The following is a 57,671-nucleotide window of genomic DNA, read 5'->3' as shown; positions in this document are numbered from 1 at the left end:
GGTGAGAATATGAAAGCCATGGCTGAGCAGGCGAGAATTGCGGACATTACCAAATACGCCGTCATGATTATATCCGCTATTCCGATGCTGATTGCCTATCCGTTTCTGCAGCGCTTCTTCGTCAAAGGGGTCATGATCGGTTCTATCAAAGGTTAGGATAGAGTCTAGCATCTGTATTCTTCATTTACTTGAAAGGGGGGATGCCCTGGAGATTTGTAAAGAAAAGCATCAGAATAAAGTGAGATTGGTAAAAGGAAGACAGCAGGGAGTCATCATCTATTAATCGAGGGGGAGCCGCATGAAAAAAACGTTTATGATGTTTCTAATGTTGACGCTTGTAGCCGTAAGTATATTGGGATGCTCGAATAATCCAAAAGAGGAGGGCAATTCAGATGGAAAGACGACGACGGCACCAGATAAAGAGGCGGGTAAACCGGATAAATTCAACGCGACAGGTTATCCGATCGTCAATGAAAAGATCACATTGAATTTGATGGGACCAAAAGTCCCGATTCACGGTCCTTGGGATCAGATGGATTTGTTCACGGAGATGGAAAAGCTGACGAACATCCAAATCCAGTTCAACACGCCGAATAGCGATGTGTATCAAGAAAAGAAGAATTTGGCCTTCGCCAGCGGTGAACTGCCCGATGTTTTCTTCGGAGGGCCTCTTACACCTAAAGATGAGGTCACTTATGGCGGGCAAGGATTATTGATTCCACTCGAAACGCTGATCGAGAACTGTGCGCCCCATTTCAAAAAAATTCTGGATGAAAATCCGGAAGTGCGCAGCGCTATAACAGCGCCAGACGGTCATATATACGCCCTGCCTCAGGTGAATGAAGTGCCCGGGGATTTGACCACCAAAATGTGGATTAATAAGGAGTGGCTGAAGAAAGTCGGTCTGTCTATGCCTACAACAGTCGATGAATTGTATGGGGTTCTCAAGGCGTTCCAAGAGAAGGATCCGAACGGAAACGGTTCAGCCGACGAAATACCTCTAACATCGGGAAGGCTCGGGGATATTCGACCGGCGATCCTTGCCGCTTTCGGCCTTATATCGGATAGCTTTGTGAACGAGAATGACGGTAAACTGGTTTATTATCCGACAGCTCCGGGATACAAGGAGTACATTGCTTTCATGCGCAAGCTGTACGATGAGAAGCTGCTGGATAACGAAACCTTCACCCAAACCTCGCAGCAATTAAATGCCAAAGGGATGGATAATCAATTGGGGTCTTTCGTGAACGCAGCACCATTCGTCGTCGTATCCGAGGAACGCAATGATGAATTTGAGCTGATGGGTCCGCTGACAAGCACCATTAACAGCAAGCCAGTATGGCCCAAGGTGTCCAGTGTAATGCGCGGTTTATTTGCCATAACGAAAACAAATCCTAACCCGGAAGCGGCCATCCGATGGGTCGATCACCTGTACTCGGATGAAGGCTCGATCCTGGTCATCTTCGGCAAGGAAGGCGAGGGCTACAAGTGGCTGGATGATCAGAAAACGAGCTGGGAGAGAACGTGGCCTGAGGGAATGAATCCGGAGGAATATCGTGGTGGACGCGTAACGCCGGCTGCTGGCACCTTCGTCCCCACCATACGGCAACTGGACTTCTTGTCCAAACGTGCCAATGACAATATTATCGGCCCGATTGCCGCTCAGGTGGAAGCGAAATATGTGAATGTGTGGAAAGAGGCGTTCCCGCTTGTCTATTTCTCGGATGATCAGCAAAAAAGGATCAGCATACTTGAAGCCGATCTCAAAACCTATGTGGAACAAATGGAAGCGAAATTCGTAACTGGTATGGAGCCGCTGGACAACTGGGACAAGTATGTAAGCACGCTCGAACGTATGGGAGTGGCTGAATACTTGCAGATTCATCAAGAGGCCTATGATTTGTGGAAGAAAACCAACTAGAGAGGGAATTGACGTTCCGACCAGACAGGATATTACCAATGATGTTCGCGACAACATGAGCGTATAAACAACAAAGCGGCCGGGTGATACCGGCCGCTTTGTTGTTCTCATTTTACTTTGTAAAGCACGGTTAATCAAACAGTGTGGTCGATAAATACCGTTCACCGGTATCCGGCAGCAGGACGACGATCGTCTTCCCATGATTCTCCGGCTTTGACGCGAGAATCGTAGCCGCGTGGAGAGCCGCACCTGACGAAATGCCGGCGAGAAGACCTTCGGTTCGGGCCAGCTGCCTTGCCGTGGCAATGGCATCCGTGCCGCGCACGGGCATAATTTCGTCGACAACCGACCGGTCGAATACGTCGGGGACGAAGCCTGCGCCGATTCCCTGGATCAGATGGGCGCCGGGGTGGTTGCCGGACAGCACAGCCGATTCTTGCGGCTCAATGGCAACGACGCGAATCGAGGGTTTTCGCGCCTTCAATACCCCGCCTACGCCGCTGATCGTGCCGCCGGTTCCAACGCCTGCGATGAACATATCGACGGCGCCTTCTGTGTCGCGCCAAATCTCCTCAGCGGTCGTCCGCCGGTGCACGTCAGGATTCGCTGGGTTGGTAAACTGCTGAGGCAGGTAAGCATTGGGAATCGTCTGGGCCAGCTCCTGCGCTTTGGCAATTGCGCCGCGCATCCCTTCCACACCGGGTGTCAGAACAAGCTCTGCACCGAGGGCCTGCAGGATCTTGCGGCGCTCAATACTGAAGGTTTCCGGCAGCGTGATGATCATCTTATATCCTAGAGCGGCGGCCACGAAGGCCAGCGCTATACCGGTATTGCCGCTGGTAGGCTCGATGATAATCGAGTCTGGCCGCAGCAATCCTTTATCCTCGGCATCTTTAATCATGGCATACCCGATCCGGTCCTTCACGCTGCCTCCTGGATTAAACGATTCCAACTTGGCGATCAAGGTCGCCTCCAGCCGCTTGGAAGCGGCATAATTAGTCAGCTCCAGCAGGGGTGTATTCCCGATTAGCTCGGTTAGGTTCTTGGCGATTTTGGGCATATGTGACTCACTCCTATGACAATTGTTATTTCCCAATAAACTTAGTCGGTAATATAACGTTAACACGGCAGAAGTCAGGTTTCAACTTACCCTGCGGGATCGGCGCGGGTGCAGCCTATATTTTGGATGAAATGACTATGAATCTCGCCCTTGAATTATAGAGTAGACGCGGATCTGTCGAAATCTAGCGAATGGACCGTCGATGTTACTAGTTTGTAACAACTTATGCGATAAACTCCTTTACCATGTGTATATAAGCATGGAATGAGGAGAGAGAAAATGACTACTGCTAGGAAGAAACGACGATTGTTGTCGTTTGGTATTATTATTGTCATAATTGGCTTCGTGGCCGGGTGCAGCGTACAAAGCAGGTTTCATCTGTGGGCAAGCAGTGAAGTTGTAGGCACGATAGATGGCGGTCCCTTACTGAACGGCAGTGATCCGCAGGTAAACGGAAGCATCAATGGCCAGCCTTTGCCTAACGCAGGGTCGAATGGATCCGGGCAGGGCACAGGAGGCCCGAACAATGGCGGGCAAGGCACAATCGTCGATAAGGGTACGTCAGGCGGCACGAACGGCGGCAATCAAGTGCCTGCTAAGGAAGGGAATGCTCAACTGGAGAAACCCACTGCACCGAAGGTAGATTATCAGGCGAAGAAAGGCCAGAAGCTGGTGGCACTTACATTCGATGATGGGCCTGATCAAAAGTACACGGTGGCGATTTTAGATATTTTGAAGGAGTACAAAGTTAAGGCCTCTTTCTTCCTCGTTGGCACGCAGGTAAAAAAATATCCGGAGATGGTCGCGCGCATTGCTAAAGAAGGGCATTCAATTGGGAATCATACATACCGACACCCCGACTTAGCGTCGCTGGACGAACACCGAATTATACAGGAAGTGATGTGGACCGATACATTGATTCAGCGAGCAACCGGTTTTGTTCCAAACTTGGTACGGGCGCCTTATGGATCGGTATCGGCCGAGGTCAAATCCATTATGAAGGACAATAACCGGGAGCTGGTTGGCTGGACGGTCGATACACGTGACTGGAACGGGGTTAGTGTTGCGAAAATGCGGCAAAACATTAACAATAATACAAAGCCGGGCGGAATCGTGCTCATGCATTCTTTTGGGAGCAGCCATCTGAAGAACACAGTGGAGCTTCTTCCCTTGATTATTAGCGATTTGAAGAAAAAAGGATACACAATCGTAACTGTAGATGAGCTGCTTGCGGCGAAGGCGCATAAAGCAGCGAGTAAATAATTTACGAACGCCTAGCCGGGTGACCTTGTGCCGGCTGCGATGGAAGGGGATTCGAACCGGACGTGAAGCGACAACGATGGGTAAGACGGATTGGGCTCCGCGTAATAGCAGCCATCTGCTTGCTCGGGATAACCGGATGCCAGTATACGGCTACGCCCGCAGATCTATTGCTGGGACCGCGCGAAACACCGGAGAATGCTGCACTTGCTGCAGCTGTCCGCGATGCGCTTCCGGCGCGGGCGAAGCTCTCGCTTCCGGACCAAGATGAAGCCATGTCCGCTGTGCGGAAAATGGATATTGACGGCGACGGGCGCAAAGAAGCGATCGTGACGTTCATAACCGATTCGGAAGATCAGCAAGTGCTCGTACTGAAAGAAGGAAGCGATGGCTGGCAATTATGGTTTATCTTTGGCGAATCGTCGGGCTATGGCATTGATTGGATCGATGCCGCTGATCTGGACGGAGACAGCCAGCCGGAATTGTTGATTGGATGGAAACAGTACATGGTCCCGAACGGTATCTTGAATGTATACCAGATTCAATCGGAGAAGGACTATAAGGTGCCGCCGAAACCAATTGCCGAGCTTGAGTATACTAGCGCGGTGCTTGGTGATATCGATGGTAACCAGCGCTCTGAGATCGTCCTGATCCGGGAGGAGCAGCAAGCAAAGGAAGATCAGCTCTATGGGTTAATGGACAGGACGCTGCATGTATATCGGATGGAGCAGGGTATGATCACAAATACGGAAACTGTCTCACTGCCAAGTGAGGTTAACGGCTACTATAACTTGGTCGTCGGCAAAATAGCTAAGAACCGTTACGGGATGGTTGCTGATGCAGGGCTGGGGGCTCATTCCTCCATGACGATCATGCTTGCTTGGGAGAATGGAGGGCTTGTCCAGGTTTATCCGTCGAGGAGCAGTAGTGAATACGACAGAAGCTTTAATGTTTATTCCACCTTAAGCGGGGATGAGAACAACGATGGTATTCTGGATATTCAGATCATGAAGGAGGCACTCGATCAGCCAGCCGATGCGGCGATGAGTGAACTGGTCTTGATCGATCAGCGGAAGCAATGGGACGGCAAGGCGAATTTTCACGTTGTGATGGAGCAATATGTGGATTACGCCGGGCGGTATGCGCTTCGCTTCCCTCAGACGTGGTACGATCAAGTGACAGTGAGGCGTCCCAAAGACGAAGAGAAGGGTCAGCTCTATGTAGACATATACGAAGCGGCATCCGATAAGAGGCTCCCTCTGTTCGTTATCCATAGCACACCGCTTACGGACTGGCATGTCTTGGAGCAGGCGTGGCAGGATCAAGGGGTGCAATATTCCGAGCTGGTTAAAGGTGGCGGGATCGTGTATGCGGTAGAATGGGAAGAGCCGTCGGAGGACTGGACCGAGGAGGAGCGGGCTCTGTATACCGGCCTGCAACCGGATGAGAATGAGTTGAAGCGGCTGTTCAAGCTTCTTCCGGAAGATTAATGGGTTGGATGGAGCAAGGAGGGCATTATGCGGATTTTGCTGCTAGAGGATGAAGAAGCGATACGCGGATTTGTCCGCATTAACTTAAAGCGCAACGGAATGGACGTAACCGAGGCGGAGGACGGAGAGACGGCCCTGATGCTTGCCGATGAAGCCGATCCTCCCTTCGATGTGGCGCTGCTTGACGTCATGCTGCCGACGATCAGCGGTTTCGAGGTATGCGAGCAGCTGCGGGAGAAGTTTCCGCGGATGGGGATCATCATGCTGACGGCGAAATCTCAGGAAGAGGACAAAATCCGCGGACTAGAGCTTGGCGCAGACGATTATGTGCAGAAGCCGTTCAGTCCGGGCGAGCTGATCGCTCGGCTCGGTGCACTGCATCGGCGTATGATGCCCGGAGGCTTATCTTGGCCGGAAGGGGCTGGGGATGCTGAGGGTGCGAAAGCTGGTGACTCTGCAGCGCCAGTAGCAGGTGAATCAACGATGCAGCACGAGGGCGTCGATGGATCAGGCCCTGCAGCATTGAATCGGGATGCATCCGTTGATGGCATTGTCCGCGGGGACATGGAAGCAACCGATCGTCGGAATGAAGAATGGAACAGGGCGGACGTCATAAGCGAGACTGCTGGCCGATCAGGCGAATCAAGTGCCGTCATCCATTCCGTTGGCGGCGAGATGGCGAGCGGTGGAGCTATACCCGTCATCCGTCTGGGAAGCGATAGCGATAACGTAAAGGCGGCACCAGAGTCTGAAACTGAGGCTGGTAACGGAGAGGGCAATGGTTCGGCAGGAGGAGCGGGCTCTTTGTTGGGGTCTACGTATGTTGGAACGACGCCCACGGGGAACGGTTCCGCAGCCGGCGATCCCAAGGCCTTCGCCGATATGGAGGATCGCCCGCGTGCAATGCCGTCTCAGGGGGATCTGCGCAGGCAGCACAATGAGCTGCATGAAGGGATATTCCGCTTGTCTTCAGCTGAGCGCCGGCTATGGAAGCGAGACGAGGAGGTCGTGCTGACTCCGACCGAATGGACACTGGTGAAGCTGCTCATGGAACGTGCAGGCGAGGGCCTTAGCCGGGACGATATTTTGGATGCGGTATGGGGCAGGCACTTCATCGGGGATTTGAAGATCGTGGATGTTAACATTCGGCGCATCCGCCAGAAAATCGAGGATGAGCCGTCTGACCCTCGATTTATCGAAACGTTATGGGGCTATGGCTACCGCTGGAAACGGAGCGATGGGCGATGAGCAGTCTCCGGACACGAATGGTGTGGAGCTACGGTGTGCTGATCGTTCTTGTAGTTGTGCTGCTCGGCTCCATGTTCGTTACGTTGGTATGGAATTATTACTATCGAAGCGCCGTCGGTTCGGTGCTGCAGAGGGCGGAGACAGAGGTCACGCTGCATAACCGCAACCTTGCCTATCAAACGATGAGAGATAAGGCCCGGTACATGCTTCAGAACATGACGGATGGGGTGGAGCATCTCCAGCTGCTGGATAACCAAGGCGGGTTAGTCGTGGATGCCGACGGTATATCGGGGGCTGGACGAAAGCTGACGACCCCGGATGTCATTCAAGCGCTTGATGGGGAGAAGGGCATCTGGCGGGGCGTGGATCCAACCACGCATGAACGGATTGCCGCTGTTACGGTACCCTTGAAATCGGAGCAGCGCGTCGTTGCTATGTTCCGTTACACGGCTTCGCTCGAAAGCGTGGATGCTACGCTGCGCAACTTATTTTGGATAACTCTCATCGTGGCTGTTGTGGTCGTGCTGCTCTTCTTCGGCATGAGTATATGGCTGGCCAATCGAATTGCGCGTCCGATCCGTAATTTGACCCGTGTTGCCGAGCAGATGGCAGAGGGAAATTGGACGCGGCGTGCAGCAAGCCATGACCGCGACGAAATAGGCCGGCTGGCGGATACGCTCAATACGATGGCGGCGGAGATTACGAGAAGGGAGAAGCTGAAGAACGACTTTATCTCATCGATCTCCCATGAGCTGCGGACGCCGCTCACATCGATAAAAGGCTGGAGTGAAACACTTGCCTCCGGCGATCCGGCGGATGTCGAGGAGGTACAGCTCGGGCTGTCGGTTATCGACAGGGAGACGGACCGCTTGTCGGGTCTGGTGGAAGACCTGCTCGATTTCTCCAAGCTGTACGCGAAGAGTATTGTACTGCATCCCGAGCTGCTCGATTTCTTGGCGCCGGTCAAGGAGACGGTCAGGCAGTACGAGGCGAGAGCACAACGGGAGGGCATTGGCCTGACGGCCCGCCTGACCGTGGAAAGTACGATGCTTGTGAAAGCCGATGCTAACCGGTTGAAGCAGGTGATGATCAATGTGCTCGACAATGCGTTCAAATTCACACCGCGCGGCGGTTCCGTCACGATAACGGCCGAGCGGGAGGCAGGAATGGCGCGCGTGTCGGTGTCGGATACCGGCTGCGGTATTGCGCCTGAGGATTTAGCGCATGTGATGGAGAAGTTTTATAAAGGCGAGAGTCAGCGTGCAGGCAGCGGTTTGGGGCTTGCCATCTGCAAAGAAATCGTGGAGCTGCATGGGGGGACGGTCGAGCTGGAGAGCGTTCCGGAGGAGGGAACGACCGTAACGATTCGGGTTCCACTGCTTACGGTTCCAAGCGGAGAGGAAGACGGTCACTCTTTGTAGAACAGCGATTTGCGTTTGGCCACCACGTAGGCAATCGCGGCTGCAGCCAATACGACAATGGCAATTGCAAATCCGTGCTGTTTGATCCATTCCATCCATGCCGGCATAGGCTTAAGGTACCTCCTATTTTGATGCTGGTTTTTGAATTGTAGTATGTGGTGAGCCCGCATTCTTAACCCCGGTAACTTTTTGCAGGGAGTGAAGGGATGCGGGCTTATTTGTATAAAGGGTGATAAGCGAATCAGGGAGAGAATGAGGGGGGGGAACTGGCGAACTCTGGATGCCAATCGTTTAGATCGGCAGACAAGCCGGCCTTGTATGTGGTTTAATATGGGTAGGTAAAAATGACCGAATACATGAGTAAAGGTGGAACTTATGCGCATGAGGGAAACAAGCCGCAGAGGATTACGTATAACGGCAGCACTTGGATTCGCGCTCCTGCTGCTTGCGGTCATTGTGGCCGGCTGCAGCAGCAAGGAGCAGCAGCCACCCGTAGAAGACGTGATCGCGCCGCCGCCGGTAGAAACGGCACCGGAGGATGACGGAATAGTTGTCCCGGCCGAGCCTGATTTTACGGCGCCGCTGACTGGATTGAAGCAGGATACGGCGGCCGATAAACGGGCGATTGCCGTCATGATTAACAATATGTCCAAGGCACGGCCGCAATCGGGACTGCCGCATGCCGACATGGTGTGGGAAGTGCTTGCTGAAGGCGGGATTACAAGGCTGGTGGCGATATTTCAGAGCGACGACTTCCCGGATGCAATCGGACCTATACGCAGCATCCGGCCTTATTTAATTGAGCTTGGGGAGACCTATGGAGGGCTGCTCGTCCACGCAGGAGGCAGCCCGGATGCCTATGCAATTCTACAGAAGCAGAAGAAGCCGTATCTCGATGAGATTACGAATGCGGGCAGCTATTACTGGCGGGATAAATCCCGCAAAGCGCCGCATAATCTCTATTCCAATCTCGAGAAGCTGCGGCAAGGGGCGGACAAGAAGAACTACAAGACGGATGTGCCTGTTCCGGTGTATCCATTCGCAGAGGAGGGGGCAACGGCTGGCGGATCGCCGGCGACCCAGGTAGGAATCTCCTTCCTCCTCAAAAATTACAAGGTGTCGTATGCCTACGACCCGGCGACCCGGCTCTACGCGCGGTCAATCAACGATAAGCCGCACACGGACCTTACGACGGAGAAGCAGCTAACCACGACGAACATTGTCGTGCTGGGGGCCAAACAAACTGTGTATGACGATATCGGCCGGCTTAAGATCGATCTGGAATCCGGCGGCCCTGCGATGCTTGTGCAGCTTGGGCAAGCGGTCGATTGCACGTGGGAACGAAGCGGGGATGGCGTCATCCGCATTATGAAGGATGGGAAAGAGCTGCCGTTCGTACCCGGCAAGACTTACTATCATATCGTACCCATGAAGCCTACTTTTGCGGAGCATATCACAATCAGCTAGCTGCTGATAGGGCGCATCAAGGCAGGGGATTATAAGGGATAGCTGCTTGGAAACCGCTCGGCGCTTGGTGCCGGGCGGTTTCTTTGCAATGGGGAGCGTGTAATACAGAATTTAATGGTAAAAAATTGAAGAAATTATGCTGGTTATATTTATTTTCCAGGCGGTTAAAAACGGTCCATACAGAAAACACTAGGAGAAAGACAGGGGAAAAACAGCGTAATTGTGAAAACTATTTTTGAAAATGTCATAAAACCTTTACAATGCGTTAACAAAAGGAAGTTATACTATGGTAAGATATTGTCGGTTTTGTGTACATGGTTCGGCAATGCTAATCTTGCACGAGGGTGAAGGGGATAACAAATGTTCAAGAAAAAAGACATTTTTTTTACGACGCTGGAGTCAATGTCGGACATACTGCTTGAAGCAGTCGAGTACTTTGCGAAGAACGTTTCGAATTTAAAGGATGTAACGCAATTTGCCAAGGCCATGAAAGAGTACGAGAGCAAATGCGACCGCCATGTACATACGGTTATTACCGAATTGAACAAGACATTCATCACCCCGATCGAACGTGACGATATTATGAAGCTCACGACATCGCTCGACGATGTGCTGGACGGCATTGAAGCATGCGCGTCCCGTTTTGAGATGTATCACATTCAAGAGCATGACGAATATATCACGTTGTTTGCCGACATCCTGGTGCGCAGCGCGCAGCAAATTAAGAAAGCGATCTACTTGCTTACCGAGAAGAAGCTGCTTGCCATCCGCGAGCCCGCTATTCACATTAACGAGCTGGAGAACCAAGCGGACGATCTGCTCCGGGTATGCGTAAAGAGCTTGTTTGCGAAGGTTACGGATCCGATTGAACTGATCAAACGGAAAGAAATATATGAGCGGCTGGAGCAGACGACCGACTACTGCGAAGACGTGGCCAATACACTTGAAACAATCATTATGCGCAACAGCTAAGGAGCAGGTGGACCACGGTCATGGACATATACGTTTTAGTTGGTATCGTTATTTTTCTGGCGCTGGCATTCGACTTTATTAACGGTTTTCACGACACGGCCAACGCGATCGCGACTTCGGTCTCGACGCGGGCATTATCACCTCGATTGGCGATCATCATCGCCTCATCGATGAACTTTATCGGCGCCATGCTCTTCACGGGCGTAGCGAAGACAATCGGGGGCAGTGTAGCCGATCCGGCGAAGCTGGATCATGGTGTAGAGATCGTCATTGCCGCGCTCCTCGCGGCGATTATATGGAACCTTATCACGTGGTGGTTCGGAATTCCGTCCTCTTCCTCCCATGCGCTGATTGGTGCTCTTGCGGGTGCAGTAATTAGCTCAGAAGGGTTTAGCGGGATTAATGCGTCAGGGTTCACGGATATTGTTAAGGCACTTATTTTGTCGCCGATTATTGCGTTCTCGATCGGGTTTATCGTGATGTGGCTGTTCAAGAAAATATTCGCCAAATCCAGCCCGCATCAAATCAACAAGCATTTCCGCAAAGGCCAAATCCTGACCGCCGCCTTCCAATCGTTCACGCACGGTACGAACGACGCTCAGAAGGCGATGGGGATCATGACGTTCGCGCTCGTCGCAGCAGGACTTCAGGATACTTTGGATGTTCCGCTGTGGGTGAAAATCTCCGCAGCTACGGCTATGGCGCTCGGAACCTCGGTCGGCGGCTGGAAGATCATTAAGACGATGGGGACGAAGATTTTTAAAATCGATCCGGTTAACGGATTTGCAGCGGATATCTCCTCCGCGTCCGTTATTCTGACTTCTACGCTGCTGCATCTGCCGGTTAGTACGACCCATGTCATTACTTCATCCATTCTCGGGGTTGGCAGCGCCAAACGCTTCTCCGCCGTCAAATGGGACATGGCCGGAAAAATCTTTATGTCCTGGATCATTACGATCCCGATAACGGCTTTACTCGCGATGATTATCTTCCGTATTATGAAGTTGTTCATGTAGTTGAATTTGTATAGATAGGGTGTGCTGCTGCGGTATTCGTGTCCGCATGCGCTGCTGTTAATAGGTCAGCCAGAGACTTCAAGTCTTCTGGGTGGCTTATTTTTGTTAGAGGCCAGAAAAAAGCTGAGCAGGGCGGGTGGGACAGGACTGGGCTGGGCTGGGCAGAGCAGGACAGGGCAGGACAGTATACTTGTGCTTTACGCCGCCATGGGCGTCGACTATACTATATTTGCTATAAAACCTAACTTTTTCTGGAAGATGCGATTATACAAATGAATGAGGTGAAGGAATTGACTACTGCGGGAAAATGGAAGGTTGGCATCTCCTATAGTGCGAAGATGCCCATGGATTTGCAGCAGGTGAAAGCAGCGGGAATCGATTGCATCGAGCTAACGTGGCAGTCACTGGATATTTTCGATGCGACCGTGAAGGAAAAGTGCGACAACGTTATTCAAGCGGCACGCAGCTTGGGCATCGAGGTATGGTCGATTCATATCCCGTATGGCACCGAGTGGGATCCCTCTTCGTTAGATGAAGCTGTTCGAGAGCAGGTAATACGCAGCGTAACTCGGGTTCTTCAGTACGCACAAGAATGGGGCATCCATACGGCTGTATTCCATCCGAGCTGGGAACCGATCGCTGATGCGGAAAGACCGCTGCGCCTAGAAACCTGCAGAGAAACACTTGAGCTCCTGGCCGTCGAAGCCGCTGCTCGCGGTATCGTGCTGGCGGTGGAATGTTTGCCTCGTACTTGTCTGGGAAACTCTGCCGAGGAGATGGAGTATTTGCTGCCCGATCATCCCGGGCTGGGGATATGCTGCGATGTGAATCATTTGTTTAAGGAGGCACCCGAGGCGTTCATACGCCGGCTTGGCTCGCGGATCAGAACGACTCATATATCCGATAACGATGGGATCGATGAGCGACACTGGATGCCTGGCAAAGGCATCATTCAGTGGGCAGAAGTGCTGTCTGCGCTGGAGGATGCCGGTTATGGGAATGTATTCCTGTACGAGATTGTCAATCCTGCACCGCGGCAGGTGATAGAGAATTACGCGATGCTTACAGGTAAGAGGGAGCTGTAACGCCGGAAAAGGATAAATCTCCTCCATTGGGAATATCGGATATATTACGCCTTAGGGTGCTTTATTTTTCGTTATCTCCTACAACGCAGTGTTTATTGTTTCGGCGTTCATCGGTCCGTATGCAGTGGGTTAACCGTATTGCTCCCCGACCGTACCGCCTCCGGACCGATAATCGCATATTCGGGATAGATAAACGCAGCCAAATCGCGTTCGTTCCGCTGCGAGTCGCGCACGCGGATACCGTCGTGCCGGAGCGAGAAGGCGGTAAATCGGGCAGTGCAACCGACTAGTCCATGCGAGAATCGTTCAAGACCGACGACGGACGCCGGTTGGTCCGACACGCACTGAATGACTTCTTCCAAAGTAAGCCCCACGGACAGTAGCTTCGACATCGTCGTGGGCAAATCCCCTACCAATCCGCTCACGCAGCGGGCATGCAGGTCAGTGCTGATGGAGAACGGCTTGAAGCCGAGGGCGATCGCGCGTTCCGCCACGTCGAAACTGAAGCTCGCACCACCGTGCCCCACATCGAACAAGACTCCTCGCTCCCGAGCATCCAGCGCTTCCCTGATGATGCCGTCCCGGTTGAACAAGCCCCAACGCTTACCATGATAGCAATGGGTAACGATATCGCCCGCGCCTAGCTCGGGCAATATATCCTCTAACAGCGGAAGCGGTTCCCCGACATGAATCATAAGCGGAAGGCCGACTTCGTCTGCCGCGCGTTTGGCGACCCGGACGATCTCGATGCCCATGCCGCGCATGATGACTCCACTCGCCCGCAGCTTGATCCCTTTGATCGTAGAGCGGTTCTGCTCGATGCACGCCATCATCAGATCGAGGTCGAGCTTATCCAGATTGTCCAGTTCGCTGACTTGGCTCGCGAACGTTAGGCCGATGGAGCCGAGATTGATGAAAGCGAAGATCGGAAAAGAACTAGGCTTAACGATATATTCGCGGAATCCGATGTAATTCGCTTGCCCGGCGCTACCGGCGTCAACAAGCGCCGTTACGCCGGTTCGCGGGCCGATATCGTCCGCCCGCAGCGAAATGTTCGACACCCCATAGTAGATATGGGTGTGCAGATCGATCCAACCGGGGGACAGCCAGCCGCCCTTCAGATCGATAATCTGCGCTCCTGCCTCGGCTGGTAACCTGCATCCGACTGCCGTCACAACACCGTCCGCGTTGATCGCGATATCGACCGCGTCCTTCGCCGCGCCGCCCGTTACGGCGCTGGGGAAACCGATAAGCTTGGCGTTCCTGAGCAAGAGTTGCTTTGCCATGATAAATATCCTCCAAAGTTTTGCATTCCCTGTATCAGTCTGGCCACCGCAGCAGGGATAGATATCCAAAATCGGTTGCATTCCGCGTCGGCAACTCCGGCCGCGACGGATTCGCCAACAGCTCCGTAATACGTGAACAGACCAGTTCGATCTCCCCAGCCTTTAAATTGCAGGGGTCGATCTGGAAGAATCCGAGCTCGGCCTCGTGCGCGCGGACGCGGACGCTCAGCTCGCCGGCGCTGAGCAAGTTGCTCAGTTCGAATGCGCTCAGCCCGCATACCATTGGGTCTAGCCATACTTGTAACCGGGTAATCGGATTCCCAGTAGGATCGGCAACCCGTTCTACACGAACGCCGCGCAGCGCTCCTAAATGCAACAACGCGTAGTCGATCCGCGCTTCCTCCTCCAAACGCACGTCGCCTGCATCGCGCTCCTGCCATTGCAGCAGAGCCTCCATAATGCCGACGATACTCTCCTTGCCAACCTTCATGCTCCTGCCAATCCCTCGCTCTTGCATATAACAAGCGCGAACGAGCCTCAGATCCCCGGCAATTATGCCCGAGGTCGGTCCGCCGAGAAACTTATGGCCGCTGTACACCACAAGCTGTGCGCCTGCTTCCAGAAATCCTCGCAGATCGTATTCCGACGCGGCGTCCACGATGACGGGGACACCGCGCTCGGCGGCAATCGCACAGACATCCCGCAGCCCGATTAGTCCGCTCTGCACCGTATGGTGCGAGACGACGTAGACGACGGCTGCCGTCCGCGAGCCGATCGCTCCGCGCAGTTGATATCCGCCTGCCTGCGTAACCGTGCCGATCTCGATGCAGGCGGCGCCGGTCAAGCGGATCATCTGCGACAAGCTCGCTCCAAAGCCGACGGCATGCCCCTTCAGCACGATTACTTCATTCTTCATATCATCCTTGCTCGTATCCGGCAGCCGTTCGATCAGGCACAGATCCGTCCCCGTCATACAGGCGGCTACCGCAACAGATATACCAGCTGCCGCGCTCGCCGTAACGCAACCGGCTTCGGAACCTGTCGCGGTGGCGATGATGCCGCAAGCCGCCCGCTGAAGCTCCCGCATGTCGACGAATTCCGGAAGGATGCTACTCATCGCTTCCGCGACGCGGGGACTGACACACGAGGAACCCAGATAAGTCATCGTACCGGCCGCGTTCACGATCCGACGCAGTTCATATCGCTCATGCATATTCATCGATTCGTCTCACCTCGTCTTCGACCGTTTAACCGCCTCCGCGACAAAACCGTCCGCGCGCTCCAGCAGCAGCTTAGCCTGATCAGAGTCGGTATCCGTCAATATCATGACGATCGCGGTCTTCACATGGCCCCCACTTTTCTTGTAAGCGGCTTCAATTCGTTCATCGTCCGCGTCTGTCGCCATCTTGATAATTCGCTTGGAGCGGTGAACCAGCTTCTCGTTGGAAGGCTGCAAATCGACCATTAGATTGTCGTACACTTTGCCGATTCGAATCATCGAAGCAGTCGTCAGCATATTCAGAATCAGCTTCTGGGCGGTGCCGGACTTCATTCTCGTCGAGCCGAGAATGACCTCGGGGCCGACGACGGCTTCGATCATCTGGTGCGCCAGCGGCCGCATCGGCGACTGCTCGTTGTTGCTGATGCCGATGACGGTGGCGCCAATGGCGCGAGCGCTCCGCATGGCGCCCAGCACATAGGGCGTCCGCCCGCTTGCCGCGATACCCACGACGACGTCCTGGGCTCTCACTCCGTACAGGTCCACATCTCGTGCGCCGTTCTCCTCGCTGTCCTCAGCCCCTTCGACCGCTTCTTGAATGGCCTGTACGCCTCCGGCTATAACGCCCTGTACCATTGACGGGTCGGAACCGTAGGTCGGCGGGCATTCGGACGCATCGAGAATGCCTAATCTTCCGCTTGTCCCCGCGCCGAAGTAGAACAGCCGGCCTCCCTGACGGAATGCTTCGACAATGCGATCGGTTGCGGCCGCAATGTGCGGAATGCTAGACCGGACCACTTCTGCGATCCGCTGATCCTCGTCGTTGATCATATACATGATTTGTTCCGTTGATTGCCGGTCGATCTTCCTGGTGTTCTGGTTGCGCTGCTCGGTCGTTAAGAAGCCGATGATATCATCCATAAGTACCTCCATGCGTCATGCGTTCCGTGTGATTTGTATTGTTCATTCGACTTCATGTATTTCGTCAGTCAGCGGTGGGCGCGGACCGGCTCAGCAAATGCAGCGCCAGCCTCGCAGCCCCTTCGGCAGCCGTCCGATTCGCTAGCAGGAAGGAAGCGCCTTCGGCTTCCTGACGGATCCGACACTCGAACGAGAGCCGATATGCGGCGCTGTGCTTGAACATCGATCCGGATAAGGCGATAGCGGAACCCGTTAGCCAAGGATGCTTGGCGCGAAGCGTCAGCGTCAGAACGGCAAGCTCCCGGGCCGAAGACTCCAGAACACGCAGTGCGACCGAGTCTCCCTGATCGCCGGCCTGAATGCACAGCGAAGCGAATTCGGCGATATGCTGCTTCAGAATCGTAGGCTGATAAATATAGGTCTTCAACTGTTCGATACCGGCAAGACGATACCGGTCAACGATAAGCTCCGTAAGCAACGTGCGGGGGAGCACTCCATCATGGCTCTGCATCGCGGCTTGAAGCGTCTTCAAACCGATCGAATACCCGCTTCCCTCATCGCCGAGCAAATGTCCCCAGCCTCCGGTTCGGTACATGCTGCCTTCCGGAATGACTCCGTATACAATCGATCCCGTACCTGCGATCACGATGATGCCGCAGGGAGCTTCGTGCACGGCGGCCAAGGCGACCTCGGCATCGTTCTTGACGAAGAAGCGGCAATTGAGCTTGCGTTCGCGAGCATAATGTTCCAGATATACGCGGATGCGATCATTCTCCAACTCGTTGCCCACGCCCGCTAGACCAAGGCATACTGCCGAGCATTCAGCCGGCTCCCGCCCCTGCGGGGCAAGCAGACGATCAAGAAGCTCGGCGATTCGCGCCTGTGCTGTCTCGAAGGTAACGGCATGGGGATTCGTACCGTCCGTTACAATTCGTTCCAGCACAGTACCTGCGCCGTCCATCAACACGCCCTCCGTTTTCGTCCCCCCGCCATCAATGCCGATCACGGCCTTCATATCATTTCACCTTCCTCTATGCAGCTGTAAATAAACAAATAAATGATGGCTCACCGAAAATTATATACGATAAATCGCATATATGCAAAAATAAATATCATAGATATATGAAAATATTAAAATTTTATTTCAAACTATAATGTGGAGTACAATCCCTTATTTTCAAGGAAGTATCGAAGTAGTTGGATATGGATTTCGATGTGATCATGAGGAAAATAGTAGAATCCAATCGTGTTTCGGGAGAATATGAATTGATTTAGATAAAAAATATCACAGAACTAAATAATTGTTGAAATTTTATTTCTAAGACTTTATAATCGGAGCATACCAAAAATGTAAGCAGTTACATGAAAGGCGGGGCGAAATGGCACAGACTGTAAGATCCGGCGCCGATCGGCTATCGGATCTCGGCGAACAATTGCTGAAAGGGAAGAAGTTCGGGCTGTTGACGAATCCGACAGGCATCGACTCGAATTACCGGTCGACGATCGATGTGTGCGCGGGAATGCGCGATGCGAAACTGACCGTATTGTTCGCTTGCGAGCATGGCATTCGCGGAGAGCGGCAAGCCGGCGTTAAAATTCCGGACGAAACCGATGAAGAGACTGGCCTTCAAGTGTACAGTCTGTACGGCGAGCACTCCAAGCCGACCTCGAGTATGCTGCAAGGGCTCGATGCGATCGTATTCGATATCCAGGATCTCGGCGTTCGATTCTATACGTACCTGTCCACGCTCGTATATGTGATGGAGGCTTGCGCCGAGCACGGCGTAGAAGTAATCGTGCTCGACCGGCCCAACCCGCTCGGCGGCCTAGCTAGCGAGGGCGGCTATCTTCAAGAAGGCTACTATTCAATGGTCGGAGCGTGGAAGGTGCCGTTCCGGACAGGGCTAACGATCGGCGAGTTCGCAGGCCTCGTGCGCGAACAGATGGCGACGCCGTGCAAACTTCAGGTCATCCCTATGCTGCATTGGAAGCGAGACATGGAATACCCGGATACGGGGCTAGCATGGCTGCCGCCGTCTCCGAACATGCCGACGATGGATACGATTCGAGTTTACGCAGGCAACTGCTTGTTCGAAGGAACTAACTTATCCGAGGGCAGGGGAACGACGAAGCCATTCGAGATGGTCGGCGCTCCCTGGCTCCGCGCTCGCGGCATATGCGGCACGCTCAACAGACAGGCGCTTCCGGGGGTTCGGTTTCATCCGGTAACTTTCACGCCGGTCATCTCGAAGCATAAGGGTGAGCTATGCAACGGAATCATGACGTTCATTACGGATAAACATGCTTACCAAGCGGTCCCCACCGGACTTCACCTACTACACGCCGTGATGGAAGCGCATCCCGAGCAGTTCGAATGGGTCAGGCCAGGAGGAGAGGGCAGCCATTACTTCATTGATGTTCTAAGCGGAAGCGATCGCGTGCGTCTCACCTTGCACGAAGACGGGGCCTTAGAAGCCATACTCGCCGATTGGGAGCGAGACCGCGCCCATTGGGACAGCATCCGCAGCAAATATCACTTATACGATTAATACATCCGGAGGTGAGGTTCATGAGTGCAATTACGTTCCGCCATTACTTACCGGGCGACGAGCCGGGCATCGTATCGCTGTGGAATAGATGTCTGACATGGGATCCCGTAACGGAGCTTCGGTTCCGCAAGCTCGTGCTGCTTGACCCGAATTTTGATCCACATGGCATGCGAATCGCCGTGAGGGGCGGCTCCGTGGTCGGCGTCTTCTATTCGATTCGACGCCGGTTGCCGATGCTCGGCACGGAGCTGGAGTCGGATAAGGGGTGGGTGCCATTCTTCTTCGTCGACCCGGACTGCCGTAGAGAAGGCGTGGCCACGAGACTTCTGGAGGACGCGATGGCGTTCATGCGCGCCAACAAACGGGAAACGCTATTGTTTTCCGGCTATGCTCCGAACTACATCGTACCGGGCATCGACCGGTCCGGATATCCTGCCGGCGCGGCATTCCTCGACAAGGCGGGCTTTCAACGCAATTATACCGCCGTCGCAATGGATTATCACCTCGTGCCGTTCGATATTCCGGAAGATGTGAGACAGCTGAAGAAGCAGCGGATTAGCGAAGGCTATTCGTTCGCAACGGCTGCGGATCGCGATCTGTACGAGCTGATTCAGTTCGCTACCGATCATTTCAACTCCGATTGGGGTCGCGCTATCCGCGAAGGGCTGCTGCAGAATCTGACCATGCAGCAGATTCTGGTCGCCAGACACCACGGTGAGCTCGTAGGCTTCTGCTTACACGGAGGCTACGAGGGCGTGCGCGAACGGTTCGGGCCGTTCGGCGTCGATTCTGGCCAACGCGGCAAGGGCATCGGCAAAATATTGTTGTATGATTGCCTGTATCTGATGCGTTCGCAAGGCATGCACGGCGCCTGGTTCCTCTGGACCGGCGAGCAAAGCGCTGCCGGACAGTTGTACAAGAAGCTTGGTTTCAACATCTCACGAAGCTTCGACGTCGTGAGCAGATCACTATAGCCATACCAAACGAGGAGGGTTACGCGCATGAAGTTATGGGGGAAGCTTTCGAAGGCCACTTTAGCATTGATGCTGACGGGAGCAATGGTGGCTTGCAGCGGGAACAACGGAAATGCACCGGCAAGTGAAGGATCGGGTAACAAGCCGGCTGAGAAGGTAGAGCTCACGATGCTCACCCACTATGTGGGAGTGAACGAAACGCAGCTTAAACCGTTAATCGAACAATGGAACTCGGAGAATCCCGACATCCAGATCAAGCCGATCGGTGTCGACTTCGGTGAGTTGCAGAAGACGATCATGACAAAGCAATCTGCCGGTCAAGGCGCGGACATCATGCACGTTTACGCGTTGTGGGGCGGTCAGCTTAACAAGAACAACGTGCTTGCGGAAGCACCGGATCATATCGCCGAGGACGTGAAAGCCAACTATCCGGAAGCGGCCGTGAAGGGCGCTTCGTTGGACGGTAAAGTGTTCGGTTATCCGACTGAGGTACAGGCATACGGACTGTTCTACAATAAACGTCTGCTGAAGGAAGCGGGCTTTGACAATCCTCCGGCGACGTGGGATGAGATGCTGAGCATGGCGAAGGCGATCGAGAAGAAAGACTCCAGCGGCAAAGTGCAAGTCCAAGGCTTCGGCTTCCAACGCGGTTATGCCGGTCTCGTCGACCAGCCGTTCATGGCCATGATGGCAGCGGCGGGAAGCAACCTGCTCAGTGACGACCTGACGAAATCGAACCTGAACACCGACGCGGGCAAGAAGACGCTGGAGCTATATAGCAAAGTATACGGCAAAGACGGAATGACCGACATTTCGTTCAACGCGACGAAGGGCTTCGGCACCGGTCAAGTTGCGATGACGATTGGCGCCGGCTGGTGGGCCGGATCGCTGAAGACGGTCATGAAGGACAGTTATACCGATGTAGGCGTCGCTCCTATCCCATCGTTAGACGGCAGCTCGAAGGGTACGATCGCTTATACTTGGGCATGGGGCGTCAACAGCAAGTCCAAGAACCAAGAAGCAGCATGGAAATTCCTCCAATGGATGAACTCGACTGTTGTGAAAGACGACTTGACGCCTGAGGGAAGCTTCCTGCTGGAGGCATTCAATACAGCATCGTCCCGTAAGTCCGATCTGGAATCGCCGAAGCTGAAAGAGCATCTAGGTTCGGATCCGATCATCAAGAACTTCTCCGATGCGCTGACATACGCAAGCGAAGAGCAAAGCCCGGCGACTGCCGCGGAAGTTCAGGACATCCTATTTAAGAACATCGAGAGCATGTGGACCGGCCAGCAGAGCTTGGACGACACAATCAACAACGCGCATACGCAAATCGAAGAAAAACTGAAGTGATTAAAGAGTTTCAGGGCGGCCACGAGTAACGCGGTCGCCTGAACTCCAATATAACGTGTCGCTTCGGATAAGGAGGTCGGTGATGAAGTCATTTGGATTGAGAAAAGAAACCGTACTGGCCTATTCGTTCTTAATTCCGATCCTGCTGTTCTATACTATCTTTCTTGTCATACCCGTGGTCTTCTCATTCGTGATTAGCCTCACCGAATGGGGCGGCTTCGATTTGGAGTCGATGACCTTCGTCGGCTTGGACAACTATAAGAAAATTTTCGCGTCCGACTCGACATTTCTCGATCCGATCCTGACGAATACGTTCGTATTCGCGTTTGGATCGGTGGCGCTCTCTTTCATAGCAGCTATGATGGTTTCATTCCTTATTACGCGGCTGCGCTGGCAGGGCTTGTGGCGTTCGATATACTTCCTGCCCGCAGTAACGACGATAGTTGCGATCGGCAACGTATGGCTTTATATTTATAACCCGACTAACGGCATTCTGAATGAAATATTAACGAGTGTCGGCCTGAAACCCGTCAACTTCCTCGACAACCCAAGTATCGCATTGTGGGCGGTCATCGCCGTCAGCGGTTGGCTCGGCATTGGCGGCGCAGTTCTCATTCTGACTGCCGGACTTAAGGGCATTCCACACGATTATTACGAGGCAGCTTCGCTCGAGGGCGCGGGAATGTGGAGGCAATATTTCTCCATAACGCTTCCACTGCTCCGTCCGACCATTCTGTTCGTGCTTATTACGTCGTTCATCGGCGGCCTGCAATCATTCACGCTTACGCTTGTCATGACCCGTACAGGAGGGCCAGGCAATTCGACGAATGTTGGAGCGCTCGAAATGTATAATCAAGCGTTCTCGTTCGGCAATTGGGGCGTTGCAAGCGCGATGGCATTCGTCCTGTTCGTCGTTATTTTCATCATCACCATGATCCAGTTGATCGTATTCCGCAAGGGAGGGGTGGAGAGCTACTGATGAAGCTGAAGCGTATTCCCTGGATTTCGTATCTCATCATCCTGATCGGCACCGTCATTATGATCTTCCCGTTTCTGGATATGATCTTCTCGTCGTTCAAAAGCGCGTCCGAGTACAGCAAGCTCAACTATTCGCTATTGCCGGAGACATTCGTGTTCGACAACTACCGGATGGCGTTCGAACAGCTCAAGTTGTCGATGCTGTTCAAGAACAGCATCATTCGTTCCTTGGCCATTACGCTGCTGGTGCTGCTTACCAGCTCGCTTGGCGGTTATGTACTTGCTAAGCTCAGATTTCCGGGCAAGAAGCTCATTTTCCGTTTCGTGCTGTCTACGATGATGTTTCCGGCGTTTCTCTTTTTTATCCCGAACTATTATATTACTGTTCATTTTCCGCTTGTCGGGGGCAACAATATATTCGGCGAAGGCGGCTATGGCGGTCTTGCAGCAAGCATGGCCGGACTTATCGTACCGTTCGCAGTAAGCGGCTTCGGCATCTTCCTGATGCGTCAATTCATTATGAATATTGAAGATGCCTATATCGAATCGGCTCGTATTGATGGCGCGGGTGAACTTAGAATCTTTTTTCAGGTCATATTGCCCATGACCGTTCCCGCGCTGGCGACTCTGGCGATCTTTGAATTTATCGGCTCTTGGAATGAGTTCATCTGGGCTCTGCTCATGAATTCGGTCAACAACGAGCTGGCGACGCTGCCTGTCGGCATTCAGATGCTGAAGTCTCATCTCGATCCGACGCTTACCCAACCGCTCGTTATGGCGGGACTTGTCATCGCAACCATACCGATTCTCATTCTGTTCCTGTTCCTGCAAAAATATTATGTGCGCGGCATGATGAACGATGGCTTGAAATAACCGTTATTCCTACCATTCCAAACTTAACTACTAGATGGGAGAGATTTAGAAATGACAACGAACAACAAGCAACATGTACTCGCGATTAGCGCTCATGCAGGGGACCAAGACCTGACAGCCGGAGCCACGCTTGCCAAGTATGTCATGGAAGGCCATAAAGTAACGATGCTGCACCTGACGCCGGGCGAGAAGGGTCACCCGCGCCTATCCGCCGAGGATTACGCCAAGCAAAAAATCGACGAAGCCCATCAATTCGCAGACATCATCGGAGCCGATGTTCGGTTTCTGAGTTACAGGGACGGAGAGTTGCCGCTTGACGAAACGGTCAAGTTCGAAGTGGCCGACATCATCCGCGAGTTGAAGCCCGAAATTCTAATCACCCATTGGTCGCGCAGCATGCACAAAGATCACGAGAATGCGCATTTCATCACGAAGGATGCGCGCTTCTACGCAGCCATTCCGGCGTTCGAACGCGACCTGCCGCATCACCCTGTCAAAGCGGTCTATTACTCCGAGAATTGGGAGGATATGTACGGCTACGATCCTGAAGTGTTCATCGACATTCCGGTGGAGGCATACGAGAAGTGGGTGCAGGGACTCAATCGCTACGCATTTGCCCGTGGCGAGACATACGGCTTCCCTTATATCGATTACTACAAAGCACTCACCGTCGTGCGAGGTGCCGTCAACGGCTTTAAACACGCACAAGCCTATGCCGTCGGACCCGGCGGGGTTCACCAAAGAAAGCAGTTTTTCATTTAAACCATTTGTGCCGCACGATCAGCCGCCGCGCCGGCTGATCGTTTCTTTATATTCGCGGAAGGAAGTGCAAAGTTGGAAAATGCTGACCAATGGAATAATATCGCCCCACTGATGGGGATGGACGCCGGCAGACTGCGCACCGCGTTTACGCTTCTAGAGAACGAGGTTGAGGCCGGTCGTATTCCCGGCGGCGTGCTGGCCGTCGGAAGAAATGGATATGTGGCCGAATTCGCATGCGGTATCGCTTCCTTCAACAAGGAGCTCGCGGTCCCGGCCAAACCGGAAACACCGTACGATTGCGCGTCGCTCACGAAAGTGACCGTCACGTTGCCACTCATTCTGATGCTCCTGGAAAAGGGGCGGCTCCATCTGCAAGATCCGCTCGCCCGATTCATTCCGGAGTTCGCCACCGCTGAGCATAAAGCTATGATCACGATCGAGCAGCTTCTTACGCATACCTCGGGGCTCCCTCCGACGTTCAATCTGCACGCGCATGGTTGGTCGCGCGAGAGGATCATCGCGAGCGCGATCGAGCTTGAGCCGGAACGGCAGCCGGGCAGACATATCGTCTATAGCGATTTAGGATTCATCCTGCTTGGCCACTTGGCCGAATTGCTGTACGAAGAACCGTTGGATCGCGCCGCACAGCGGCTTGTGTTTGACCCGCTCGGCATGGCCGACAGCGGGTTCTGTCCACCGCCGTCGCAGATCGCTCGCATTGCCGAGACGGAGTGGTACTCGTATGAGTCGGGGCCCCGGAGGGGGACGGTTCATGATGAGAACGCGGCGGCGATGGGCGGCGTGAGCGGCCATGCCGGCCTGTTCGCGACCGCGCGCGATCTGTCGCGATACGCGACGATGTGGCTCGGCGGGGGCTGCCTTAACGGCAGCCGATTGCTGTCGCCTGCCGCTGTGAGGCTGGCGACGAGCTGCCGAACTAGCGGCTCCGAGGGTGGGAATCGCGGACTGGGATGGGTGCTGAAGGGTGACAAGTTCGACGCCTCTGGCGATCTACTCTCCGCGAACAGCTACGGCCATACCGGGTTCACAGGAACGAGCATGTATGCCGATCCGGCCAGCGGATTAACCGTCGTGATGCTGACGAACGCCGTCCGAATAAGTCGGGACCGCTCGTTCGTCTCCCGGTTGCGCGCCACGTTGCATAATGCGATCGCGGCGGCATTGACGGAATAACGATATTATCCTGTATAATGAAAGAACATTGTGGATGGAGGTAGGTCAATGAACGGAGGTTTGGTTAGACTTAGAGAAATATTGGACCGGATTACCCCGTCCGAACGGAAGGTTGCCGAATTCATACTGAAAGATCCGCGACGCATGGTCGGCATGTCGATCGCGCAGCTTGCGGAACAGAGCGGGGGCAGCCAAGCAGCCGTTACCCGGCTGTGCAGATCGCTCGAGCTTAAGGGTTACCGCGAGCTAATGCTGAAAGTAGCGGGAGATCTACAGGAGGGCGGCGGACAAAGCTACTTCGATATCAGGCCGCAGGATTCAATCTCGAACATCGTCCAGAACGTGTCGAACAACAACATTCAATCCATCCGCGACACGATGAAGCTGCTCGACGTCGCGATGGTCAATAAGGCGATCGAGGCGCTTGCCCGTGCGGAGCATATATACTTCTACGGTGTCGGCGCATCCAATTTGATCGCGCAGGACGCGCAGCACAAGTTCGTCCGCATCAACAAAACCTGCTTCGCCTTCACCGATACGGACCTACAGCTGACAACCGCCGTCATGCTGACCGAACGCGACGTGGCCGTCGGTATCTCCTACTCGGGGCAGACGGCGAACGTCGTCGCTTGCGTGAAAGCCGCCAAGGAAGCAGGCGCGACAATTATCAGCATGACGAAATACGGCAATACGCCGGTCAGCGAGCAGGCGCATATTCCGCTCTTCATATCATCTACCGAGAACGAGATTCGGATCGGCGCGATGTCTTCCCGGATTACCCAGCTTAATTTAATCGACATTCTTTATTCGGGCGTCGCCAGCATCGATTTCGAAAAATCCGTAAAATATTTGGAAAAGAGCCGTGCCGTCATCAAAGAGACGAAGGGTAAATAACCTATGGAAGGCGCGGGGCCGAAACGGATCACGACAAGAACAGAGAGGTGCAGCCACCGAAGCTGGGGCTGTAAGTCCAGAAAGCGGACTTACGGTATGTGATCGGATTGCTGATGGATGGCGGGGAGAGCTGTAACGCCGGAAAAGGGCGTTACAGAGAGGTGCAGCCTCCGAAGCTGGGGCTGTAAGTCCAGAAAGTGGACTTACAGCATGTAATCGGATTGCTGAAGGATGGCGGGGAGAGCTGTAACGCCGGAAAAGGGCGTTACAGAGAGGTGCAGCCTCCGAAGTTGGGGCTGTAAGTCCAGAAAGCGGACTTACAGCATGTAATCGGATGGCTGGAGGAGGAATGAGGGAGCTGTAACGCCGGAAAAGGGCGTTACAGAGAGGTGCAGCCACCGAAGTTGGGGCTGTAAGTCCAGAAAGCGGACTTACAGCATGTGATCGGATGGCTGGAGGAGGAACGAGGGGGCTGTAACGCCGGAAAAGGGCGTTACAGAGAGGTGCAGCCACCGAAGTTGGGGCTGTAAGTCCAGAAAGCGGACTTACAGCATGTAATCGGATTGCTGAAGGAGGTTCGAGGGAGCTGTAACGCCGGAAAAGGGCGTTACAGAGAGGTGCAGCCTCCGAAGCTGGGGCTGTAAGACCAGAAAGCGGACTTACGGTATGTGATCGGATTGCTGATGGATGGCGGGGAGAGCTGTAACGCCGGAAAAGGGCGTTACAGAGAGGTGCAGCCTCCGAAGCTGGGGCTGTAAGTCCAGAAAACGGACTTACAGCATGTAATCGGATGGCTGATGGATGGCGGGGAGAGCTGTAACGCCGGAAAAGGGCGTTACAGAGAGGTGCAGCCTCCGAAGCTGGGGCTGTAAGTCCAGAAAACGGACTTACAGCGACAAAGACCACTACTGAGCTCTCAATTATCCTGTCCTTTAAGCTAAGGTATCAAGCTTAAAGGGGTCATTTCTTTTCATTGATGTGAATGGGATTGACACTATAGCATCGAACACGCTGCTCACCTCTTCCGACAGGCTGCAAGGATTGTTTCTCAACCATACGCCGAAGAATAAGATAAGCCGTTTTTTTGTTGACTTGCAATAAATCACAGACGTCACGGGGGCGCAACGACCGCTGCAGACGGAGTGCCAGACGGAGCACCTCAGTTTCCACTATGTTGGAACGATCCGATTGCGGTGTACTCTCTCCAAATTGTGATCCCAGGAATTGCTGAAGAATTTGCTGACACATGCGCGGCCTCTCATTCACATCATCGTAGGAGAATCGAAGTACCCGCCAGCCATCGATCATCAAGTGATTCTGCCGCATCAATGAATCGGAGAACTGAGTACGGCTTATCTTAGATGAATGCGGTCCGTAACCATCAATTTCGATTGCGAGTCGAATCGGATTGCGAATATATGCAAAGTCCAAAAACCGCGATCCATCCCGAAAATCCGCTACCTCAAACTCCGGATGCAGGTGATCCAACTGTCGAAATGCCGGGAACCACACCTTTTCTATAAAGAGATTTTCAGCATGGCCGTGCCCCTCCACTAATCTCCGTTTCCTCTCGCCCTTCCGTTGTCCAATATGCCTATCCAGCCATTGCTCGTAAAGTAACCGAAACGCCGCCATTTACGTACTCCCCCCTCTAGATAATAAAAAAACCGCTGCATCCGAAAACAATAATGTTTTCGAACCAGCGGCGTGTGCTTCACGACCGAACGTCATGTATGAACTAACTTACTTTCTTGTATACAGGTTAGCATATGGAAAGATAAAAGTTCAACTAGAACCTGAACTGCAGCGGAATCTTCACACCCGTGTGGTGTTGGTCTTGTGGGGGTTCGCCCCTGTATGGTGCCTACTTCGTGTGATGTCGCCCACGTACGTTGTCGGTCTCGTGGGGGTTCGTCCCTTTGTGGTGCCGATTCTGTGTAATGTCGCCCTCGTGTGGTGTTGGTCTCGTAGGGGTTCGTTCCTTGTGTGGGGCTGATCTCGTGTGATGTCTCCCTCGTGCGTTGTCGGTCTTGTGGGGGTTCACCCCAGTGTGGTGCCCACTCCGCGTGATGTCGCCCTCGTGTAGTGTTGGTCTTGTAGGGGTAGTCCCTGTGTGATCCCGTGTGATGTCTCCCTCGTGCATGTCGGTCTCGAGGGGCCGATCTCGTGTGATGTCTCCCACGTACGTTGTCCGTCTCGTGGGGGCTCGCCCCTCACTCCGCGTGGTGCCAACTCCTCGTGATGTCACCCTCGTGCGATGTCTCTCCCCCGCGTAGTATCGTCTCACCACATGAACATTAGAGCCATGTTTGTGGGTGCGAGGTTCGTACCTGAGTAAGATATGTAGGCTAAGGGCAGGCAAGGGGAATACCCCAGCATATGAAAATGTGTGGACCACGGGGCAAAACAAGTTTGCCGCGGCCCACGACATCAATCGGTGATAAGAAAACAGGAAGCTGTGACGCATCTACCCCAGCATGCTCCTAGCGAGCGGTGTGGCACTCCATGACGCCTGTCCAGTCTCGATCGGTTATTTCAGACCCGCCCAGGCGGGTTCACAAACTTCTCTCCAGCGCTCGCGGATCGCGTTCATCTCGGTTGCGGTGAGCTTGCCTTTGGCGGCATGCTCGATATTCTCTTGTACATGGGTGACATTGGTGGTACCAACGATCATCGTATCGACCTGAGGGACGGACAACGTGAACCGGAGGGCAATCTCGAGAATGTTGTTGGGATTGCTGCTCAGGAACGGATAATCGAGCTTCCGCAGCCGCTCTTTGTACGGATCCGGGTAATTGGGCTCCTGCGGGCTGCGTTCCCATACCGCATTGGCGATGGGACGCTTAATAATAATGCCCATCTCGCGCTTCTCGGCTTCCTCCAAGGTGAGTGAGATCGCCTCTTGATCCGCCAGATTCAACGATGTTTCCAAGGCATCGAACGTATCGGTTCGGATCGCGTACAGCGCATCGGTGCTATCGCCGCTGTAGCCAATATAGCGGACGAGACCATCCTCCTTGAGCTTGCGGACCGCATCGATCAGCTCGCCCTGCCGCAGGATAGCTTCTGTACAGCTGTGAATGAGCACGAGATCGAGATAGTCGGTTCGGAGCCTCTTCAAGCTTCGTTCCACGCTTGGGCGCACATTACGCGCATCCCAGTCGGGATAATTAAGGCCGACGCTTCTTCCTTCGCCGCACTTGCTGAATAAGTAGTAATCCTGCCTCCTGTTGGATACTGCCCGTCCAATCAGTTCCTCGCTGTTGTTGTAGCTGGATGCCGTATCAAGCACGTTGATGCCAAGGTCGAGCACACTGCCAAGCAGCTTCTCTGCATCGCTCAAGGAGACGTTCATCTCCTCCATGCCAATTTCTGCACCTCCGAAGCCGAGAACCGATACCTGCATGTCCGTCTTGCCGAATGACCGTTGTTCCATGTTGTTCGTCACCTCCATTGGATTCACGGTTACTTACCCTTTCAAGGCAAGTCTTACCCGTAAAAAAGGAAATCTGCTGGAAAATGGTTCGTTCGGCTTAGTTGGCTGCAAGGGGGATGAAGGAGCGGAATACGTAAAAAAGGCTGGACAGCAATCGGCAGTCAGGCGCATGCAGTGCCTGGTTGCCGACTGCGCAACAGCCTTCTTGAGACAAAATGGGGTGCTGCGGACCGGACGGAGTTCAACTTCATATGCAGCGTGTCCTCAGGGAGGATTTGAGTGGAGAAGCGGCCTCCAACAGTCGAACGCAATCCAGCTGCACAGGCCCCCATGATGGAAGTTTGACATTTCCATCATACGGGGGCCTGCGGCATTCATGCTCGCTTATCGCCTACGCTTGCGTTTGCGCGGTCTGCTCGAACCTGAGCCCGAGCCGGAACCCGTACGCCGGCGCTTCCTGCGCTTCGGTATCGGCAGGCCATCGGCATCGCTATCGTCGGATGCCGTCGCGGCGACGCCTTTTTTGCCGAACGAGCCTGCAAGTAATTTAATAAGCGGAGCCATCTGCTGGACGCTGCCAACGACCTTCTGCACCTTGGTCATCGTGGAGAGGATGCCGTCGATGCCGCCCATGCGATCGACAATTCCCTGTAAATCTTTTATGCCGCCGCCTAGATTGGCCAGCGAGAATCCCCCGGCTTTGGCTGGAGCCGCATCGGCTGCGGCCTGCGGAATGACCTCGGTTGCAGGCTGTAGAGCAATCTGAGGCATGTTCGACTCCAATGTCGGATTAAACGGTGTCGGAGTACCTCCCATACCGCCGTTAAAGAACGGGTCGCTAATACCCGGAAATTGGCTTTGTCCCCCGAACGGTTGCTGAAAGCCGCTGACGGACGGATCGTTGCGGTACTTCACGCGGATCACAACCTTTATTCGTTTTGTTTATAGTGTATGGGATACGTGACTAGAGGGATTGGACGGATGCCCGGGGGAAGGCTATTTTTCCGCAGGTGGGGGTGTCGGGCCTTGAGATGGCCGGGTAATTCTCCGATAAGACGAATGGATGAGGAAAGGTTAGAGAGCTGCGTCGTATGGGGAAATCCGGGTAATGATGTTGGGAGGGGGGGGGCGGCGGCTGCGAGAGTCCGATGATTGGTATGATCAGGATATCCTCTCGTCACCCGGAGTGTTCCATAATTTTCAAGCCTTCTTGAATGTACAATCATGCCGGATGACGCGGATGTGGTGTGGCACTGAGCTTGCATCAGTTAAAGGTATTCACAGCGGCGGGAATGTTCTGATCCGTGTGGACGAAAGACATCGATTGTCTGCACGGTTCTTCTACTCGGTAAAGCGGTAATGCTTGATAAGTGGCCGGAAAGCCGCTACAATCAGACTATTAGTTCTAATAGGGGTGACCTAACCAATGCAGCTCAAGAAGCTCAACGATAAAACGATAGACCAGCTGTTTGAAGCCGTACTGACGCTGAAGACGGTTGAGGAATGCTATATTTTCTTCGATGATTTGTGCACCGTTAACGAGATTCAATCGTTATCGCAGCGATTGGAAGTCGCGCGCATGCTGGGCAAGGGAAGTACATACAATCAGATCGAAGCGGAGACGGGTGCCAGCACGGCGACGATCTCCCGCGTGAAGCGCTGCCTGAATTACGGCAACGACGGGTACAAAATGGCGCTGGAGCGCTCAGGACGCTAACGTGATGAAGCCAGGCATCCTAGTCATCAGCCACGGTTCGCGCGAAGCGGGTTGGGTGCAGCTAGTGGACGATGCGGTTGCGTCGGTGGCCGCTTCGCTTGAACGGCGCTTCACGCGCGGGGCATACGAAGCGGTACCTTCGGCGGCAACTGGCGGCCAAGCTTCGTCCGACGGAGCGGAACCCCGGGAAGGGGCTCCGGTGCCGATTGTATCGGCTTTTCTGGAGATTGTTGAAGGCCGGCTGATTCAAGACGGGATCGATCAATTGGAAGCGGAAGGCGTAACGGATCTGTACGTCCTTCCGCTCTTTGTGTCGTCCGGCAGCACGCATGTCGACGATATTGGGCAGGCCTTCGGCCAGCCGCCAGTCACCGTGGAGCGTGAAGGGGAGCTTGGCCGGTTTCGCGTTGCGGCGGGCATGCGGGTGCATGTCGGTCTGCCGATCGACGACGATCCGGATATTGCGGAGCTGCTGCTCTCCAATATCAGGGAGCTGTCGGAGCAGCCGGAGCGGGAGCTGTTGCTGCTCGTCGCGCATGGTTCGCGTGAAGCGGTCTTCCATGACCGCTGGCGGCGGGGGATGAAGCGTCTGGCGGAGCGAATGAAGACGATCGGCGGCTTTGCCCGGGCGGACATCGCAATGCTGCTGCCGAATCAAGCGGCATGCAAGCTGGGCGCACTGCAGAAGAAGCGGCAGGACAAGGCTTTTATTGTCGTGCCGCTGTTTTTGAGCAGCGGGTATTTTACGCAGACGGTCATCCCCAAGCGGCTCGAAGGCTTCACGTACCGCTATAACGGGCGCGCCATGCTGCCGCATCCGTTCATTGCACGATGGATGGAGAAACAGATTGCCGCGTGGCTGGATGAGCTGGGCGCACATAGACTGGGAACAAAAGGGTAATGATGTAGAAACGACGATAGGCGGATTCAACCGTCCGGCGGCAGGTGAAGATAGAGAAGTAAACACCGCGCGGGCTGCTGCAGCAAGCATAGCAAGACGAGTGATGCGTAGAAGCGGTTGAAGGGCGCTGGAGGTGCCAATTTAATGTCGATCAAACGAGCAAGATTAATTTATAACCCGACATCGGGACGGGAAGAAATCAAGCGGCGTCTGCCGGATATCCTGCAAAAGCTGGATCGGGGCGGCATTGAAACGAGCTGTCACGCGACGGAGAGCGAAGGCGATGCGACGATTGCGGCTGCGGAGGCAGCCGACCGGGGATTCGATCTGATCATAGCGGCGGGCGGAGACGGCACGCTGTATGAGGTCATTAACGGATTGGCGGAGAAAGAGTCGCGGCCGCCGCTCGGCATTCTGCCGCTGGGAACGACGAATGATTTTGCCCGGGCGCTCGGTATTCCGAAGCATTGGGAGTACGCGTGCGACCTCATTACACAGCAATATACGCAGACGATCGACCTTGGACAGGCGAATCAGCGGTATTTCATCAATATTGCCGGCGGCGGCTCGTTGACGGAGCTGACGTATGAGGTGCCGAGCAAGCTGAAGACGATGATCGGACAGCTCGCCTATTATATGAAGGGTCTGGAGAAAATGACCCGGCTGCGTCCGACCGAGCTGCGCATCGTAGCGGATGGCTATGGCGAAATTCATGAGGAAATCATGCTGTTCCTTATTTGCAATAGCAACTCGGTTGGCGGCTTCGAGAGGCTCGCTCCGGATGCGAGCTTAAGCGATGGATTATTCGATGTCGTGGTGCTGCGTAAGTGTAACCTGGCGGAGTTCATCCGGCTTGCGTCCCTTGCGCTGCGCGGGGAGCATTTGAACGATCCGCATGTGATTCATTTTCAGACAAAGCAGCTTCAAGTAACGACGCCAGGCTATGTCCAGCTCAATCTGGACGGCGAGTATGGCGGCACGCTGCCGTGTACGTTCACGATGCTGCCTTCACATCTGAAGATATTTGTGGATGAAGCGGGTCAGTCGACGTACAGGTAGTGGGACAGCCGCTAGCTTACGCAGCAGATGGCGTTGGCGTTCTAGGGAGATAGAAGAAGCTAGGCTAGACAGGGCATCCTGCCGGGTAAACTCCGGCCGGGATAGATGAGCTCGACAGAAAGCGAGAACTAACCATGAGTATACCGGTAAGCAAGAATGAGGAAGTCATCGTCGACATTGTCGGCTTAACGCACGAAGGTGAGGGGGTAGGCCGTGTAGAGGGCTTTACCCTCTTTGTTCAGGGAGCGCTGCCTGGTGAGCGGGTGCGGGCCAAGGTTCTGAAGGTCAAGAAGCAGTATGGCTACGCCAAGCAGCTTGAATTACTGAAATCGAGCAGCGACCGTGTCGAAGCGCCGTGTCCGATCTACAAGCAGTGCGGCGGCTGCCAGCTGCAGCATATGGACTATGCCGCCCAGCTGCGCTGGAAGCGGCAGCATGTGGTGGACAATCTGGAGCGAATCGGGAAGATCCGGGTTACGAGTGGTGCGGCGTCGGATGGTGTTGGTCAAGAGGAGAAAGGCGAGGCTCCGGGTGTGATCGTGCATCCTACCATGGGCATGGACGAGCCTTGGCGTTACCGCAATAAGGCGCAGGTGCCGATGGGCATGGGAATGGGCAGCAGCAGTGGACCAGCGGCGGCTGAGACAATCGGTGCCGCGGGTGCAGCGCAGCTGATTGGCGGCTTCTATGCACGAAGCAGTCACCGAATCATCGATATGGATGCGTGCTTGATCCAGCACGAGCGCAACGACGAGGTTGTCGCGCGGATTAAAGCAATCGGCCGCGAGCTCGGTATTACCGCGTATGACGAAGAGACAGGTCGAGGCTTGCTGCGCCATGTGATGACGCGCGTCGGGTTCGTTACAGGCGAGACGATGATCGTGCTGATCACGAACGGCCAGCGTATTCCGCAGGTCGAGAGCTGGGTTAAGCGCATCCGCGAGAACGTCGCGGGCGTAACGAGCATTGTGCAGAACGTGAACACGCGCAAGACGAACGTGATCTTCGGCGATGTGACGCGCGTTCTGTGGGGAAGTGACGTGATCTATGACGAGCTCGATGGGATTCGCTTCGCGATCTCGGCGAGATCGTTCTACCAGGTGAATCCGCTGCAGACGGTCGCCTTGTACCGCAAAGCGGTGGAGTATGCGGGATTGACGGGGACGGAGAACGTCATCGATGCGTACTGCGGAATCGGTACGATTTCGCTGTTTCTGGCGCGGCAAGCCGGACGCGTATACGGCGTCGAGATCGTGCCAGAGGCGATCGAGGATGCGCGGCGCAATGCTGCACTGAACGGAATCGCGAATGCGGAGTTCGAAGCGGGCGCAGCGGAAGTGGTTATCCCGCGCTGGCGCGAAGAAGGCATCGTGCCTGACGTCATCGTCGTCGACCCGCCGCGCAAAGGCTGCGATGCGGAATTACTCGAGACGATTCTGGCGATGAAGCCGGAGCGCGTCGTGTATGTATCATGCAATCCGTCGACACTGGCGAGGGATCTGCGCGTCCTGGAGGATGGCGGGTATCGGGCCGTTGAGATGCAGCCTGTGGACATGTTTCCGCATACGGTGCATGTGGAGACGGTTTGTTTATTGATTTATAAGGGTTTTGAGTGAGTGGTTAGGGAGTTGGGAACGAAATGGGGACGCGAGAAAATTCGCGTCCCCATTTCAGTTCTACGTAGATGTGGCTGAATACATTTGCATCCGATGAAGGTCGATAACCAAGTTACCATTTTTCGAGATATCTGCTGATCTCTGACAGATCGTCAAGGATGCGTGAAGCAAACCATCGATATAATCCAACTGCATCTTTATCGGTTACTGTAGAAGGGACTTCTTCTAATCTCAAAGCTATTTTATCTTGAACAGTACAGTATGATAGATGATATTGTTATCTCTACATTTCAACAGTTCCTTGGTTGCTTCATCTGGATCTTGAATCGCTTTGATTAAGGATACTTCGTCAACGTATTGAGAGGGTGGCGTGAGTATCATTCGTTCTGTCCTTGTCTTCCGTTCAGAATGGATTCGAACTTGTCAGCAGCAGCCTTATCGGCGGATTGAAGGGCAAACCCATACGTATTCATCGTGACCTGAATGCTGCTATGGCCAAGACGTGATGAAATAATTTTGGCGGGCACATCATTATTTGCCATCCATGGAGTTCATTGCGCTTTTTCTACTAATTTCTAATTTCCTGCGTTATAATTAATGATATAAAACAACGCCAGTCTAGGAGGAATAATGATGATAGCAAGGAGAAGAATTCGCTGGCTGACGGCGGCGGCGGCGTTGCTGCTGCTGGCCGCTTCTTTCGCATGGTTTCCGGCACGAACGGAGGCTGCGGATCCGGGTTCGATTAGTCTTCCGGCGACGATTCGGGATTTTTCTAATCTGACTCCGAATAAACATCCCGATTTCGAGAACGGGAAAGCGGCATTTGAAGTGGGTAACGTAAAAACAATGTTGGCAGCAGATCGGACGCCAGAGTTCAATGCTTCTGCTTCCGGACAGATTGCTAGCGCAACCTCCTTCTATCAATGGTTTCATGACGATCCGTTGAATAAGAGGAAGGAGACTTCTCTAACGCTTGCATGGAACTCAGCGAGCAGTCAATACGAATTTAATGAACCGAATTATTTTCCGATCGACGGGGAGTTGTGGGGGAACGAGAATGCGCACAATTTCAATTACACGTTGGAAGCCCACAGCCGTTTTGTCTACTTGGCGGGACAGGGACAAGTCATAACGATCAGGTCTGACGATGACGCGTGGCTATTTATTAACGGAAAGCTCGCCATTGATTTGGGCGGGGCACATGGTACCTTGAGCGGCAGCGTGACGTTAGACAATGCAACGGCAACGGGCTTGGGCTTGGTTTCCGGGAACGCCTATACTTTTGATTTTTTCCACGCGGACAGGGGGCCGAGCGCTGCGCTACTAAGCATTCAAACCAATATTATGCTTGATTCCGACAATCCCGACACTACGATCAGCAGCGGGCCTCCGTCCATATCGGGGAGCGGCAGTGCATCGTTCCTGTTCTCGAGCGACGAGTCGGACGTTATTTTTGAATGCAGCTTGGACGGAGCAGCCTATTCGGCATGCACGAGCCCGTTGGCGTTGACCGGCCTTGCGGACGGCAGCCATACGTTCATGGTTCGAGCCGTGGATGCAGTGGGCAATGTCGATCCGACTCCGGCGAACTATATGTGGACGGTGGATAAGACGGCTCCGGATACGACGATCACGTCGGCTCCGTCAACGCCATTGACAAGCAGTGCGACGTTCACGTTCTCTAGCAACGAGTCCGGGATGTTCCAATGCAGCTTGGATGGCGCAGCCTATACGGTATGCACGAGCCCGCTGACATTAACGGGTCTTGCGGACGGTAGTCATACATTCATGGTTCGAGCCGTGGATGCAGCGGGCAATGTCGATCCGACTCCGGCTAGTAATGTGTGGGGAATCGATACGGCGAAGCCGGTAATTACGCTTAACGGAGCGGCAACTATCCAAGTAACGCAAGGTGCGAGCTTCTCGGATCCGGGTGCAACGGCTTTGGATAACGGCAGTGTGGATCTGACTTCGATGATCGTCGTATCAGGCGATACGGTGGATACGGGCCGTGTCGGCACTTATACGATTCGCTACGACGTAACCGATTTGGCTGGCAACGCAGCTGATCAAGTCAGCCGCATCGTAACGGTCGTAACGGTCGTCGCGCCGCCACCTGTGATTCCGCCTTACATTGCTTCAAGTAATGCAGAGCTGAAGTCGTTGACGGTATCGGTCGCCGAAGGAGAATCGCTGACGTTATCGCCGACGTTCCGGACGGATGTGTTTACTTACGAGGCCAACACGAATGCGTCTCAGATTGTAATTGGAACGGCTACGGATCACTGGGCGGCAAAGACAACGTATCGGCTGAACAGCCAAGTCGTGCCCGCTGATATGAAGGCAGATCTGAACCTGGGCAAGAACGAGCTGCTTATCCAAGTTCAAGCAGAGAACGGTACGACTCGTACGTATACGGTGAACATTACCCGCAGCTCCGAAGAGACGACTTTAACTTATAATGACACGATGGGACACTGGGCAGAGCAGAGAATCGGACAAGCAGCACGTCTGAAAATCGTCAGCGGATACGAAGACGGTTCATTCGCTCCGGACAAGTCCGTCACGCGCGCGGAATTTCTCGTGATGCTGATGAACGCGCTGAAGCCGCAAACGGACAGCGCCGCACTAGCATTTTCCGACGCGGACAACATCGGTGCCTGGGCGCGTAACGCCGTGGCGCAAGCATTGCAGGCAGGCATTGTTACGGGGTACGAGGACGGTACTTTCCGTCCGAATGCGGAGATAACGCGCTCCGAGATGGCGGTCATGATCGCGAAGGCGTTTGGCTTGTCCTCTAATGCGAACACTGGCGATACCGGCTTCGAGGACGAGCGGGATATTCCAGTTTGGGCCCAAGGCGCGGTGGCCGCGCTGAAGAAGCTGGGCATCGTAAGTGGCAAAGGCGCGAATCGTTTCGTTCCGGACGGCAAAACAACAAGAGCGGAGGCCGTCACGGTTCTGCTGAACATGCTAGCGCAAGATAGCAGATTTTACTTTCCATTTTGATTGAGCTTCCATGAAAACTTCATTACTGATTAAGGGCTCATGTGTGTCGTAGACCACAGCATGTTGTTCCGAATCGTTTTTAATTCGCTCTTTGTAACCTTTCTCTTGAAGGAACAATTTATTGTTCTTCACCGATTCTCGCCGTTGGACTAACTTGCCTGTGTAATGAGGATTGCTTATGATGCATTTCACAGTAATGTCATACCATTTATAGCCGTTACGGGGAGATGGAATCCCTGTTTCTTTTAAATGGTTTGCAATCTTCTGGAAGCCCCATCCTGATTTTAAATATAAGTCAAAGATTTGCTTCACAATTGCCGCTTGATACGAATTGGGCATGAGCTTTCCGTCGATTTTATCGTAACCGAATGGAGGCGTTCCATGATGCCTACCTTTTCTCGCGGTTTCAGCCAAACTGAATTTAATTCTATCAGATGTAGTTTTGGATTCCTTTGATGCAAGTGAAGAATGGAATCCTAAGAAAAATTCATCTTCATCCTCAAATGCATCGTATCTCTCGTTGCATGTAGACTCCATGTAAAGTTGTTAATGCTCTTATTCTAGATACATTAGAAACTTCTCGTCCCATTTATTGTATAATTAGGTCAACCAAAGGGGCGTGTATAATGGCAAATCCATTTGTTAATAAAAAGAAAGTGCGTGGCTGGAAGAGAAGAATCCGAGAAGTAGAAGAATGGAAAAGAAACTATCTTAATCTTGATTTCGAAGAGTTAAATCTGTCACAAAGAAAATACGTAAAAATATGGTTGGACCCTTGGAGTAGACTCATAAAGAGAACGCCGCCAGTATGGTTTTCTCGAATTATTCTTCAAGCGCTGTTGGATATATATAAGGCGTGGTACGAAAAGTTAGAGGAACTCGGGGAACCATTTTATCTTAAAATATGGCTTTTCAATCCTAACTTTAGCCACTCCCAAGTAGTGTGTGCCATAGGTGATGCACTTCATTACTACGACAACACATTCGATAAAGGAACTTACAAAAAGGACTTCCCAGCAAATTTATCAAATATACCGGATGTTAGGCTGTTTGATTGGGAGCAATGTATTGATTCCAATATGTACTGGGAGAGCGAGTTGCAAGAGAACATTGCTGACGGGTATGAGACAATTGCGAATTACAACAACATCGTCCGTCGCTCTTACGAAAGGGGACAAATGAAGTTGTCATATGGTGACGATACTTTTTACAAAATTAAAGTTGGAGATATTTGGTTAGGCTCTGTACCAAAAACAAATTAAAAAAACAGTGAGATGATGTTAAATGGAAAAACCAAGAGTTTTGCCAGCCCCACATAAATTCGCGGTGTGTGCACCAGACGATATGCCGATTAAGTCATATTATCAAGGGATATTTGACGAAGTATTTATCTTTTTCCATCCCTTCATAAAACCAAAACTTATTGACTATGAACAGTTTGAGCCAGGAACGTACCCAGGTAAAAATGATATTATTGAAAAATGTGAATTAGTTACTTGGAAAGAATTTTTAAACATATCCGGTATAGAAAGCTTTCGTAAGTTGGATGTCGGATTGCACACACGCAGCATAGGATTGAAGAAGCAATATTCCGACGAGTCTACAGCCCAATTAATTCAAGATGCTTGCTGAAATTATAAGCTAATCGCACCAACGGAAGGGTTTTTCCCAGAGTTCCTAATGAATAAAATTCTTATGTGTATAAAACAGCAGGGCAAATATTGGATTTGGCGTGGGGATGAATTCTGTACAGAGCGCAAGCTAGAATATATTGAGGACATAATCAATGATAATGAAGCCTTGCGTAATCAACACCTTAACTTATTTACTCACGATAACAGACTCCTACTGACTACACATTGGGATAGTCATTTCTCCTTGTTGTGTTCAAATAAAGAAACGGTGGAACAAATTGTTCAGTCCTGTAAACTTGAAGGGTTTTACTGCGATGATGAGACCGAGATTTTTTGGAGCTTAACGAATCCATGAGGAATCATTTAACAAATGGGAGTTGCTTAGATGCCACCATATTTTTCAGTACATTATTCTTTTCCGTTTTCAACGTACAATGAAAGTTTCGTGAGTGAGATTTACAACATTATCTTTAGCCAATTCCCATATAAATCGGGTTATTGGATGTCTGAGAAAAACACATTAGAAGAAATTATAAGTTGGAATACATCTAAACTTGCTAAGAAGTTCAAGCTGGGATTTGACCAGCATGTAAAGCATGATTATAAACAAATTCTTCTTGAGTCAGATTTGTTCATACATCTTCGTTTATATTGGATGTACGAATCTAAAGAAATTGTTTTGCATTTGATTCTTCCTGAAGATGACATCTTCTTAGATGATAAATTTTTGAAGTACGACAGTACGAAGTTAGTGCCTCTTCTTAATATTTCAGAAAAGATATGGGACTCTTTTGAAGTAAACACAATTCAGACCTATCATGAATTAGGAGCTCCGACAAGTTATAAGGACGTCCTAGACGGTGAGCAGCCATCGTCAGAACCATTCAGCATAGTTTCAACTGAGGATTTAAGTCGAATTGAGAAAGTGCTAAACGACAAGTTCCTAGTTAGGAAATTGAATCGTGGTTTTCTAATAATTCAGAAGGAAAATGGCGTTCAATTTTAATCGAGGTGGTTTAGAATGAATAACGAGGAAAGGCTAGTTGCTGAAGAGACACTACACCACTTATTTGTGGGTTCGAGTGTTGATGGGATGCAATTTGGACTATCTCCCGCGTCAACAAAGAATTAAAATAGAAAGAACAACGAATTACAACAGGCTACCGAGCGATTAAGTCGGCAGCCTGTTGTATTATTTTCAGTTAACGATCCCAATACTTCATCTGATAACTTACAAATGGGATCCTCCACTAGCATCTATCAATTGGCCGGTTACCCAGCGGCTGTCAGGAGAGGCAAGAAAAGCGGCTATATCCGCCACATCACTTGGCTCTCCCCATCTTCCAAAAATAGAGAAAGCAGCACCGAACTTCCGTCCGTCGGGATCTTTCAGCATTGCGGCTTGCATGTCCGTGGCAACGAATCCAGGTTGGATTGCATTAATCGTAATCCCACGGGGCCCTAGTTGATTACTTAGGGCGAGCGTTAGCGTGTTGATTGCGCCTTTGGTCATGCTGTATGCGGGAATAGCTGGGAGGGATATTCTCGTAGTTGCAGACGAAATATTAATAATACGACCTTCGTCTCGAATACGCGGCAGAGCTTGTTGAGTCAAGAAAAACGGCGCTTTCACGTTGATGGCCATAATCTCATCGTAAGCTTGTTCCGTTGTCTCCTCAATGGATGTTGCTAAGGATAATCCCGCATTGTTTACCAGAATATCGAATCGAGTGTCACCCGTACGTTCCTTCAAAGCTATATCTAGCTTTTCATAAAGATCTTTCACGCCTTGTACAGACCCAAGCACAGAACCTATTGTGAAAGCAGAACCGCCCATCTGCTCAATCTCACGAACCACGGTTTCTGCAGCATCATGGTTCCTTCCATAATGCACGGCTACTAATAGTCCATCCTGAGCGAAGCGTTGTGCAATGGCTCGCCCTATCCCTCTACTTGCTCCTGTTACTAATGCAATTTTGCCTTTTAACTTGCTCATTTCCCCATCTCCTAACATTATTTACAATACCTTTTGCACTTTATTTATATCATTAAGTGACTTTCGAAATGTTGCTCTCTCATTCGAAGGACTCATTAATCATCTAGTTTGGGGATATCGATTTTTGTCTCTCATCTCGACACATGTGGAGTGCTGTGTGTTGCTGGTAAGAAAGCAATGCTTTGATTAGCCGCATTTACCTTTTTTTGTCTCAAGCATCGACATGCTTGGGTCTTTTTTTTTGATGGTGATATCCCCTGTTTTGAAAGACGCAAGAGCAGCCGAAGGATTGCGAATCCAGCCTGTCGCAAGGAACACCTCTTCTATGGGTTGTGATTGTTCATCACTTTCACGCTGCCAAGGAAGCGGTGTTTTTCTATGTTGACAAGTCTTCTACGTATGCAGCCTCTCATCTAAAATTAGCTTGGAATCTACCCAATTCTCACGCTAGGAAAGTTGGATTAATCTTCTTCTAGTATCTTCAATATTTTCCTTGAAACCATTAAGAATACATTAATATTAGCCGACAGGACGTCTGATAAAATACGACTACATGCCATTTGAAGCAAACAGTCACTATCAACAATTTGAAGACTGGCATCAAGTACACTAAAATTTATAACAGGAGGTAAGAGTAAGATGAATAAGCGCAATTATGTTTCATTGTTTATTGCATTACTTATCTTATTGGAAGTGATTAACCCTGCTTCTGCATTTGCTGCATGGGGTCAGCCGGACTCCCAGGTGAGTTCAACGATACAAGGTATTACACGTGGACCTGACCGGTTTATGGCTGTAGGGAATAGTGGATTACTTATATATTCCTTAGACAGCAGCGACGGCCAGTTCTTGGGTAGTATTGTGACAAACACTCTAGATAGCCTCAACGATATTATTTACGCCGGCGGCAAGTATGTGATAGTGGGAGCCAATGGTAAGATATTAACCTTTGGTCCTGGAAATGTGCTCGGGACTTCGACATCTAATACACCGTATAGCTTGGGAGGCATCGCTTACGGAGGCGGCAAGTATGTAGCGACGGGGCAATTTTCAACGGTAGTGACTTCATCGGATGGAGTGAATTGGAACAGCCAGACCCTTCCCGGTACTGGCGGGGCATATATGTATGACGTTACTTACGGTGACAAGTTTGTAGCTGTGGGGCAGTATGGAGAGATATGGACTTCGCTTGACGGGGTAAGTTGGACGGAGCGAACTTCGAATACAGGAAACTATCTGCAAGGAGTCACTTATGCCAACGGACAATATGTGGCGGTAGGCACCGGTGGGACGATTGTGACTTCTCCTGATGGAGTGACTTGGACGGTACAGACCTCGGGCGCTTCACAGGGTTTTTCAGGCATTACGTATGGCAATGGCCGATTCGTGGCTGTAGGCTCAGGCGGAGTGATTGCGTCCTCAGCGAATGGTGTTCAGTGGAAGCTGAATGCATCGGGAGTTACCGATTATATAACGGATATTGCGTACGGTAACAACACTTTCGTGGCAGTAGGGAATGACTTAAATCTGATATTCCAAAATTCCGCGGTAACGTACGATGGCAATGGCTATACGGGAGGAACCGTACCTTCGGATAGCAGTACCTATGCGATAGGCGCGTCGGCAACGGTATTGAGTAAGGGAAGTATGGCGAGGACGGGATACAGTTTTACAGGCTGGAATACCGCTGCGAACGGCAGCGGAACGAGTTATGGGGCAGGCACAACAATTGCCATGGATATGGACAACGTGACACTGTACGCGCAGTGGGTGGCAAACCCGACTTACACGGTTACGTATAACGGCAACGGCAGCACCGGAGGAGCGGTGCCAGCAGACAGCGGAACGTACGAGACCGGCGCATCGGCAACGGTGTTGGGTAAGGGAAGCTTGGTGAAAGCGGGACATACGTTTGCAGGGTGGAACACCGCCACAAATGGCAGCGGAACGAACTACGCGGCAGGCGCAGCGCTTACTATGGGAAGCGCGAATGTGACGCTATTCGCGAAGTGGACAGTAAACCCAACCTACACGGTTACGTATAACGGCAACGGCAGCACCGGAGGAGCGGTGCCAACAGACAGCGGAACGTACGAGACCGGTGCATCGGCAACGGTGTTGGGTAAGGGAAGCCTGGTGAAAGCGGGACATACGTTTGCAGGGTGGAACACCGCCGCCAATGGCAGCGGAACGAACTACGCGGCAGGCGCAGCGCTTACTATGGGAAGCGCGAATGTGACGCTATTCGCGAAGTGGACAGTAAACCCAACCTACACGGTAACGTATAACGGTAACGGCAGCACCGGAGGAACGGTGCCTGCGGACAGCGGAACGTACGAAACCGGCGCATCGGCAACGGTGTTGGGTAAGGGAAGCTTGGTAAAAGCGGGACATACGTTTGCAGGCTGGAACACCGCCGCAAATGGTAGCGGAACGAACTACGCGGCAGGCGCAGCGCTTACTATGGGAAGCGCGAATGTGACGCTATTCGCGAAGTGGACAGTAAACCCAACCTACACGGTAACGTATAACGGTAACGGCAGCACCGGAGGAACGGTGCCTGCGGACAGCGGAACGTACGAAACCGGCGCATCGGCAACGGTGTTGGGTAAGGGAAGCTTGGTAAAAGCGGGACATACGTTTGCAGGCTGGAACACCGCCGCAAATGGTAGCGGAACGAACTACGCGGCAGGCGCAGCGCTTACTATGGGAAGCGCGAATGTGACGCTATTCGCGAAGTGGACAGTAAACCCAACCTACACGGTTACGTATAACGGTAACGGCAGCACCGGAGGAACGGTGCCTGCGGACAGCGGAACATACGAGACCGGCGCATCGGCAACGGTGTTGGGTAAGGGAAGCTTGGTGAAAGCGGGCTACACGTTTGCAGGCTGGAACACCGCCGCGAATGGCAGCGGAACGAGCTACGCGGCAGGCGCAACGCTGACCATGGGAAGCGCGAATGTGACGCTATTCGCGCAGTGGACGACGAATCCCACCTACACGGTAACGTATGACGGCAACGGCAGCACGGGAGGCGCCGCACCTTTAGACAATGGAACGTACGAGACCGGCGCATCGGCAACGGTGTTAGGTAAGGGAAGCTTGGTGAAAGCAGGCTACACGTTTGCAGGATGGAACACTGCCGTGAATGGCAGTGGAACGAACTACGCGGCAGGCGACACGCTGATCATGGGAAGCACAAACGTGACGCTATTTGCGCAGTGGACGACTAATGCCACCTACGCGGTAACGTATGACGGCAATGGCAGCACTGGAGGCACCGTGCCTTCAGACAGTGGAACATACGAGACAGGAGCATCGGCAACGGTGTTGGGTAAGGGAAGCTTGGTGAAAGCGGGCTACACGTTTGCAGGGTGGAACACCGTCGCAAATGGCAGCGGAACGAACTATGCTTCAGGTGCAACGCTGACCATGGGAAGCGCGAATGTGACGCTATTCGCGAAGTGGACGACGAACCCGACTTACACGGTAACGTATAACGGCAACGGTAGCACGGGAGGCACTGAGCCCTCTGACAGCGGAACATACGAGACAGGAGCAACGGCAACGGTGCTCGGGAACTCAGGTAATTTAGTGAGAGCGGGCTACACATTTGCAGGGTGGAACACCGCCGCGAATGGAAGCGGAACGAACTATGCGGCAGGCGACACGCTGACCATGGGAAGCGCGAATGTGACGCTATTCGCGAAGTGGACGACGAACCCGACTTACACGGTAACGTATAACGGCAACGGTAGCACGGGAGGCACTGAGCCCTCTGACAGCGGAACATACGAGACAGGAGCAACGGCAACGGTGCTCGGGAACTCAGGTAATTTAGTGAGAGCGGGTTACACATTTGCAGGCTGGAACACCGTCGCGAATGGAAGCGGAACGAGCTATGCAGCAGGCGCAACGCTGACCATAGGAAGCGCAAACGTGACGCTATTTGCGCAGTGGATGACGAATCCCATCTACACGGTAATGTATAACGGTAACGGCAGCACCGGAGGAACGGTGCCTACGGACAGCGGAACATATGAGACCGGCGCATCGGCAACCGTGCTTGGGAACACAGGTAATTTAGTGAAAGCGGGCTACACATTTGCAGGTTGGAACACCGCCGCGAATGGAAGCGGAACGAGCTATGCAGCAGGCGCAACGCTGACCATGGGAAGCACGAATGTGACGCTATTTGCGAAGTGGACGACGAACCCGACTTACACGGTAACGTATGACGGCAACGGCAGCACTGGAGGTGCCGCGCCTGTAGACAGAGGAACATACGAGACAGGAGCATCGGCAACGGTGCTGGGTAAAGGAAGCTTGGTGAAAGCGGGCTACGCGTTTGCAGGCTGGAACACCGCCGCGAATGGCAGTGGAACGAGCTACGCGGCAGGCGTAACACTGACCATGGGAAGTGCGAACGTAACGCTATTTGCTCAGTGGACGACGAATCCCACCTATATGGTAACGTATGACGGCAATGGCAGCACTGGAGGCACCGTGCCTTCAGATAGTGGAGCATACGAGACAGGAGCATCGGCAACGGTGTTGGGTAAGGAAAGCTTGGTGAAAGCGGGACATACGTTTGCAGGATGGAACACTGCCGCGAATGGCAGCGGAACGAGCTACGCGGCAGGCGCAACGCTTACTATGGGAAGCGCGAACGTGACGCTATTTGCGCAGTGGATGACGAATCCCACCTACACGGTAACGTATGACGGCAACGGCAGCACGGGAGGTGCCGCACCTTCAGACAATGGAATGTACGAGACCGGTACAACGGTAACCGTGCTCGGGAACACAGGTAATTTAGTGAAAGCGGGACACGTGTTTGCAGGGTGGAACACCGCCGCGAATGGCAGCGGAACGAGCTACGCGGCAGGAGCAACGCTTACTATGGGAAGCGCGAATGTGACGCTATTTGCGCAGTGGACGACGAATCCCACCTACACGGTAACGTATGACGGCAACGGCAGCACGGGAGGCGCCGCACCTTCAGACAATGGAATGTACGAGATAGGAGCATCTGCAACGGTGTTAGGTAAGGGAAGCTTGGTGAAAGCGGGCTATACGTTTACAGGCTGGAACACCGCCGCGAATGGCAGCGAAACGAGCTATGCGGCAGGCGACACGCTGACCATAGGAAGCGCAAACGTGACGCTATTTGCGCAGTGGACGACGAATCCCACTTACACGGTAACGTATGACGGCAACGGTAGCACGGGAGGCGCCGCACCTTCAGACAATGGAACGTACGAGACCGGCGCACCGGTAACCGTGCTCGGGAACACAGGTAATTTGGTGAAAGCGGGCTACACATTTGCAGGCTGGAACACCGCCGCCAATGGTAGCGGAACGAGCTATGCAGCAGGCACAACGCTGACCATGGGAAGCGCAAACGTGACGCTATTTGCGCAGTGGACGACGAATCCCACCTACACGGTAACGTATAACGGCAACGGCAGCACCGGAGGAACGGTGCCTTCAGACAGCGGAACGTACGAGACCGGCGCATCGGCAACCGTGCTCGGGAACACAGGTAGTTTAGTGAGAGCGGGCTACACGTTTGCAGGCTGGAACAGCGCCGCGAATGGCAGTGGAACGAGCTACGCGGCAGGTGCAGCACTGACCATGGGAAGCGCGAATGTGACGCTGTATGCGCAGTGGCGCGCAAGTGTAAGTTATGGCGGACCAACCTATATTAAACTGGTCTCAACGGATGGAAGGTTAACACTGCCTGCGGGAGCAATAGGAGAGGTGAGCTTTGAAGATTTAGTGAGAATATTTATCCCGTCAGGGGCTGCAAACAAGGAATTAACGATAACAATTGAAAGAGAATTGGAAACCGAAAATCTTCTGTCGAAAGAAAAGCATCCAGTCAGCGGAGTTTTTGAGATTATGAAAAATTTCTCGGAGAACTTCAAAAAAATGGTAACAATATCCTTTGCATTTGAGCCATCGAAATTGGCGGAGGGTCAGCGACCGGCGGTGTTCTATTATGACGGATTAAAGAAGGCGTGGGTGGAAGTTGCTGGTGGTAAGGTCGTTGGCAACTGGATTTCGGTAGAAGTGGATTACTTGGCGACATTTACGATATTATGTGTTGAAAATGTAAATGACCAGCCAGTACCTTGTGGGCCGGTAGATTCAGATTCAGAGCCTGAATTTAGTGATATCTCCGGGCACTGGGCAGAGGACAATATCAAGCAAGCAGTAAAGAATGGGATCGTTAGCGGTTATCCGGACGGCACGTTTAAGCCGAATGCTGCTGTGACTCGAGCGGAGTTTGTGGTGATGTTGATGAATGCGTTGAAGCCGCAAGCGGAAAAGGCTGAGATAGCTTTTACCGATACTGCGAAAATTGAAGCTTGGGCAAAGAAAGCGGTGGCGCAGGCGATGCAAGCGGGTATTATTAGAGGCTTCGAGGATGGCAGTTTTCGTCCGGATAAAGTAGTGACTAGATCGGAGATGGTGGTAATGATTGCCAGAGCACTCAACTTGAGGGTGGGTTCTAATGCAACAACCGATTTTGGGGATGACCATCATATTCCGACCTGGGCGAAGGGCGCAGTAGTAGCGATGAAGAAATTGGGTTTAATACAAGGCAAAAGCATGAATAAATTTGCCCCCGATGATAAGACAACGCGAGCTGAGGCTGCAACGATTCTACTGAGAATAGTGGAACAGAAGAGCAAGTAAAGTATGAATCATTGTACGTCAACAAGAGGTTTTACAACGAAAAATCACCATGAATAAATGTGCGCAAACCGTTTGGAAACCATAAGCGATCTTCGAGAAGATAATTAAATCTTATCTCGAAGACCGCTTGTTTTGTTATAACCGCTAATGAATATTTAGGAATTGCTTTACCAAACCGAAATGAATTATATGCGAGTCAAGTATTCTACGTAACCCACACAAGTTTCTGTAGTTGTCCTAGTCGAAATACGTATAAGAACATGCAGCACTTTGCGCGTTTTATGACGTTAACGATAAACGATGCGAAATTCAATCATTCTCGACTTTTAATCAATTATGGCATGCAAGTGTTGGCTATTCGCACATTCTCCCCTTTCTTTTTACAAAATGTAATCCGGGTTACAGAATTGAAGCCACTGAAATAATAAAATAGGTGTAGACAAAGCGTACTGTTAAAAAATCAGATCCTGGGAGGTAGTTAGGTTTATTGAAATAGTAATAGACGCTTATGGTGCAAGAGCGAGGTAACGGGTCAATGGGGATGTGAAAACGGTTGACGCCCCTAGTAGGAAATAATATGCTAAAAAGCAGAATGAGAGGAAGTTAGCGAATGAGTATGAAGAAAAAGATATTATCTGTTGGCGGTGTATTTATTGCAGGTGTACTTGTTGGTTCGGCCATCATGTATAACGATTCGTTCTACCATACGGTCAATGATGCGCTAGGCAGAGGTGCAACGCAGAATTCGCTCGCTAGTGCCGGCAATGTAGGCGGGGTAGAGGCGATTAACGTAAGCAGCATGGATCTTGAAACGGCATTGAAGGCGGTTCAAGAGCAACGCTCGCAACTGCTGGAACAGCAGCTGCAGGATCAAATCAAAGGGGTGCAGGATCGGAACAATCAGATCGCCCAATTAAATACCGTTTTGTCTAAGGCTGGGGAGATAGGGATTCCGGCCGGTTCTTCACCCGATAATGCTATAAATGACGATCAGACAGAAGCCTTGAGAAAAGCAATGGAAGAAGCCGGTATCAGCACAGCGCCGCCGACAAATGTAGGCCAACTCGGCACGATAGAGCAGCAAGTTAAAAGTCAAATCGACGCCCTATCGAATTCGCAACAGATGGATATGCTTCGTTTGCAGAGTTTGACCAATAAACGCAATGAAGCGTTCGACGTTATGACGAACTTCATCAAGAAAATGCAGGAATCCAGGAGCAGCATTATTGGCAATATGAGATAAAGGAAGTTGAATAAATGTCCTCCGAAGACGTTTTTTCTTTTTTGCACGAGCATCCTCTGTTGCGCGGTATACCGGATGATGAGCTGCGGATGGCGGCCAGTTCTATTCAATCCATCGAGTTCATGGACGGACAACCCCTCCTGGTTGAAGGAGAAATCGGTACGGAATGTTATTTTATTCGTACGGGTCACGTACAGGTTTCATCGCGTAATTTGGTCGGGAAGTCGATGCTGCTGGCCGAGCTCGGTCCGGGGGCGTTAGTTGGAGAAATCGGATTGCTGCAGAACGAACGCAGGACCGCTCGCGTAACCGCCATTGGCGACGTATCGGCTTTGCGCTTGGATCGTCCGTTATTCGAGGTATTGGCCAAGAGCAGCCCGCTGTTCCATGAGAGCATGCTGCTAACCGTCCGTATCCGCATGATCCATCGAAAGCTTCGCAACGCTACGATATGGTCGGTCATTCCTGACGCCGAGCTTCGCGGTCTCGCGGAAGTCACGTCAGTCCGAAAAGTTGCAAAAGGCGAAACCGTCGTGTCGGAGGGAACGCTTGCCGATCAATTTTACATGGTCAGCAGGGGCAGATTGGAAGCCCGCGGGAGGAAAAGAAAAAGGACGGTTCTGCTCGAGGGCGATTTTTTCGGGGAAGCGATGCTATTGACCGATACGCCTTCAGAAGTTGCGGTTACGGCATCGGAGGACAGTGAATTATTGGTGATGGGAAAGAGCGAGTTTCTGTATGTGCTGAGTTATTACGCCCCGATCCAGAAGCAGTTTATGGAGATCCTCCACATCCGGACTCCGCACCTGGTTTCCAAAGTTAACTATGAGTATGGCGGAGAGCCGGAGCCCGTCTCCGACATCCTGCCGAAAGCCAGGGAGCGCTGGATGGACGTACTTCTTTGGCTGGGCGGGGGCTTCATCGCACTGTCTCTGCTGGCTCTGTTCCTGAACAACAGATGGCTGAGCATCGTGGTTATGATTGTAGGAGGACTCGTGGGTCCGGTTACGTTCGTTTCTTATATTCGAGACCACCAGTTATTAGGTTTTCGACAGACGCGGTTAAGCTTGATTTTCGCGTCTTCCGCGATTTTCGCGGTTCCTGTGGCGTGGTTCCTGGAGCGGGCGTGGCTGCTGGGCATCGGCGACAGCGGCTTGGACTTCGCGCAGTTTAGATTGCCGCTGTTTGTATCCTTGATCGAGGAAAGCGTTAAGCTACTCGTGTGTATCGCGCTTGTCCGGACGAGGCAAATGCATTTTCTGATGGATGCGGTCGTGTTCGGAGCGGCAGCAGGCATGGGATTTGCCGCGGTAGAAAGCATGGTCTACGGTTGGTCGCATATGGATGAGGCATCTTCAGTCGGAATGTTATCCGTTCTCTGGATCAGGGCCTTATTGTCACCTTTCGGTCATGGAGCGTGGACGGCGATCGCGGCTGTAGGAATCTGGATCGGTGTGGCGTCAACGAAATCGAAAGCCTTTGGCAACGCGCGTGTCGTGTACAAGGTTGGAGGCGCGATCCTCCTGCTTCTCATCGTCATCGGTTTGCATGCGCTATGGGATTACCATTTTGCCAATGGTTGGGCAAAGATTGGGATGATGGCTGTTATCGGCTGCATCGATATCATCTTGTTATATGTCCTGATCCGTATCGGCAGAAGAGAGGAGATTCAAACCCTTTCGACGATGAATCCCTATGTGCAGGAGCAGCTGCAGCATCATGATCCGGACGATACGACAAGTGGCGAGCTGCATTGCAGCGGCTGCGGCACCTTATCTCCGAGGAGTACCAGATATTGCGCTCGCTGCGGACACGCTTTGAGAATCAAATAAATGGATCCTAGCACCTTCTCGAGATGTGATCGTATTACTCAGTCGGGGAATGTACTTCCCCTCGCCTTCATGCATAGAACCCGCTCTGTGAGCGGGTTTTCTCTTTTAAAATACTATTGATCTAATCGTAGAAACCAACTAATCGTATAGGATGTAACCTCGCTTTGTCGCATGTCGAAAAAACGATGTGATTCATAGAATGCTATGGTAAAATTGGTAAGTTATATAGGAAGTTACTACTGGGGGCAGCACAATGAAGAGGAATCTTAATCGATTTATTGCTGTACTGATTACCTTATCTATTAGTTTCACCTTGTATGTGCCTCAATTATCAGCAGCACCAGCCGTACCCGAGCAGGTGCTTGATCTTGAGAAGGTACTGGGAAGCTCAGGCTCTGATATAGGATACGGCGTTATACCCTTAGTGGACGGTTATGTGATTGCAGGGCAGAAGATCGTTTCTCATCCTGTATCCAGCCACACGGATGCCGTCTGGCTGAAGACGGATTTGATCGGCAATCTCGTCGGTGAGCCCAAGCAGTTCGGCGGAACGGAAGGCAATGATATGTTTCATTCTATAATCGCAACCTCCGACGGGGGCTACCTGATGACGGGATATTCGTACTCGGCGTCAACCTACTATGATACTTTTGTGGTGAAGACGAATGCATCCGGGGACATGCTGTGGGAGAAGCATCTCGGAGGCAGCGGAGAACAAGCCGGCCGGGGAATCGTTGAGACGGCTGATGGGTATCTTGTTCTCAGCAGAACGAATACCGGAGCGAATAATTATGATATTCAGGTGTTCAAGCTTGCTGCCGATGGGGAGATCCTCTGGGAAGAACAATACTTATCACCGGATGAAAGCTATGACGTGTTTGACATAGCGCTGACAGCAGATAATGGATTCGTCGTTGCCGGATCCAAGAAAGCGGTGTCTGCGCCAAGCACGACGGATGCCGTTCTAATAAAATACAATGCCGCGGGGCAATTCGTTTGGGAACAAACCTATGATGAAGGCGGACAGACGGAGCTCGTCAACTCCGTTACGGCCGCATCGGATGGTGGATTTATTCTCACGGGAGAGACGAAGCCTAATGGTTCATTTAATGGGGATGCCTATCTGGTAAAGACGGATAGCCTTGGCGCAGCCGCTTGGAAGAAGGCAGTCGGGGGCAGCTCCAGCGATGTTGGCGTCTCTGTCATTGAAGCTGCGGACGGCGGTTATACGGTCGCGGGCAGAACCTACTCTTATACCAACGGTCCCAATGACATCTATATGTTCAAAACCAATGCTTCGGGTGATGTGCTGTGGGAAACGAATTTCGGAGGTGCGAGCTTCGATACTGCCTATGATATCAAGGCTCTTCCTAACAATGAATATGTGATGGTGGGAAGCACGAATTCCTCGCAGATGTACCTGGTAAAAACAAAGGTGAATCCGGATCTTGCACCGCCTCCACCAGTAATAACGGCTATTACAGAGGATAGCGGGAGATCGGAATCGGACTATATTACGAATGACACATCACTGTATATCAACGGGACTGCCGAGGCCTCTGCAACGGTTACGGTATATCTGGACAATGTCATAGCAGGAACAACTGCCGCTGACGCGAGCGGAGCGTGGAGCTATGATTATACGGCATCCCCATTAGCTTCGGGAAGCTACACATTCTCCGCAACGGCGACGAATGCATTGAACATCACGGGAGCCAGATCCCTGTCGCAGGTCGTGGAGATCGATCTGGCCGCTCCGTCTGCTCCGGTGATAACGAAGGTGCTGGATGATCCGGATAACGACCGCATAACAACAGACAATACATTAATCCTTCAGGGAACAGCGGAAGGGAAGAGTATAGTTACGATATACTTAGATGGCGGAAGCAGCGGTATCGGTACGACAACGGCTGCAGACAATGGAACATGGTCATTCGACTATACGGGGACAACGCTTGCTGACGGTATCCGCACTTTCAAGGCTGTGGCCACGGATATTGCCGGGAATGTTAGCCCGGATTCGGCTGACTTTGCCGTGAGGATCAAGACTTCACCCCCCTCCGTTCCTGTCCTTACAGGCTTCAGTGTAATGGATGACGCTGTAGTTATTCCTATAGCCATTAATGGCGCTACGAATAAAAGACCTATCACCATTCATGGAACGGGTGATGCAGGGTCGACGATTACAGTGTACAAGAGAAACGAGCTGGGTATGAGTGTAACTGCAGGAACTGCAGTTGTGACAGCCGGGGGGCAATGGTCGCTTGATCAGAGCTCCATGATGCAGGGAGAAAACCCGTATAGTGCCATGGCAACGGATTTGGCATTTGGTCTAAGCAGTGCCAGATCCAGTGAATCTATGATCATCTACGATACGACTAAGCCTCCTGCGCCTACGATATGGAATCCTTCTGGAGTTACGAATAATCCGATATTTGAGGAGTTGACGGGCTCAGCAGAGTCTAATAGCAAAATAACGATATGGATCGACGGTGTAATGATCACTACAGTAACTGCGGATGCCAACAACGATTGGAGTTACAAACCTACAATCACAACGCTGGCAGATGGCGTACACGTGTTTGAAGCATTAGCTACTGATGCCGCCGGTAACGTAGGCACGGAGAAGTCCAGCGTCTCCATAACCGTGGATACCCTTGCACCGGTAGCGCCGATCCTTGAGCCGAGCACAACGGCTTGGACTAATACGGATGTCGTGGTTTCCTTAGGGTTTGAAGATCAGGCTGCGGAGGATGATGCCGCGGTGCGGCACATTAAAGTCGGTGATGGAGCGGGCAGTGTATTCGAGCCTTATACCTCGCCTATCACTGTAGGAAACAACACCATTGTATATGCCAAAGTGAAGGATGCAGCGGGCAACTGGAGCTCAGAAACAACGCTTACGATTGCCAACATAGATCGAACACCGCCAACGGGAAGCGTAGCCTTGAAGGGTGGAAGCACCACATCGAATAATCTGATGCTGAATCTTGACCTTACGGTGGAGGATGGTGTTGAAGGTTCGGATCCAGAGGACATCCAAATGAGATTATCACAGGATGGCTCTTCGTGGAGTAGTATGGAGAGCTATGCCTCTACCAAGAACTATGAGATTCAGGCCGGAGATGGATCCAATAGAACCGTCTACGTTCAATTCATGGATGCAGCCGGCAATATGAGTATGGTGTATGATGCAAGCTTCACCCTGGACACAGTCGCCCCATCGATTCCAATAATCACCGTTACTCCGATGGAAGTAACCTATCAGAATGTTACGGCCACGATAAGTTACGCAGGTGATGTTGTTGTGAAGCAATATAAGCTCGGATTAAACGGGGTCTACATGAATTATTCCGGGCCGATAGTAATCCATGCGAATACGACGCTGTATGCGAGAGGACAGGATGAGGCGGGCAACTGGAGCGGGGAAGCGTTACAAGCGATATCGAATATCAGAGTGGTCCCCTCACCTGGGCCGGTGCTGCCGATGCCTTCGCAAGGTCAAACGAGACAAGGCGAAGTGCTCGTTGGGGATGAAGGTCCCACGAATCCTTCGGTCACAATCGACATTGTCCGAATGACAACGGTCGGGGTAATCGAGGACAACGTGGAGATGAATTTAAGTAAAATAAGGGAAATCATTGCACGGGCTGTCCGGTCTTCTAATCAATCCGTGCGAATCATCATTACGGACCCGCCGTTACCGGGAAGTCAAGCCGATGAAGTCAGGGTTAATCTGCATGGCACATCGCTGCGTGAGTTAAGCCAAGCAGGGCTGGTTCTTGAAATGAAAGCGGGAGACACCATAGTTACACTAACGAAAGAATCGCTCGGAGCCTTGCAGGCAGAGGGAAAGGATATTAATTACCGGTTCATCCCGGTCCGTAATCCGGGAGAGCAGCAAGTCATTACAGACCGCATCATGAGTGCGGACAAGGTTAAAGAGATTGCCGGTGATCGAGAAGTAGACGTCATAGGAAGCTCGATGAGGATCGAGACGAATGATAAGGATCATGCTGTTAAGGTTATGCTCCCGATCAGCTCTTTGCCAGGCAATGCTGCGCTCCAACAAGCCTTTCTGGACTCCCTGGCTGTTTATATCGAGCAGAGCGATGGCGAAAAGAAGCTGCAGCGGGGTGTAATCAAATATGATCAGCAAGGAAACCCGCGGGGTATTGAAATTGAAGTGACTGCACTGGGCATCTTCACCGTTATTTCTCTTGAGGAATACACGGGAAATGCGTATATATTTGGATACCAGGATGGCACCTTTAAGCCAGACCAGTTGGTGAAAAGAGCGGAGTTTGCTGCAATGCTCGCCAGATTGCTGCCTGCGGGCCCTGAGGAGTTGGCAGAGGGGCGGCCATACTCGGATGTTCCTGATTCTTACTGGGCGGCTGATGCTATTGCCAAGGTAAGTCAAGCCGGGTTAATGAATGGGCTCCCGGATGGTTCCTTTGGTCCCGGCGCCGTGATGACGAGAGCGGAGATTGCCGTAATCGCGCAGAAGCTCAAGGTACTCGCTCTAACTGCAAGCGTATCAAGCTTCACAGACATTAAGGGGCACTGGGCTGAGCAAGCTATAGCGGCTGTCCAGCAAGCGAATATTCTCAGAGGTTATCCGGATGGTAAATTTCTTCCTGACCAGGGAGTAACGAGAGCGGAGAGCACAGTGTTTCTGAATCGATTGTTCGAACGTAAGCTCCAGGAATCCGGTTTAGTCAAATCTTCCTGGCCAGACGTCCCTCTCGGCTATTGGGCTTTAAAGGACATCGAGAGTGCGAGCAACCCTTAAGCACTGACATTGTATTGGCCATTCGCAACAAAGCCGTCACTCTTAGCAGGGTGGCGGCTTTGTGCTGTCCGTTTTGTCTGCAGAATCTTACAGCGGGTGCTTTTCGTTTTTCTGCAAGCTGAAAAACGGATATGACCTATTTGTCAAAAATCACTTATTTACTTCCGGGCCGAAATTATATATAAAATGTTAAGGGTGCTATATATATTTCATCTCACTATTTGTAAGCGCTAACAATGATTGCTGTACAATAAATTAAGATTAATAGATAAATATAAAAAAGGGGCAGTGTAAGCAATGAAAAAAAGATCTAAGCTGTGGAGAGATTATTTGATTTCCTATGTTTTTATTTTTGCTATACCTTTTCTCATTCTCGGCATTTTTATATATATGAACGCGGTAAAGGTTGTGCAGCACGAGATAGAGCAAGCCAACAGCTATAAGCTAAAGCAAGTGCAAAGCTATCTCGATGGCCAGATTAACGGCTTGAAGCATTTGGCTGCCAAAATGGCTCTTGATCAGCGTTTGACTCCATATGCAGCTAAGCGGAATGACTATTCGGCTGCGGAAACGGTAAAAGAATTATCCAGATATAAGGACAATAGCTTGATTTTGGAGGGATTATTTCTTTATTTCCGCAATGACAGTAATATTTTTTCGAATGAAGGCGTTGTTTCACTTGATGTTCTGACCAAGGATATGTACCTCTTTCCACAAGCAGATCAGGAAGCTTTTCTAAATGATTTGTCCACAATCCGCCATATTACTCTGAAGCCTGCTATTCCTGTACAGATAAGAGGAAACCGGGAGGAACGTTTGTTGACTTATATGTTTCCGGTCATGCCGAACAATAGCCAGCCTCATGGGACAGTTTTATTTTTGATCAATGAATCTATGCTGACGAATATGATGAAAAATATGCTTGGCAATTTGCAGGGCGCTGTCTATTTATTGAATGAAGTTGGTGAAGTGCTTGCTGTTGAGCGCAATGAGGATTCTCCTGAGCTGGAGCGCATTATGCAAAAAACAGAGCTCAAGACAGGCGAGGTCATCAGTAGGATTGGTTCAACCCGCTATTCGGTAATGAGCGAGAAATCGGAGCTAACGGGCTGGACGTATATGATCGTGATGCCTACAGATCAGTTTTGGTATCGCGTCATTCATTTCAAGCAGCTTGCCAGCGCGGTGCTTTTATTTGTTCTTGTTATTGGCATCCTCGCAGCTTTGTTCGTTTCATTCAAGAAATCAGGTCCTATTCGTGCGCTTGTTGCGCACTTGCAGCATCGCGGTTCACTTGGAAGGTCAGAGCGGAAAAGCTTCAATGAGTTTGAACTCATTCGCGGGGCGGTTGATGACTTGCATCATTATACGCTGCAACTGGAAACGAATATGGAACAGCAGCGGCCACTTGTTATCGATCAAATGCTCTATCGGGCGCTAACAGGGAGCGAATCTGAGGCAGAGGCAGGATCAGCATTATATCCGTATATTCAAGGCAATTATTATTTTGTTATGGTCATTTCGTATAGACAGGATAGCAGTCAGATATTAGGAGCATCTGGTCGAGAGGCTCTATACCAGATTTTGAATCGAGTGGAGGCTGCTGATTGCAACGGATTTGGTATCGAGCTGCTTGAAGAGCAGGCATTTGCGCTTGTTATGTCTGTTCAACAGTCTGTCCCGGATACAAGAGAGAATCAGAAGCAGGCTGCCGGGGCCATACAGTCGTTGCTGCGGGAACGGCTCGGTATAAATTCCTTGATAGGTGTCGGGACGATT

General features: G+C 52.1%; 42 protein-coding genes and 2 pseudogenes (2 of these 44 running past the window's edge). 33 read left to right on the top strand and 11 right to left on the bottom strand.

Going from position 1 to position 57,671, the window contains the following annotated elements; all coding sequences use genetic code 11:
- On the top strand, nucleotides 1–156 hold the final stretch of the coding sequence (locus NNL21_RS23255) for a carbohydrate ABC transporter permease (RefSeq protein WP_204820658.1). The gene continues 735 nt to the left of window position 1, outside the view; 156 of the gene's 891 nt are visible here — the last part of the coding sequence; its start codon lies beyond the left edge, outside the window; the stop codon is at nucleotides 154–156.
- A gap of 142 nt (nucleotides 157–298) precedes the next feature.
- The gene (locus NNL21_RS23250; protein WP_204820659.1) at nucleotides 299–1,921 is read left to right on the top strand and encodes an extracellular solute-binding protein; all 1,623 of its coding nucleotides are present in this window, start codon (nucleotides 299–301) and stop codon (nucleotides 1,919–1,921) included.
- Between the two features lie 130 nt (nucleotides 1,922–2,051).
- On the opposite strand, the gene cysK is transcribed toward NNL21_RS23250, so the two are convergent.
- On the bottom strand, nucleotides 2,052–2,981 hold the full coding sequence (gene cysK / locus NNL21_RS23245) for a cysteine synthase A (RefSeq protein WP_204820660.1): 930 nt from the start codon (nucleotides 2,979–2,981) through the stop codon (nucleotides 2,052–2,054).
- 279 nt (nucleotides 2,982–3,260) lie between these two features.
- On the opposite strand from cysK, the gene NNL21_RS23240 reads away from it, so the two are divergent.
- The 9 genes and pseudogenes from NNL21_RS23240 to NNL21_RS23200 all read left to right on the top strand — a co-directional run bounded on the left by NNL21_RS23240 (nucleotide 3,261) and on the right by NNL21_RS23200 (nucleotide 12,940).
- The gene (locus NNL21_RS23240; RefSeq protein ID WP_204820661.1) at nucleotides 3,261–4,244 is read left to right on the top strand and encodes a polysaccharide deacetylase family protein; all 984 of its coding nucleotides are present in this window, start codon (nucleotides 3,261–3,263) and stop codon (nucleotides 4,242–4,244) included.
- A gap of 62 nt (nucleotides 4,245–4,306) precedes the next feature.
- Nucleotides 4,307–5,731 (top strand): FG-GAP repeat domain-containing protein, encoded by a 1,425-nt coding sequence (locus NNL21_RS23235; RefSeq protein ID WP_204820662.1) that lies wholly within the window; start codon nucleotides 4,307–4,309, stop codon nucleotides 5,729–5,731.
- Between the two features lie 27 nt (nucleotides 5,732–5,758).
- Nucleotides 5,759–6,127: pseudogene (locus NNL21_RS23230) on the top strand (response regulator transcription factor); the annotation flags it as partial.
- Nucleotides 6,119–6,979, top strand: coding sequence for a winged helix-turn-helix domain-containing protein (locus NNL21_RS36605; protein ID WP_309145350.1), 861 nt, complete (start codon nucleotides 6,119–6,121; stop codon nucleotides 6,977–6,979). The pseudogene NNL21_RS23230 and the gene NNL21_RS36605, both read left to right, overlap by 9 nt.
- The gene (locus NNL21_RS23220) at nucleotides 6,976–8,400 is read left to right on the top strand and encodes a sensor histidine kinase (RefSeq protein WP_204820663.1); all 1,425 of its coding nucleotides are present in this window, start codon (nucleotides 6,976–6,978) and stop codon (nucleotides 8,398–8,400) included. Before NNL21_RS36605 ends, NNL21_RS23220 begins: the two co-directional genes overlap by 4 nt.
- A 381-nt stretch (nucleotides 8,401–8,781) precedes the next feature.
- Nucleotides 8,782–9,867: a DUF3048 domain-containing protein gene (locus NNL21_RS23215; RefSeq protein ID WP_204820664.1), complete on the top strand. Its 1,086-nt coding sequence runs from the start codon at nucleotides 8,782–8,784 to the stop codon at nucleotides 9,865–9,867.
- A gap of 360 nt (nucleotides 9,868–10,227) precedes the next feature.
- Nucleotides 10,228–10,839 carry a DUF47 domain-containing protein gene (locus NNL21_RS23210; protein WP_204820665.1) on the top strand — a complete coding sequence of 204 codons (612 nt, stop codon included), beginning with the start codon at nucleotides 10,228–10,230 and terminating at the stop codon, nucleotides 10,837–10,839.
- A 20-nt stretch (nucleotides 10,840–10,859) separates the two neighbouring features.
- The gene (locus NNL21_RS23205) at nucleotides 10,860–11,855 is read left to right on the top strand and encodes an inorganic phosphate transporter (protein WP_204820666.1); all 996 of its coding nucleotides are present in this window, start codon (nucleotides 10,860–10,862) and stop codon (nucleotides 11,853–11,855) included.
- Nucleotides 11,856–12,127: 272 nt separating this feature from the next.
- Nucleotides 12,128–12,940 (top strand): sugar phosphate isomerase/epimerase family protein, encoded by an 813-nt coding sequence (locus tag NNL21_RS23200; RefSeq protein ID WP_204820667.1) that lies wholly within the window; start codon nucleotides 12,128–12,130, stop codon nucleotides 12,938–12,940.
- Nucleotides 12,941–13,047: 107 nt separating this feature from the next.
- Here the strand turns inward: NNL21_RS23200 and NNL21_RS23195 are convergent, their stop codons facing one another.
- The 4 genes from NNL21_RS23195 to NNL21_RS23180 all read right to left on the bottom strand — a co-directional run bounded on the left by NNL21_RS23195 (nucleotide 13,048) and on the right by NNL21_RS23180 (nucleotide 17,381).
- A complete protein-coding gene (locus NNL21_RS23195; protein ID WP_204820668.1) occupies nucleotides 13,048–14,226 on the bottom strand; it encodes an amidohydrolase/deacetylase family metallohydrolase in 1,179 nt (392 codons plus the stop codon).
- Nucleotides 14,227–14,260: 34 nt separating this feature from the next.
- Nucleotides 14,261–15,445, bottom strand: a complete 1,185-nt coding sequence (locus NNL21_RS23190; protein ID WP_204820669.1) for a PLP-dependent aminotransferase family protein — start codon at nucleotides 15,443–15,445, stop codon at nucleotides 14,261–14,263.
- A 9-nt stretch (nucleotides 15,446–15,454) separates the two neighbouring features.
- Nucleotides 15,455–16,366, bottom strand: coding sequence for an N-acetylmuramic acid 6-phosphate etherase (gene murQ, locus NNL21_RS23185; RefSeq protein WP_204820670.1), 912 nt, complete (start codon nucleotides 16,364–16,366; stop codon nucleotides 15,455–15,457).
- 64 nt (nucleotides 16,367–16,430) lie between these two features.
- Entirely contained in the window at nucleotides 16,431–17,381 is a 951-nt protein-coding gene (locus NNL21_RS23180) for a BadF/BadG/BcrA/BcrD ATPase family protein (RefSeq protein WP_204820671.1), read from the bottom strand.
- Between the two features lie 364 nt (nucleotides 17,382–17,745).
- Here NNL21_RS23180 and NNL21_RS23175 point away from each other — a divergent pair, with 364 nt between their 5' ends.
- The 8 genes from NNL21_RS23175 to NNL21_RS23140 all read left to right on the top strand — a co-directional run bounded on the left by NNL21_RS23175 (nucleotide 17,746) and on the right by NNL21_RS23140 (nucleotide 25,943).
- Nucleotides 17,746–18,915: an exo-beta-N-acetylmuramidase NamZ family protein gene (locus tag NNL21_RS23175; protein ID WP_204820672.1), complete on the top strand. Its 1,170-nt coding sequence runs from the start codon at nucleotides 17,746–17,748 to the stop codon at nucleotides 18,913–18,915.
- Nucleotides 18,916–18,935: 20 nt separating this feature from the next.
- Nucleotides 18,936–19,889, top strand: coding sequence for a GNAT family N-acetyltransferase (locus NNL21_RS23170; protein WP_204820673.1), 954 nt, complete (start codon nucleotides 18,936–18,938; stop codon nucleotides 19,887–19,889).
- 27 nt (nucleotides 19,890–19,916) lie between these two features.
- On the top strand, nucleotides 19,917–21,242 hold the full coding sequence (locus tag NNL21_RS23165) for an ABC transporter substrate-binding protein (RefSeq protein ID WP_204820674.1): 1,326 nt from the start codon (nucleotides 19,917–19,919) through the stop codon (nucleotides 21,240–21,242).
- Between the two features lie 82 nt (nucleotides 21,243–21,324).
- Nucleotides 21,325–22,221 carry a carbohydrate ABC transporter permease gene (locus tag NNL21_RS23160; protein WP_204820675.1) on the top strand — a complete coding sequence of 299 codons (897 nt, stop codon included), beginning with the start codon at nucleotides 21,325–21,327 and terminating at the stop codon, nucleotides 22,219–22,221.
- A complete protein-coding gene (locus NNL21_RS23155) occupies nucleotides 22,221–23,093 on the top strand; it encodes a carbohydrate ABC transporter permease (RefSeq protein WP_204820676.1) in 873 nt (290 codons plus the stop codon). Before NNL21_RS23160 ends, NNL21_RS23155 begins: the two co-directional genes overlap by 1 nt.
- Before the next feature lie 51 nt (nucleotides 23,094–23,144).
- The gene (locus tag NNL21_RS23150) at nucleotides 23,145–23,855 is read left to right on the top strand and encodes a PIG-L deacetylase family protein (protein ID WP_204820677.1); all 711 of its coding nucleotides are present in this window, start codon (nucleotides 23,145–23,147) and stop codon (nucleotides 23,853–23,855) included.
- 72 nt (nucleotides 23,856–23,927) lie between these two features.
- Nucleotides 23,928–25,049, top strand: a complete 1,122-nt coding sequence (locus NNL21_RS23145) for a serine hydrolase domain-containing protein (protein ID WP_256555420.1) — start codon at nucleotides 23,928–23,930, stop codon at nucleotides 25,047–25,049.
- Nucleotides 25,050–25,097: 48 nt separating this feature from the next.
- On the top strand, nucleotides 25,098–25,943 hold the full coding sequence (locus tag NNL21_RS23140; protein ID WP_204820678.1) for a MurR/RpiR family transcriptional regulator: 846 nt from the start codon (nucleotides 25,098–25,100) through the stop codon (nucleotides 25,941–25,943).
- A 960-nt stretch (nucleotides 25,944–26,903) separates the two neighbouring features.
- On the opposite strand, the gene NNL21_RS23135 is transcribed toward NNL21_RS23140, so the two are convergent.
- From NNL21_RS23135 to NNL21_RS23125, 3 genes are all read right to left on the bottom strand, one after another.
- Complete coding sequence (locus NNL21_RS23135; RefSeq protein WP_204820679.1) at nucleotides 26,904–27,578, bottom strand: putative endonuclease domain-containing protein; 675 nt, start codon at nucleotides 27,576–27,578, stop codon at nucleotides 26,904–26,906.
- A gap of 895 nt (nucleotides 27,579–28,473) precedes the next feature.
- Nucleotides 28,474–29,379: an aldo/keto reductase gene (locus tag NNL21_RS23130; RefSeq protein WP_204820680.1), complete on the bottom strand. Its 906-nt coding sequence runs from the start codon at nucleotides 29,377–29,379 to the stop codon at nucleotides 28,474–28,476.
- A 384-nt stretch (nucleotides 29,380–29,763) separates the two neighbouring features.
- Nucleotides 29,764–30,294 carry an aminotransferase gene (locus tag NNL21_RS23125; protein WP_204820681.1) on the bottom strand — a complete coding sequence of 177 codons (531 nt, stop codon included), beginning with the start codon at nucleotides 30,292–30,294 and terminating at the stop codon, nucleotides 29,764–29,766.
- 193 nt (nucleotides 30,295–30,487) lie between these two features.
- Between NNL21_RS23125 and NNL21_RS23120 the strand changes: the two genes are divergently transcribed.
- The 5 genes from NNL21_RS23120 (at nucleotide 30,488) to rlmD (ending at nucleotide 34,672) form a co-directional block, all read left to right on the top strand.
- Nucleotides 30,488–30,739 carry a hypothetical protein gene (locus NNL21_RS23120; RefSeq protein WP_204820682.1) on the top strand — a complete coding sequence of 84 codons (252 nt, stop codon included), beginning with the start codon at nucleotides 30,488–30,490 and terminating at the stop codon, nucleotides 30,737–30,739.
- Nucleotides 30,740–30,805: 66 nt separating this feature from the next.
- Nucleotides 30,806–31,096, top strand: a complete 291-nt coding sequence (locus NNL21_RS23115; RefSeq protein WP_204820683.1) for a YerC/YecD family TrpR-related protein — start codon at nucleotides 30,806–30,808, stop codon at nucleotides 31,094–31,096.
- 4 nt (nucleotides 31,097–31,100) lie between these two features.
- Nucleotides 31,101–31,997 (top strand): sirohydrochlorin chelatase, encoded by an 897-nt coding sequence (locus NNL21_RS23110; RefSeq protein ID WP_204820684.1) that lies wholly within the window; start codon nucleotides 31,101–31,103, stop codon nucleotides 31,995–31,997.
- A gap of 144 nt (nucleotides 31,998–32,141) precedes the next feature.
- Nucleotides 32,142–33,056, top strand: coding sequence for a diacylglycerol kinase (locus NNL21_RS23105; protein WP_204820685.1), 915 nt, complete (start codon nucleotides 32,142–32,144; stop codon nucleotides 33,054–33,056).
- Between the two features lie 134 nt (nucleotides 33,057–33,190).
- Nucleotides 33,191–34,672: a 23S rRNA (uracil(1939)-C(5))-methyltransferase RlmD gene (gene rlmD / locus NNL21_RS23100; protein ID WP_204820686.1), complete on the top strand. Its 1,482-nt coding sequence runs from the start codon at nucleotides 33,191–33,193 to the stop codon at nucleotides 34,670–34,672.
- Between the two features lie 377 nt (nucleotides 34,673–35,049).
- Here rlmD and NNL21_RS23095 read toward each other — a convergent pair whose 3' ends face one another.
- Nucleotides 35,050–35,214, bottom strand: coding sequence for a hypothetical protein (locus NNL21_RS23095; RefSeq protein WP_204820687.1), 165 nt, complete (start codon nucleotides 35,212–35,214; stop codon nucleotides 35,050–35,052).
- 88 nt (nucleotides 35,215–35,302) lie between these two features.
- Between NNL21_RS23095 and NNL21_RS23090 the strand changes: the two genes are divergently transcribed.
- Nucleotides 35,303–37,684 carry an S-layer homology domain-containing protein gene (locus tag NNL21_RS23090; protein WP_204820688.1) on the top strand — a complete coding sequence of 794 codons (2,382 nt, stop codon included), beginning with the start codon at nucleotides 35,303–35,305 and terminating at the stop codon, nucleotides 37,682–37,684.
- On the opposite strand, the gene NNL21_RS23085 is transcribed toward NNL21_RS23090, so the two are convergent.
- On the bottom strand, nucleotides 37,649–38,221 hold the full coding sequence (locus tag NNL21_RS23085) for a recombinase family protein (protein ID WP_204820689.1): 573 nt from the start codon (nucleotides 38,219–38,221) through the stop codon (nucleotides 37,649–37,651). The genes NNL21_RS23090 and NNL21_RS23085 overlap by 36 nt on opposite strands.
- Nucleotides 38,222–38,310: 89 nt before the next feature.
- Between NNL21_RS23085 and NNL21_RS23080 the strand changes: the two genes are divergently transcribed.
- The 3 genes and pseudogenes from NNL21_RS23080 (at nucleotide 38,311) to NNL21_RS23070 (ending at nucleotide 40,324) form a co-directional block, all read left to right on the top strand.
- Nucleotides 38,311–38,946 carry a hypothetical protein gene (locus NNL21_RS23080; protein WP_204820690.1) on the top strand — a complete coding sequence of 212 codons (636 nt, stop codon included), beginning with the start codon at nucleotides 38,311–38,313 and terminating at the stop codon, nucleotides 38,944–38,946.
- Between the two features lie 22 nt (nucleotides 38,947–38,968).
- Nucleotides 38,969–39,673 (top strand): annotated as a pseudogene (locus tag NNL21_RS23075) (DUF2711 family protein).
- A 30-nt stretch (nucleotides 39,674–39,703) separates the two neighbouring features.
- On the top strand, nucleotides 39,704–40,324 hold the full coding sequence (locus NNL21_RS23070) for a hypothetical protein (protein ID WP_204820691.1): 621 nt from the start codon (nucleotides 39,704–39,706) through the stop codon (nucleotides 40,322–40,324).
- A 225-nt stretch (nucleotides 40,325–40,549) separates the two neighbouring features.
- Here the strand turns inward: NNL21_RS23070 and NNL21_RS23065 are convergent, their stop codons facing one another.
- Nucleotides 40,550–41,314, bottom strand: coding sequence for an SDR family oxidoreductase (locus tag NNL21_RS23065; RefSeq protein ID WP_204820692.1), 765 nt, complete (start codon nucleotides 41,312–41,314; stop codon nucleotides 40,550–40,552).
- 639 nt (nucleotides 41,315–41,953) lie between these two features.
- On the opposite strand from NNL21_RS23065, the gene NNL21_RS23060 reads away from it, so the two are divergent.
- From NNL21_RS23060 to NNL21_RS23040, 5 genes are all read left to right on the top strand, one after another.
- Nucleotides 41,954–48,022 carry an InlB B-repeat-containing protein gene (locus NNL21_RS23060; protein WP_256555418.1) on the top strand — a complete coding sequence of 2,023 codons (6,069 nt, stop codon included), beginning with the start codon at nucleotides 41,954–41,956 and terminating at the stop codon, nucleotides 48,020–48,022.
- Nucleotides 48,023–48,632: 610 nt separating this feature from the next.
- On the top strand, nucleotides 48,633–49,265 hold the full coding sequence (locus NNL21_RS23055) for a hypothetical protein (RefSeq protein WP_256555417.1): 633 nt from the start codon (nucleotides 48,633–48,635) through the stop codon (nucleotides 49,263–49,265).
- A 14-nt stretch (nucleotides 49,266–49,279) separates the two neighbouring features.
- Nucleotides 49,280–51,097 carry a cyclic nucleotide-binding domain-containing protein gene (locus NNL21_RS23050; protein ID WP_204821632.1) on the top strand — a complete coding sequence of 606 codons (1,818 nt, stop codon included), beginning with the start codon at nucleotides 49,280–49,282 and terminating at the stop codon, nucleotides 51,095–51,097.
- Between the two features lie 253 nt (nucleotides 51,098–51,350).
- Nucleotides 51,351–55,892, top strand: coding sequence for an Ig-like domain-containing protein (locus NNL21_RS23045; RefSeq protein ID WP_204821633.1), 4,542 nt, complete (start codon nucleotides 51,351–51,353; stop codon nucleotides 55,890–55,892).
- A gap of 297 nt (nucleotides 55,893–56,189) precedes the next feature.
- Nucleotides 56,190–57,671: the 5' portion of an AraC family transcriptional regulator gene (locus NNL21_RS23040; protein WP_204821634.1), read on the top strand. The gene runs 771 nt beyond the window's last position; the window shows 1,482 of its 2,253 coding nt (coding positions 1–1,482); its start codon is at nucleotides 56,190–56,192; the stop codon falls past the right edge of the window.

This window comes from Paenibacillus mendelii, from assembly GCF_024498075.1.
Lineage (GTDB): Bacteria > Bacillota > Bacilli > Paenibacillales > Paenibacillaceae > Paenibacillus_Z > Paenibacillus_Z mendelii.
Note: the sequence above shows the minus strand (reverse complement) of the source record. Positions and strands in the feature narration are given on the sequence as shown.

What these genes read in the sequence shown, in the direction of transcription:
- NNL21_RS23250 (WP_204820659.1), top strand. Translation starts at nt 299, where the DNA reads ATGAAAAAAACGTTTATGATGTTTCTAATGTTGACGCTTGTAGCCGTA.
- cysK (WP_204820660.1), bottom strand. Translation starts at nt 2,981, where the DNA reads ATGCCCAAAATCGCCAAGAACCTAACCGAGCTAATCGGGAATACACCC.
- NNL21_RS23240 (WP_204820661.1), top strand. Translation starts at nt 3,261, where the DNA reads ATGACTACTGCTAGGAAGAAACGACGATTGTTGTCGTTTGGTATTATT.
- NNL21_RS36605 (WP_309145350.1), top strand. Translation starts at nt 6,119, where the DNA reads ATGATGCCCGGAGGCTTATCTTGGCCGGAAGGGGCTGGGGATGCTGAG.
- NNL21_RS23220 (WP_204820663.1), top strand. Translation starts at nt 6,976, where the DNA reads ATGAGCAGTCTCCGGACACGAATGGTGTGGAGCTACGGTGTGCTGATC.
- NNL21_RS23215 (WP_204820664.1), top strand. Translation starts at nt 8,782, where the DNA reads ATGAGGGAAACAAGCCGCAGAGGATTACGTATAACGGCAGCACTTGGA.
- NNL21_RS23210 (WP_204820665.1), top strand. Translation starts at nt 10,228, where the DNA reads ATGTTCAAGAAAAAAGACATTTTTTTTACGACGCTGGAGTCAATGTCG.
- NNL21_RS23205 (WP_204820666.1), top strand. Translation starts at nt 10,860, where the DNA reads ATGGACATATACGTTTTAGTTGGTATCGTTATTTTTCTGGCGCTGGCA.
- NNL21_RS23200 (WP_204820667.1), top strand. Translation starts at nt 12,128, where the DNA reads ATGAATGAGGTGAAGGAATTGACTACTGCGGGAAAATGGAAGGTTGGC.
- NNL21_RS23195 (WP_204820668.1), bottom strand. Translation starts at nt 14,226, where the DNA reads ATGGCAAAGCAACTCTTGCTCAGGAACGCCAAGCTTATCGGTTTCCCC.
- NNL21_RS23190 (WP_204820669.1), bottom strand. Translation starts at nt 15,445, where the DNA reads ATGAATATGCATGAGCGATATGAACTGCGTCGGATCGTGAACGCGGCC.
- murQ (WP_204820670.1), bottom strand. Translation starts at nt 16,366, where the DNA reads ATGGATGATATCATCGGCTTCTTAACGACCGAGCAGCGCAACCAGAAC.
- NNL21_RS23180 (WP_204820671.1), bottom strand. Translation starts at nt 17,381, where the DNA reads ATGAAGGCCGTGATCGGCATTGATGGCGGGGGGACGAAAACGGAGGGC.
- NNL21_RS23175 (WP_204820672.1), top strand. Translation starts at nt 17,746, where the DNA reads ATGGCACAGACTGTAAGATCCGGCGCCGATCGGCTATCGGATCTCGGC.
- NNL21_RS23170 (WP_204820673.1), top strand. Translation starts at nt 18,936, where the DNA reads ATGAGTGCAATTACGTTCCGCCATTACTTACCGGGCGACGAGCCGGGC.
- NNL21_RS23165 (WP_204820674.1), top strand. Translation starts at nt 19,917, where the DNA reads ATGAAGTTATGGGGGAAGCTTTCGAAGGCCACTTTAGCATTGATGCTG.
- NNL21_RS23160 (WP_204820675.1), top strand. Translation starts at nt 21,325, where the DNA reads ATGAAGTCATTTGGATTGAGAAAAGAAACCGTACTGGCCTATTCGTTC.
- NNL21_RS23155 (WP_204820676.1), top strand. Translation starts at nt 22,221, where the DNA reads ATGAAGCTGAAGCGTATTCCCTGGATTTCGTATCTCATCATCCTGATC.
- NNL21_RS23150 (WP_204820677.1), top strand. Translation starts at nt 23,145, where the DNA reads ATGACAACGAACAACAAGCAACATGTACTCGCGATTAGCGCTCATGCA.
- NNL21_RS23140 (WP_204820678.1), top strand. Translation starts at nt 25,098, where the DNA reads ATGAACGGAGGTTTGGTTAGACTTAGAGAAATATTGGACCGGATTACC.
- NNL21_RS23135 (WP_204820679.1), bottom strand. Translation starts at nt 27,578, where the DNA reads ATGGCGGCGTTTCGGTTACTTTACGAGCAATGGCTGGATAGGCATATT.
- NNL21_RS23130 (WP_204820680.1), bottom strand. Translation starts at nt 29,379, where the DNA reads ATGGAACAACGGTCATTCGGCAAGACGGACATGCAGGTATCGGTTCTC.
- NNL21_RS23120 (WP_204820682.1), top strand. Translation starts at nt 30,488, where the DNA reads ATGATGTTGGGAGGGGGGGGGCGGCGGCTGCGAGAGTCCGATGATTGG.
- NNL21_RS23115 (WP_204820683.1), top strand. Translation starts at nt 30,806, where the DNA reads ATGCAGCTCAAGAAGCTCAACGATAAAACGATAGACCAGCTGTTTGAA.
- NNL21_RS23110 (WP_204820684.1), top strand. Translation starts at nt 31,101, where the DNA reads ATGAAGCCAGGCATCCTAGTCATCAGCCACGGTTCGCGCGAAGCGGGT.
- NNL21_RS23105 (WP_204820685.1), top strand. Translation starts at nt 32,142, where the DNA reads ATGTCGATCAAACGAGCAAGATTAATTTATAACCCGACATCGGGACGG.
- rlmD (WP_204820686.1), top strand. Translation starts at nt 33,191, where the DNA reads ATGAGTATACCGGTAAGCAAGAATGAGGAAGTCATCGTCGACATTGTC.
- NNL21_RS23095 (WP_204820687.1), bottom strand. Translation starts at nt 35,214, where the DNA reads ATGGCAAATAATGATGTGCCCGCCAAAATTATTTCATCACGTCTTGGC.
- NNL21_RS23090 (WP_204820688.1), top strand. Translation starts at nt 35,303, where the DNA reads ATGATGATAGCAAGGAGAAGAATTCGCTGGCTGACGGCGGCGGCGGCG.
- NNL21_RS23085 (WP_204820689.1), bottom strand. Translation starts at nt 38,221, where the DNA reads ATGGAGTCTACATGCAACGAGAGATACGATGCATTTGAGGATGAAGAT.
- NNL21_RS23080 (WP_204820690.1), top strand. Translation starts at nt 38,311, where the DNA reads ATGGCAAATCCATTTGTTAATAAAAAGAAAGTGCGTGGCTGGAAGAGA.
- NNL21_RS23070 (WP_204820691.1), top strand. Translation starts at nt 39,704, where the DNA reads ATGCCACCATATTTTTCAGTACATTATTCTTTTCCGTTTTCAACGTAC.
- NNL21_RS23065 (WP_204820692.1), bottom strand. Translation starts at nt 41,314, where the DNA reads ATGAGCAAGTTAAAAGGCAAAATTGCATTAGTAACAGGAGCAAGTAGA.
- NNL21_RS23060 (WP_256555418.1), top strand. Translation starts at nt 41,954, where the DNA reads ATGAATAAGCGCAATTATGTTTCATTGTTTATTGCATTACTTATCTTA.
- NNL21_RS23055 (WP_256555417.1), top strand. Translation starts at nt 48,633, where the DNA reads ATGAGTATGAAGAAAAAGATATTATCTGTTGGCGGTGTATTTATTGCA.
- NNL21_RS23050 (WP_204821632.1), top strand. Translation starts at nt 49,280, where the DNA reads ATGTCCTCCGAAGACGTTTTTTCTTTTTTGCACGAGCATCCTCTGTTG.
- NNL21_RS23045 (WP_204821633.1), top strand. Translation starts at nt 51,351, where the DNA reads ATGAAGAGGAATCTTAATCGATTTATTGCTGTACTGATTACCTTATCT.